General features: G+C 48.0%; 44 protein-coding genes and 1 tRNA gene (2 of these 45 cut by a window edge). 20 read left to right on the top strand and 25 right to left on the bottom strand.

Going from position 1 to position 57,671, the window contains the following annotated elements:
- Together GO003_RS18390 and GO003_RS18385 are read right to left on the bottom strand one after the other, a co-directional pair.
- Positions 1-187, bottom strand: partial view of a hypothetical protein gene (locus tag GO003_RS18390; RefSeq protein WP_231089073.1) — the 5' portion only. The gene continues 122 nt to the left of window position 1, outside the view; only the first 187 of its 309 coding nucleotides appear in the window; it begins with the start codon at positions 185-187; the stop codon falls past the left edge of the window.
- A 24-nt stretch (positions 188-211) separates the two neighbouring features.
- A protein-coding gene (locus tag GO003_RS18385) for an IS3 family transposase (RefSeq protein ID WP_231088839.1) occupies positions 212-1,770 on the bottom strand; the annotation gives its coding sequence in 2 pieces (ribosomal slippage) (positions 212-1,308 and positions 1,308-1,770; 1,560 coding nt in all).
- Between the two features lie 200 nt (positions 1,771-1,970).
- On the opposite strand from GO003_RS18385, the gene GO003_RS18380 reads away from it, so the two are divergent.
- Both GO003_RS18380 and GO003_RS26245 read left to right on the top strand, forming a co-directional pair.
- A complete protein-coding gene (locus GO003_RS18380) occupies positions 1,971-2,225 on the top strand; it encodes a hypothetical protein (RefSeq protein ID WP_231089072.1) in 255 nt (84 codons plus the stop codon).
- Positions 2,226-2,405: 180 nt separating this feature from the next.
- Entirely contained in the window at positions 2,406-2,537 is a 132-nt protein-coding gene (locus GO003_RS26245) for a hypothetical protein (RefSeq protein ID WP_269144424.1), read from the top strand.
- Between the two features lie 367 nt (positions 2,538-2,904).
- Here GO003_RS26245 and GO003_RS18375 read toward each other — a convergent pair.
- Positions 2,905-2,980: transfer RNA gene (locus GO003_RS18375), tRNA-Lys, on the bottom strand.
- 989 nt (positions 2,981-3,969) lie between these two features.
- On the opposite strand from GO003_RS18375, the gene GO003_RS18365 reads away from it, so the two are divergent.
- From GO003_RS18365 to GO003_RS18340, 6 genes are all read left to right on the top strand, one after another.
- A complete protein-coding gene (locus GO003_RS18365; protein WP_231089071.1) occupies positions 3,970-4,446 on the top strand; it encodes a carbohydrate-binding protein in 477 nt (158 codons plus the stop codon).
- A gap of 218 nt (positions 4,447-4,664) precedes the next feature.
- Entirely contained in the window at positions 4,665-5,027 is a 363-nt protein-coding gene (locus tag GO003_RS18360; RefSeq protein WP_159658322.1) for a DUF4870 family protein, read from the top strand.
- 63 nt (positions 5,028-5,090) lie between these two features.
- Positions 5,091-5,702, top strand: coding sequence for a fumarylacetoacetate hydrolase family protein (locus GO003_RS18355; RefSeq protein ID WP_159658321.1), 612 nt, complete (start codon positions 5,091-5,093; stop codon positions 5,700-5,702).
- A 133-nt stretch (positions 5,703-5,835) separates the two neighbouring features.
- Positions 5,836-6,558, top strand: coding sequence for a DUF445 family protein (locus tag GO003_RS18350; protein WP_159658320.1), 723 nt, complete (start codon positions 5,836-5,838; stop codon positions 6,556-6,558).
- On the top strand, positions 6,555-7,337 hold the full coding sequence (locus GO003_RS18345; protein WP_159658319.1) for an alpha/beta fold hydrolase: 783 nt from the start codon (positions 6,555-6,557) through the stop codon (positions 7,335-7,337). Before GO003_RS18350 ends, GO003_RS18345 begins: the two co-directional genes overlap by 4 nt.
- Before the next feature lie 131 nt (positions 7,338-7,468).
- Positions 7,469-8,023: a hypothetical protein gene (locus tag GO003_RS18340; RefSeq protein ID WP_159658318.1), complete on the top strand. Its 555-nt coding sequence runs from the start codon at positions 7,469-7,471 to the stop codon at positions 8,021-8,023.
- Between the two features lie 49 nt (positions 8,024-8,072).
- Here GO003_RS18340 and mltB read toward each other — a convergent pair whose 3' ends face one another.
- Both mltB and GO003_RS18330 read right to left on the bottom strand, forming a co-directional pair.
- Positions 8,073-9,206, bottom strand: a complete 1,134-nt coding sequence (mltB, locus tag GO003_RS18335; protein WP_206444745.1) for a lytic murein transglycosylase B — start codon at positions 9,204-9,206, stop codon at positions 8,073-8,075.
- A 140-nt stretch (positions 9,207-9,346) separates the two neighbouring features.
- Positions 9,347-10,117 (bottom strand): ceramidase domain-containing protein, encoded by a 771-nt coding sequence (locus GO003_RS18330; protein ID WP_159658317.1) that lies wholly within the window; start codon positions 10,115-10,117, stop codon positions 9,347-9,349.
- A 128-nt stretch (positions 10,118-10,245) separates the two neighbouring features.
- Between GO003_RS18330 and GO003_RS18325 the strand changes: the two genes are divergently transcribed.
- Together GO003_RS18325 and GO003_RS18320 are read left to right on the top strand one after the other, a co-directional pair.
- Positions 10,246-11,010 carry an inositol monophosphatase family protein gene (locus tag GO003_RS18325; RefSeq protein ID WP_159658316.1) on the top strand — a complete coding sequence of 255 codons (765 nt, stop codon included), beginning with the start codon at positions 10,246-10,248 and terminating at the stop codon, positions 11,008-11,010.
- Positions 11,011-11,164: 154 nt separating this feature from the next.
- Positions 11,165-11,428 carry a hypothetical protein gene (locus tag GO003_RS18320; protein WP_159658315.1) on the top strand — a complete coding sequence of 88 codons (264 nt, stop codon included), beginning with the start codon at positions 11,165-11,167 and terminating at the stop codon, positions 11,426-11,428.
- A gap of 9 nt (positions 11,429-11,437) precedes the next feature.
- Here GO003_RS18320 and GO003_RS18315 read toward each other — a convergent pair whose 3' ends face one another.
- Entirely contained in the window at positions 11,438-12,217 is a 780-nt protein-coding gene (locus GO003_RS18315) for a DUF2272 domain-containing protein (RefSeq protein WP_159658314.1), read from the bottom strand.
- Positions 12,218-12,626: 409 nt separating this feature from the next.
- Here GO003_RS18315 and GO003_RS18310 point away from each other — a divergent pair, with 409 nt between their 5' ends.
- From GO003_RS18310 to GO003_RS18295, 4 genes are all read left to right on the top strand, one after another.
- A complete protein-coding gene (locus tag GO003_RS18310) occupies positions 12,627-13,193 on the top strand; it encodes a cytochrome b/b6 domain-containing protein (protein ID WP_159658313.1) in 567 nt (188 codons plus the stop codon).
- A gap of 44 nt (positions 13,194-13,237) precedes the next feature.
- Positions 13,238-15,199: a heavy metal translocating P-type ATPase gene (locus GO003_RS18305; RefSeq protein ID WP_159658312.1), complete on the top strand. Its 1,962-nt coding sequence runs from the start codon at positions 13,238-13,240 to the stop codon at positions 15,197-15,199.
- Positions 15,200-15,448: 249 nt separating this feature from the next.
- A complete protein-coding gene (locus GO003_RS18300) occupies positions 15,449-16,117 on the top strand; it encodes a response regulator transcription factor (protein ID WP_159658311.1) in 669 nt (222 codons plus the stop codon).
- Entirely contained in the window at positions 16,114-17,451 is a 1,338-nt protein-coding gene (locus GO003_RS18295; protein WP_159658310.1) for an ATP-binding protein, read from the top strand. Before GO003_RS18300 ends, GO003_RS18295 begins: the two co-directional genes overlap by 4 nt.
- Before the next feature lie 387 nt (positions 17,452-17,838).
- Here GO003_RS18295 and GO003_RS18290 read toward each other — a convergent pair whose 3' ends face one another.
- The 10 genes from GO003_RS18290 to GO003_RS18255 all read right to left on the bottom strand — a co-directional run bounded on the left by GO003_RS18290 (position 17,839) and on the right by GO003_RS18255 (position 25,522).
- Positions 17,839-19,455, bottom strand: a complete 1,617-nt coding sequence (locus GO003_RS18290; protein WP_159658309.1) for an ArnT family glycosyltransferase — start codon at positions 19,453-19,455, stop codon at positions 17,839-17,841.
- Between the two features lie 511 nt (positions 19,456-19,966).
- On the bottom strand, positions 19,967-20,245 hold the full coding sequence (locus GO003_RS18285) for a lipid-A-disaccharide synthase N-terminal domain-containing protein (RefSeq protein ID WP_159658308.1): 279 nt from the start codon (positions 20,243-20,245) through the stop codon (positions 19,967-19,969).
- Positions 20,238-20,969 carry a glycosyltransferase family 2 protein gene (locus GO003_RS18280; protein ID WP_159658307.1) on the bottom strand — a complete coding sequence of 244 codons (732 nt, stop codon included), beginning with the start codon at positions 20,967-20,969 and terminating at the stop codon, positions 20,238-20,240. Before GO003_RS18280 ends, GO003_RS18285 begins: the two co-directional genes overlap by 8 nt.
- Before the next feature lie 570 nt (positions 20,970-21,539).
- On the bottom strand, positions 21,540-21,824 hold the full coding sequence (locus GO003_RS18275; protein ID WP_159658306.1) for a hypothetical protein: 285 nt from the start codon (positions 21,822-21,824) through the stop codon (positions 21,540-21,542).
- 549 nt (positions 21,825-22,373) lie between these two features.
- Entirely contained in the window at positions 22,374-22,634 is a 261-nt protein-coding gene (locus GO003_RS18270; protein WP_159658324.1) for a proton-conducting transporter transmembrane domain-containing protein, read from the bottom strand.
- A gap of 224 nt (positions 22,635-22,858) precedes the next feature.
- Positions 22,859-22,960: a hypothetical protein gene (locus GO003_RS26420; RefSeq protein ID WP_331001644.1), complete on the bottom strand. Its 102-nt coding sequence runs from the start codon at positions 22,958-22,960 to the stop codon at positions 22,859-22,861.
- On the bottom strand, positions 22,957-23,403 hold the full coding sequence (locus GO003_RS18265; RefSeq protein ID WP_269144423.1) for a putative inorganic carbon transporter subunit DabA: 447 nt from the start codon (positions 23,401-23,403) through the stop codon (positions 22,957-22,959). Before GO003_RS18265 ends, GO003_RS26420 begins: the two co-directional genes overlap by 4 nt.
- 32 nt (positions 23,404-23,435) lie before the next feature.
- Entirely contained in the window at positions 23,436-23,522 is an 87-nt protein-coding gene (locus GO003_RS26240; RefSeq protein ID WP_331001668.1) for a hypothetical protein, read from the bottom strand.
- A gap of 620 nt (positions 23,523-24,142) precedes the next feature.
- The gene (locus GO003_RS18260; protein ID WP_159658305.1) at positions 24,143-25,129 is read right to left on the bottom strand and encodes a 2Fe-2S iron-sulfur cluster-binding protein; all 987 of its coding nucleotides are present in this window, start codon (positions 25,127-25,129) and stop codon (positions 24,143-24,145) included.
- 15 nt (positions 25,130-25,144) lie between these two features.
- Positions 25,145-25,522 carry a group I truncated hemoglobin gene (locus GO003_RS18255; RefSeq protein WP_159658304.1) on the bottom strand — a complete coding sequence of 126 codons (378 nt, stop codon included), beginning with the start codon at positions 25,520-25,522 and terminating at the stop codon, positions 25,145-25,147.
- Between the two features lie 255 nt (positions 25,523-25,777).
- On the opposite strand from GO003_RS18255, the gene GO003_RS18250 reads away from it, so the two are divergent.
- Positions 25,778-26,422 carry a helix-turn-helix transcriptional regulator gene (locus GO003_RS18250; protein WP_159658303.1) on the top strand — a complete coding sequence of 215 codons (645 nt, stop codon included), beginning with the start codon at positions 25,778-25,780 and terminating at the stop codon, positions 26,420-26,422.
- Between the two features lie 80 nt (positions 26,423-26,502).
- Here GO003_RS18250 and GO003_RS18245 read toward each other — a convergent pair whose 3' ends face one another.
- The 6 genes from GO003_RS18245 to GO003_RS18220 form a co-directional block, all read right to left on the bottom strand.
- Complete coding sequence (locus GO003_RS18245; RefSeq protein ID WP_159658302.1) at positions 26,503-27,549, bottom strand: methyltransferase domain-containing protein; 1,047 nt, start codon at positions 27,547-27,549, stop codon at positions 26,503-26,505.
- A 146-nt stretch (positions 27,550-27,695) separates the two neighbouring features.
- Positions 27,696-28,742 (bottom strand): OmpA family protein, encoded by a 1,047-nt coding sequence (locus tag GO003_RS18240; RefSeq protein ID WP_159658301.1) that lies wholly within the window; start codon positions 28,740-28,742, stop codon positions 27,696-27,698.
- Between the two features lie 330 nt (positions 28,743-29,072).
- Positions 29,073-30,437: a phosphomannomutase CpsG gene (gene cpsG / locus GO003_RS18235; protein WP_159658300.1), complete on the bottom strand. Its 1,365-nt coding sequence runs from the start codon at positions 30,435-30,437 to the stop codon at positions 29,073-29,075.
- A 123-nt stretch (positions 30,438-30,560) separates the two neighbouring features.
- Positions 30,561-31,208 carry a DUF2459 domain-containing protein gene (locus tag GO003_RS18230; protein WP_159658299.1) on the bottom strand — a complete coding sequence of 216 codons (648 nt, stop codon included), beginning with the start codon at positions 31,206-31,208 and terminating at the stop codon, positions 30,561-30,563.
- A gap of 164 nt (positions 31,209-31,372) precedes the next feature.
- Positions 31,373-33,589 carry a putative bifunctional diguanylate cyclase/phosphodiesterase gene (locus tag GO003_RS18225; RefSeq protein WP_159658298.1) on the bottom strand — a complete coding sequence of 739 codons (2,217 nt, stop codon included), beginning with the start codon at positions 33,587-33,589 and terminating at the stop codon, positions 31,373-31,375.
- A gap of 2 nt (positions 33,590-33,591) precedes the next feature.
- Positions 33,592-34,629 (bottom strand): cobalamin B12-binding domain-containing protein, encoded by a 1,038-nt coding sequence (locus tag GO003_RS18220; RefSeq protein WP_159658297.1) that lies wholly within the window; start codon positions 34,627-34,629, stop codon positions 33,592-33,594.
- 549 nt (positions 34,630-35,178) lie between these two features.
- Between GO003_RS18220 and GO003_RS18215 the strand changes: the two genes are divergently transcribed.
- From GO003_RS18215 to GO003_RS18200, 4 genes are all read left to right on the top strand, one after another.
- Entirely contained in the window at positions 35,179-36,192 is a 1,014-nt protein-coding gene (locus GO003_RS18215) for an IS110 family RNA-guided transposase (protein ID WP_159658909.1), read from the top strand.
- A 367-nt stretch (positions 36,193-36,559) separates the two neighbouring features.
- A complete protein-coding gene (locus GO003_RS18210; protein ID WP_159656866.1) occupies positions 36,560-36,793 on the top strand; it encodes a hypothetical protein in 234 nt (77 codons plus the stop codon).
- Between the two features lie 346 nt (positions 36,794-37,139).
- Positions 37,140-39,071 (top strand): esterase/lipase family protein, encoded by a 1,932-nt coding sequence (locus GO003_RS18205; protein ID WP_159656868.1) that lies wholly within the window; start codon positions 37,140-37,142, stop codon positions 39,069-39,071.
- A gap of 334 nt (positions 39,072-39,405) precedes the next feature.
- On the top strand, positions 39,406-39,579 hold the full coding sequence (locus tag GO003_RS18200; protein ID WP_159656870.1) for a rubredoxin: 174 nt from the start codon (positions 39,406-39,408) through the stop codon (positions 39,577-39,579).
- 125 nt (positions 39,580-39,704) lie between these two features.
- On the opposite strand, the gene GO003_RS18195 is transcribed toward GO003_RS18200, so the two are convergent.
- The 3 genes from GO003_RS18195 to GO003_RS18185 form a co-directional block, all read right to left on the bottom strand.
- Entirely contained in the window at positions 39,705-41,483 is a 1,779-nt protein-coding gene (locus tag GO003_RS18195) for a hypothetical protein (RefSeq protein ID WP_159656872.1), read from the bottom strand.
- Positions 41,484-41,593: 110 nt separating this feature from the next.
- Positions 41,594-42,277 (bottom strand): response regulator transcription factor, encoded by a 684-nt coding sequence (locus GO003_RS18190; protein ID WP_159656874.1) that lies wholly within the window; start codon positions 42,275-42,277, stop codon positions 41,594-41,596.
- Positions 42,278-42,280: 3 nt separating this feature from the next.
- Positions 42,281-43,927 carry a sensor histidine kinase gene (locus tag GO003_RS18185; protein WP_159656876.1) on the bottom strand — a complete coding sequence of 549 codons (1,647 nt, stop codon included), beginning with the start codon at positions 43,925-43,927 and terminating at the stop codon, positions 42,281-42,283.
- A gap of 908 nt (positions 43,928-44,835) precedes the next feature.
- Here GO003_RS18185 and GO003_RS18180 point away from each other — a divergent pair.
- On the top strand, positions 44,836-57,671 hold the start of the coding sequence (locus GO003_RS18180) for an LEPR-XLL domain-containing protein (RefSeq protein ID WP_159656878.1). The gene runs 16,477 nt beyond the window's last position; the window shows 12,836 of its 29,313 coding nt (coding positions 1-12,836); the start codon lies at positions 44,836-44,838; the stop codon falls past the right edge of the window.

Raw genomic sequence — 57,671 nt, 5'->3', positions numbered from 1 at the left:
TAAGTTGGTGCACACGACGATCCTCGGCCTGCGCAGGGTCGGCCTTGCGCCCGCGTTTTTGCGGCGCCAACGCGGCGCGCTCATCGGCAGCGCGCTGCCTACGCCAAGTGGACAGATGGGAGGAATAAATCCCTTCTTTGCGCAATAAAGCGCTAATCTCACCCAGCTGGGTACCGGTAAATGTCAACGTAGTTGTCGCATGAGTTGAAAATTAATGAACGGTAGTGTCGGTATTTTTTACCGCACTATCGCTCGGTTTATCGGGATTTAAACAGACTTCTGCCTGCCATTCCCAGTTTCGGGTATTACGACTCCAGCGCTCCGGTTTTTTGGCTTTAGCGGCCTCGTAAACGGCCTTGCGTTGCTTCAGGATCGCCCGATCTTCACCCCTGTGGCGTTGCTCAGGCGTTACAAATTGAATGCCACTATGCCGATGCTCATGGTTGTACCAGGCGACAAAGTCGGTTACCCAGTCCCTGGCGGCGGTGACCGAGGCAAACGGTTGGGTCGGATACTGGGCGTCGTATTTCAGCGTTTTAAACAACGACTCGGAATACGGGTTGTCGTTACTCACCGCCGGGCGACTCCGTGAGGGTGTGACGCCAAGCTGCTGCAAGGTTGCCAGCAGCGTTGCCCCTTTCATCGGGCTGCCGTTGTCGGAATGTAACACCAACTGGTGCGGTGGAATCCCTTCTCGTTGGCAGAGATCCGTGATCAGATCGGCCGCCAGTTCGCTGTTTTCTTGTTCATAAACTTGCCAGCCGACAATCTTGCGACTGAAGATATCCATGAACAGATACAGATAGAAAAACTGGCCTTTGATGAGGCTGGTCAAATAGGTGATATCCCAACTCACCAGTTGTTTCGGTGCCGTCGCGATGAGGGCTTTCGGCTTACTACGCTCGACCGATGGACGGCAGGCATGACGGTGTTTGACTTGTTTCGCCTCGCGAAAAATGCGGTAAATCGTCGACTCCGAGGCATAATACTCGCCGCGTTCGGCCAACATCGGCACGATCTGATGCGGTGTTTTGTCTTTGAACTCATCGCTGTTGGCTAGGGCTAATACCTGAGCGCGTTCTTCGTCACTCAAACGATTACAAGGCACGTGTTGACGGCGCGTGCGACCGTCAACCGGCACGGCTTCGGGACGTTGCCAACGTTGTAATGTGCGTAGCGGTAGCCCCATCACCTCGGCAGCTTTGGCTTTACGGGCTCCGTGATCAAACGCTTCGTTAAATAAGGTGAGTAAATGGGTGCGTTCTGCAAGAGGGATCATGGCGCCTTTTCCTCCCAGAACGCGTGGCACTTTTTTTGAAGAATCAACAAAGCGGCGGCTTCTGCCAAGGCTTTCTCCTTGCGTTGCAGGTCTTTCTTCAGTTGTGCAATCTCGTTCTCCAAGGGTTTCAAGGCTTTCCTTGAGACTTGGCTGGGTTCGGTGACCTCAAGAGGTTTAATAAAGTCTTGTTGCCACGTTTGCAGGTGATGGGTAAACAAGCCTCGTTCACGGCAAAAGGCATTGAGTGCTTCGCCTTCCAAGCCCGCGCTGGCTAGCAAGGCTTCAAACCGTTGTTCCCGAGTCCAGTCTTTAGGACGTTGTTGATTCATAGTGTTTGTTGTTGATTTGGATCGTGTCTGTTTAAGCCAGCCTTTCAGAGTAAACACACTGATAGTCAATTCATCGGCAATCGATTGAATACTTTTATCACCGCGTTGCAATACTTTACTCAGGGCTTGCTGTTTAAATTCTTCACTATAACGGGTTTGCATTTTGTACCTCTATAAAATTTTAGAGGCGACAACTATCCTGACACTGAGGGTGAAGGATGTCTGCGCGCGATAGCGCCGCCTAGGAGTTTGTCGCCCATCAGGCCTCCTGAGCGAGCGCCCAGAATGGAAGGATCGCAGAGCTCCGCAATTCTTAGGGCTCTGTACATCGGTGGCGGCAACTATCCTGACACAGGGGGGTTGTGATCGTGCTCATTGAAGAGGTTGACGGAACGATCCTCAAACATCAGCGTGAATTTGGCGGGTTTAAACGGAACATGTTCGCGATGGCATTTTGGTTGCTGGAGCTTCAGGTATCACTGGTGGTCATGGAGAGCACCGGTATTTATTGGAAAAGCGCCCATACCCACCTCGAGCGGGCGGGCATTTTAGCCATGGTCGTTAATGCGCACTTCATCAAATATGTGCCGGGCCGAAAAACCGATAGGGGCGACTAGGAATGGCTGGCCGTACTCGCCCGTTTTGGCTTGATGCACGGCAGTTTCATCCCGCCCAAAGATTTGCGTGAATTGCGCTTGATTTCACGTTATCGCCGTTAGTTCTCACAAATGTTGTCGAGTGAAACCAACCGTATACACAAAATACTGGATGTTGGCGGCCTAACATTAGGCGCGGTAGTGTCTGATATTAAGGGCGTAACGGCCAGCGCCATGGTGGCCGGCTTGGTGGCGGGTGATCACTCACCACGCTGGATCAAGGCTCTCAAGAAAATCGGCAAATTGCCTACGGCAAAACCTGCCCTAGCCTGATCGGTAACTGATTGATTTTTTTAACCTGACTAATTCAGGAGGGGTTCCTTTGTCCAAAATGTTATGGCTTTCATGGTAACTTTAAAGGTTAAGTTCAAAATCAATCGCGGCATGATATTTAAATGAAGATTTGGCAAGTGATGTATAAGGCTCAGCAGTTATTAGGTAAAGTTTAATAACTCAATTATCAAGTATTGCTTTATATCTCAAATCGAAGGAGCGTTCTGTTTTAAATTACGACTGGCTAAAGGTGTTTTTTATGCCAAAAATTTGGCAAGTTTTGCGGGTATTTTTTTAGAAGTGCGCCAAAATTGCGCAATTTTTAAAAACACAATGTTTGAAAAGCTTGTAAGCCATTGATTTTTATTGGTGGGGCGTCAGGGATTCGAACCCTGGACCCATGGATTAAGAGTCCACTGCTCTACCAACTGAGCTAACACCCCAATTAAAATGATTTTGATGCTCGGTAAACAATAGAAGTAAGCCGATGCACTGGATTGGTCGGTAGATTAGCATAAGTTAGAGGGAGATTAAAGCCTTTAAATTCCTGCCTAAACAGGATTGCCTGGTTTCACTTCTATTTGCTCCGCATCATCGAGAATTGCCCCTTGCACCGTTTGCGTTTAACAGACGAAATCCCAGACCAAATGATAATCAGATCACGCTTATTTCAAATTTATTACGTGGTTTAGGCCTTTCTATTGCAGTCTCTAACAACTAGATCCAGAGCAGGTTGCGCCTTAGGATAGGGGCGGAGATTGCGAATTACTCTCCGTTAAAACACGGGCAGGTTGCAAAAGATGTTAAAGTAGGCATCGCGGGTTGGGACTTGTTAAGCTACAGGTGATAAAATCATTAGGGCTTTTAGGGGCTCATGTAGTTGTATGATCGGCTCTCCCCGGATAAAATCGAGGATACTAAACACCTCAACGCATGATGTTGCCAGTCCAGATTTTATTACTGTAGCGGCGCCCCGTAACTGAGATGAGTTTACCGCTTTATAAAAACGTGACGGGACACTTTATCTTTAGCGTATCCTGATCATCCTCATCCCCCGCGATCTTTGGGACAACTTATTTTCAAGCGTCGAAATTTTACGTGTTTTTTAACAAGCGGCATTAAAGAAATATAAGAAATGCTGGATTTTTGCGCAGAACATAAGATAGTCTTTGATATGGAAATAATTCCAATCCCAATTATTAATGAGGCTTATGAGCGCATGCTGAAAAGCGATGTTAAATATCGCTTGTGATCGATATGAGCAGTCTTGAAATCGTTTAAACCTTAAAAAAGCAGTTGTTGCGCAGTTGATCGATTGAGTTTTCTGCCAAGTACGAGCTACTTTTTTAGGTTAATTCGATGAATCTTTTTCTACTCTACGTTGTAAATTCGAATATGGATTTATTCAGCGTTAACTTAAGGAGTTCCCATTGTGAAAAAAGTTATAATTGAAGAGCAATCAGATATTGAGGGTTGTTTTCAGCCTGAGAACTGGCTCAACTTAGAAAGCGGCGTTACCGTTGAAGTGACCTCGGAAGATCCTGAACATCCTATCGAATCCGCTTTACTGGAGTCGAGCAATGGCGGATGGAGGTCGGCAAAACCGGGCAAGCAAACAATTAGGCTGGTGTTTGATCACCCTCAATCACTCAATGGGATTCAGCTACGTTTTGTTGAATCATCGGTGGTAAGAACACAGCAGTTTGTTCTGAAATGGGCTGACGAGACAGGTGAAGTGCGCGGTGAGATCGTCAGGCAGCAATGGAATTTCAATCCAACCAATGCCTCTTGCGAAATTGAGAACTACACCGTTCATCTGACCGGAGTCAAGTTGCTTGAATTAACCATCATACCTGATATTCATGGTAGTTCAGCCTATGCCTCCATGGTGCATTGGCGAATAAAATAACCATCACCAAAGTTCATCGTAAGCACTGTTGTGAACAAACAGATAATTCAGCAGTCCCATTCCTGTAACGATCAATAACCGTTTGCTTTTTAATGCAAACAAAAAATTAATTTCCGCAACTGATGGGTTAAACCGCATCAGTTGCAGAACTTAGAAGGTTAAAGTGTTCAAAAATAATCCTGCTTAATTGGGTTAACCCATTCAAAGGAGATATTAAGATGAACGACATCATGAACGCCCCACAAAATGATGAACAAATCAAATCCCTGAAAAAACTGACTGCTATTGTTTACCTGTGTCAGGTATTGACCTTTGGGTTTGCCGGCATACCGTTGATTGTGGGTGTCATAATCAATTTCATGAAGCGGGAACAAGTAAAAGACACCTGGCTGGAGTCACATTTCGATTGGCAAATAACAACAGCCTGGATGACGTTGGCGGGTTTGACGCTGTCCGCGCTGACTTTTCAGATGGGTATCGGCTTTTTTATCCTTATACCTACCGTTTTGCTTTATTTATACCGGATTGCAATTGGCTGGTACGCTTTACATGCCGATAAACCGGTCAAAGAGCCTAAGTAAAAGCGAAGAGTATCCTGCAAAAGTGGGATTGACGTTTTGACCCCTGTTAGCGAATAGCCTGCTATGAATTTTGTTACGTTTGAATCTCGTCGTATTTACCCCTCAAAAATTGTCTGCGTTGGGCGAAATTATGCCGAACATATTGCCGAACTAAACAATGCAATACCAGATGAACCGGTCTTGTTTGTCAAACCTAATTCCGCAATTGCTGAAGCGTTATATGCCAATGATGTTTCACCAGTTCATTACGAAGGTGAAATCGTCTGTCTGGTCGAACAGGCTGCAATTGTTGCGTTAGCCTTTGGTTTTGATCTGACCAAACGGGACTTGCAAACCGGGCTAAAATCTCGAGGCTTACCCTGGGAAAGAGCAAAAGCGTTTGATCGATCAGCGGTATTTTCCAGGTTTGTTGAATTAACAGTGCCACTGTCCAGCGTTCGCATGGAATTATGGCTTAATGATGGTTTGGTTCAGTCAGGCGGCTATGAGGCTATGCTTTTCAAGCCGGGCTATTTGCTGGAAGACATCAACCGTTTTATGACATTGGCTGATGGGGATTTGTTGATGACCGGCACGCCTAAAGGTGTCGGTCCGCTTATACGCGACGACCGTTTTCTGGGAAAGCTTTTTAGTAACGATAGGCTTTTGCTGGAACAACAGTGGATAGTTCAATAACAGAATCGCTCGACCGGTTCTCTTCCTGTTACACCAACTTTTCTCGATTCTCAACTTTTAAATTGTGGCGCTGATTTTTTGATCTTGTTTATAATCCGCACCATCCGATTTAACTGATAAATTTTCAAACCTTATGAAGAAATGGATCAACAAAAGTTTTGTCACTAATTTTGTGGCAGTAGGAATTATTATCACCGGTTATCTTTGCCCGGTTCAGTCTGCGCTGATGAAATCTATCGGTTTTTTTGCTTTGTCAGGGGCTGTTACCAACTGGCTGGCAGTGTATATGCTATTTGAAAAAGTCCCCTTACTGTATGGATCTGGCGTGATTCCCAGTCGCTTTGAAGAATTCAAGTTTTCCATTAAGCAATTGATGATGGAACAATTCTTTACGGTTGAGAATATCGAGCAATTTATTCAGAAAGAGGAAAGGGAGGGCAGCAAGATTCTTAATCTTGATCCGATTTTAAACGCTGTTGACTATGACAAAGTCTACGAAGGCCTGGTGTCGTCAATCATGAATTCATCGTTCGGCGGTATGCTGATGATGATGGGTGGGCAAGAAGCGTTGTTGCCGCTAAAAGAACCGTTCACCGAAAAAATGAAAAATGTACTCAGCGAAATGGTAGAATCCGACCGTTTTAAAGATGCGCTTCAGCAAGGTTTGGATGCCCATAAAATCGGTACCGATATCATCGATCGGATCGAAACTGTGATTGACAATCGGCTAAAGGAATTGACGCCCCAATTGGTCAAAGAGATGGTGCAGAAAATCATTCGTCAGCATCTAGGTTGGTTAGTCGTATGGGGTGGGGTGTTTGGCGGTATTCTGGGCGCTTTTTTTAATTACGCATGAGCCCAAATACCGTCCCATTAGTTTTTGAAGGCTTTGGTGATCCGGCGAATCCGCCTTTGATCATCTTGCATGGTTTTTTTGCGTCCGCCAGAAATTGGCGGCAAATAGCCCAGCAACTGGCACAGCGATATCATATCTATGTTGTCGATCAGCGCAACCATGGCCGGTCGCCCCATGATCCGGAGATGGACTATCCTTCAATGGCGCGGGATTTGGCCGGTTTTATGGCTGAACAGGGTTTGGAGAGATCCACATTATTGGGACACAGTATGGGCGGGAAGGTGGCTATGTGGTTTGCCTTGAACCAGCCTGAGCGGGTTAACAAAATGATCATTGTCGATATTGCTCCGGTATCGTATCAGCACAGTTTTAATGATTTAATCAATGCGCTGAAAAAACTTCCTTTACCTGAACTCAACAATCGGAAAGATGCCGATTGCTGGTTGGAATCGGCCATTCCGGAGGCAAGCTTCCGGCAGTTTCTGCTTCAAAATCTCGTTTTGGATCAAGGCACGTTCAGCTGGCGTATCAATCTGGATTTCTTTTACCAATCAGCGCCTCACATCATCGATTTTCCCGACACCAATGGCATGAATTATCAACACGAAAATGTGCTGTTTGTCGTGGGGGGTAATTCAAATTATACCGATTCCAATGTGGTTTATGGCGTGTTTCCAAATGCCGAAATTAAAGCGATTGAGAATGCCGGGCATTGGTTGCATGTGGAAAAACCGGGCGAATTTATCGAAGTCGTCAATTCTTTTTTGTTGAAGGACTAAATTACGCGCGCTTGTTGCCGATAAAGAGAGTGAAACTGACTTGTTGTTGAGTTAAGGCGGTCAGTTTTAATTTCGGATTAATGGTTTATTAATCTTTTTTACAATCGGTTTGGCATAAACGATGGCGCACCATGAAGCGTAATATCTGTTTGATCAGTATTTGTCTCATTCTAACCAGCTTGAATAGCAACGCGGACTATTATGACGTTCCTATGCTGGAAGCAAACTGGGTTCTTAGTAAAACCAAGTCTGTTTGCCTGTTGACACAAGATATTCCGCATTATGGAAAAGCTGAGTTTGTTCATCAATCGGGTTCAGCTCTCAGGTTTTCAATTCAGGAGTATCGAGTCAGGCCGACGATTATCAAGGCCAATCTGGCCATTGCTCCGGCGCAATGGATGCATCATGATGCGTCTTTTGATAAACATCTTGTTTATCTGGATCCCCCCGAAAAAATCAAGGATTTTAGCCGGCTTAGCGCCTATGGCGATGCGGCAGAAACTATGGTGGATGCTTTATTACAAGGCCACTCGCCGACTTTCATTTATCTGAGTGCAATTTCTGATCTGGACATGCGGGAAATACGCGTTGCAGTTTCGCCGGTAAAGTTCCAGATTGCTTACGATGAGTTTTTAAAATGCCGAAAAAATATGGTCCATTCCCGAGCCACTCCCGAAAATTTTTAGAATCTATTTCGGAAGCGGATTAGAAAATTCTCTATAACACCAGCGGTTCTTAAATAGCCCGTTTGATGGTTTGGGCCAGTTCATGGATAGCCATTGCATAATGAGTGCTTTGGTTATAACGGGTGATGACATAAAAATTGGGGTGACCTAACCGGTATTCATCATGAGTTTCATGTCTGAGCAGCAATAAATTGAGCGGATCATTACACGCACATGGCTCTGCCGGATAAATACCGGCCCTGTTCAATTCAGGCAACAGGTAACGGGCTTTCAGGCCAAACTCGATATTCAGGGGTTGGTTGGTTTTGATCTTGGCCCGCGTAACGACGGGTTTACCCGGTTGCCATCCGTGTTGCGCAAAATAATTGGCAACACTGCCGATGGCGTCCTCGGGATTCCACAAATCTCTTTTACCGTCACCATTAAAGTCAACGGCCCAGTTCAAGAAACTGCTGGGCATAAATTGGCCCAGTCCCATGGCGCCGGCAAATGAACCCACCGGTTTTGCGGGATCCATCCGTTCGCGGGCCGTCATGACCAGAAAGTTCTCAAGTTCTCCGCGAAAATAGTCTGCTCTGCGTGGATAATCGAAGGCCAGCGTTGTAAGTGCATCAATAATACGGTGGTTGCCGACAAAGCCGCCGTATGAGGTTTCCACGCCCAGGATGCCGATAATGTATTCGGAAGGGACGCCGTAGGTCTGAGTCGCTTTTTGCAGGGTGTTGTGATATTTTCTGGCAAAAGCAACGCCGCCGTTGATATGCCGTTCGCCCAGAAATTTGGACCGATAACGGGTCCAGCTGCCTTTGGACGGCTTGACCGGCAGAGGGCTCGTGCCTCCAGGCGTCAAACCCGCCTCTGCATCGGATTTTCTCAGATAATCCAGTGTCCAGTTCTTTCGTTTTGCTTGTGAAAACAGACCTTTGAGGTATTCAGGACTTATCCCGTACTTTTGATGAATGGAATCGATGAATTTTGCCAATTCCGGATAACGGGCATAGTCTCCGGTCACTTGCTGTGCATAGTAACGGCCAGTCGGCATAGGTAAAGCCTGAATCACCGGCTTCTTAATCAAAACGGGTTGCTTTACTGGTGCTTTCGCTGTTTTAGGTGGCTCAACCTGTTGGTTCTGTGAGGCGCATCCTGTCAGGAGTAGCATTAATAGGACGACATTTATTCTCACACTGATTTCCTCTTGACACTCTAAGTTAACTGAAATTGTAATCTTATATGGCTAAAGACTGATTTTCTTTGCCTGCGGTTAATTTGCAGTAGAGCTTAAATCAATCTTAACGCGTTGACCAGTCAAAAAACAGTTCAGTTTTAACGGGCTTTTCTGATCATTAGTTGTCTTAAAAAAACGGCACAGCCTGCCGCTGCCGCCAAGTGTTTTAAACTGTGTCCGCTGATAAATCCCAACAGTTGATAAATCGTCAGGTCCCCTATTTCAAAAACCTTGGCTAAACCATACAAGCCATAAAAAATCCAATACCGGTTAGCGTGAGAGAACTTGGCAGGGTAAATCAGCAAAATGACCGGCATCAGCACAAGCGGTAGATACTGGACCAGACCATAGATGCGCAGATCACCTTGCCCCTGTTTTTCGCCCAACCACCAATAAAGAACAGAGCCGACTCCGGCAAACAGCAAAGGATAACTGAGCGATTTAGCCACTTTTACAGACACATATTCGCCGAGAATAATGCAAAAAAAGGACATAAAAGCAACGGACATGGGCAGCCTGTCCCAGACTAATGTGTTGTTGGAAGGCTCGTTGTGATAGTAAACTGAACCCAGGCCAACACCTGCGATACCGGCGAAAAACCAGTAATAGCAGGGCTTCAGTTCGATAATTACGTTCAGTGCAGACTCTTTTGCAAGCAAGCGGATGCCGGCAATACCAACGAGTAGGAAAGGTAGGTTGGTCATGATGTTCAACATATTCGGTATACCCCAGAAGCTGCGATCATCCGCTAATCCGTGATACCCAGGAAGTTGAGGCATTGCCGGTAAAAACAACACGCCCATGATGCAAGCCAGACTGATGCAGGCCAGGGTCCATGCGCGGTATTGAAGTAAGAATGGTTGTTTCATTTTCTCTCCCTACTAAGTAAGTGTTAATAAAGCCTGGTACGCTTGATCTTTTTTGATAAACGACGTCGGCGATTCGTCATGATAGAATCGACACCCTTATTTTCTGACTCAACATAAGGTTAAAATTGATGTCAATTTCATCTGCTCAGCTTGAAAAAATAGTGCGTGAAGCCGGAGCGATCGCATTAAGCCATTTTAAAGATCTTAAAAACCTGAGTATCAATAAAAAGAAACCTCGCGACTTTGTTACCGCTGCCGATGTGGCCGTTGAAGCGTATCTTCAAGAGGTCCTGACAAAAGAATACCCTCAATACGGTTTTTGGGGAGAAGAGAGCGGACAAACTGCGGATCAGAGCAGTCGCTGGATTGTCGATCCCATTGACGGTACACATTCTTTTGCCAAAGGGCAATATTTCTGGTCTATCAGTGTGGCGTTGGAAATCGATAATCAGATCGTATTTGGTGCGGTCTATGTGCCCACCGTCAATGACTATTACTGCGCGGAGCTGGGTAAAGGTGCATTTAAAAACGGCGAACCCACCAGCGTATCATCCGAAACAGTACTCGGTGATGCGATGGTGGCGACCGGCTTTGCCTGCCTGAGAAGCTATTTGAAAGAAAACAACTTGCAACGTTTTTGCCGTATCGCCGAGCGAACGACCGGTCAGAGACGGTTTGGTTCTGCAGCCATGGATATTTGTATGGTGGCGGACGGGCAGGTCGATGCTTTCTGGGAACAGGAGCTTAATTTATATGATGTTGCTGCCGGCGCCTTGATCGCCAAAGAAGCCGGGGCAACCGTTACCGATTTTAAGGGCAATGAAGGTATTTTTCCGAAACAGATACTGGTCACCAACGGTAAAATTCTGGATCAAATTCTGCCTTTAATGTAATGCGTTACTCTATCTACCAACGCATTGAATCGACAGGCAGTGTTGTAGGAGCGGGCCAAGCCCGCGATCTGAGGTGGTTCGATCGCGGGCATGGCCCGCTCCTACAAAATACGCTTAACTTAACGGCATTGACTATTTCTACTGGGGGTGTGTGGTGATTGGAACAATTTCGGCTTTGCTTATTTCGTATTGGTATTATAAAAACGCGCTCAAAAAAGGCAAAAATGCCGTTTTACATGCCGCTTTGGGTTTTTGTTTTTATCTGGTTCCTGCGCTGCTATGGACTATTTTTGTGACACCGCATCTGCGTGATGCTGTTTCACATTCCCCGGGACAGATAATGTCTTTTTTTGCAAACTATGCCTTTGTGATTGTCGGTATCAGCTGTGCCGTCTGGGTTAAATACAAACATTTTTAACCTTTGAGTTTATGGGGTTCTCTGTTCAATAATGATGCGCCAGGGTCTATAGGCATTGGGCACTATATAACCATCGGCATCCAGTTCTACTTCCGTCATACTCACTGCATCCAGAACATTGCCGCCTATCACTAACAGACTGCGCTCGTGCCGGTTCACGGCTAAATCACAGTGATAGGCGCCTCTAACCAGGTTGATGAAAGAATCCACTTTATCAATAAAACTTTTGCCGCGCGGCGCGCAAACCAGATCACCCGGTTTCGGGGCATGAAAACGCGCATCGCGGGCGATAAATCGTCCTGGCGGACTTTGTTTCAGGATGTATTCAATATAATCCCAATGAAGAACCGATGAAGGTAAGTCACTTTCGGAAACACCCGCACTCCTTGCCAACCAGCCTATAAAGGCGGCCGACCAGGGCCGAAGTTCGCCTTCGTAACCGAACAGGTGCAAAGATGAAACCCTTTGCCAGTACATATTTACCCGTGCAAACAGGGCAGGGTGAGCCTCATTTGCAGGGGTATTTTGATCTGGAAAAATCAATTTTGGCGGATCGCTTTGATAATCGGCGACCGGATTGCCGAATAAGGTCCATTCTTGAATAGCCAGAAAAATCATGCGTTCGCGAATGCTTGGAACCGCAATACTCGGTGCGATTTTGGCATCGGGCGGTAATAGGGAATAGGGCTGCTCAGATACCCGTGGAGTACAACTTATCAGCGTTAATATACTGGTTAATATGACGCTGCAATAAAGCAGACAAGTCAAAAATTCGTTTTTCCGTTTCATGCTTCAGCCGTCTTAAGTTTCAGGGTTATTGTTACTTTACTCAGGGTTAATCGTCTTGCGAGTTGCCATCGATACCCTGGGCTGAAACAATGATAGAAAAGTGATGATTATCGCAGTGTTGGGATTCATATTGAAGAGCTCCGTCTTACTCTTTGTGCCGTTTAATAAAGTAGGATTCGTTAGCCCTCAGTTAAATACCATTCCATTTTCAGTTTGATTTCAGGCTGTCTTCCTATGATTCATTCTGGATACCTACTCACCCTTCCCATTTTATTGGCTGTAGGTGCTTGATTTCATAGGACGCATCAAAACATCCCTGGTGCAGAAGCAATTTCAATCAAGCACCTACAGCTTCTATTCCAAGCAGGCGAGTAGTTATCTTTCTGGTTTTATTCACGAGGGTTTCAATATGCAAGATAAAATAAAGGTTTGGGATTTACCGGTTCGGTTATTTCACTGGCTGCTGGTATTGAGTTTTTTTATTGCCTATTTGACTGAAGAGGAATTTTTAACGCCGCATGTTTATGCGGGTTATGTGGTTATCGGTCTGATGGTATTCCGTTTTATTTGGGGTTTTACGGGCAGCCGGTTTGCCCGGTTTTCAAGTTTTATTTGTTCACCCGCAGCTTCTCTCGCTTATTTGAAAGACTTGGCTACTTTAAAGGCTAAGCGTTATATCGGGCATAATCCAGCCGGTTCAGCCATGATCTTGCTGTTATTTATCAGTCTCCTGATGCTTTGCATTTCCGGTTTGGCTGTCTATGCAGCGGAGGAACACGCTGGGCCTCTGGCTCGATTTGCAATCAGTCAGGGTGACTTTTGGGAGGAAATTCATGAGTTTTTTGCCAATTTCACGCTTTTTTTAGTGGTTCTTCATGTTGCCGGTGTTATAGTCGAAAGCCGATTGCACGGCGAAAGTTTGGTGAAATCCATGTTGACAGGCTATAAGTTCATCAAAACCAAGTCTGAGCAATAATACAATCTGCGCTTAATTTATCCGGTTAACTCAAACATCTTGCTATGGCCGCTACTAAAACTATTCACGCAAAACCTCTTTCATTTGAAGCATTGATTGCGGTGTTCAGTCTTGGCTGCATAACAGGCTATCTGATATTCAACTACGGGTTTAACCCGAGTGGAGCCCACGATCACTATACATTGGGGGTGCAAATTTGGCTGGATCACTCCGCATTCAGGTTGTTTGCCAACCGTCTTCAGTTCAACGCGACCTTGATGGAGTTACCGCTGATTGCAGTCCTACTGGCAGGCGGTTTGCCGTTGATAGTCAAATTGACAGCCAAGCTTTTTCAGGGCGATTGGGGCGCTGATTTGTTAGCTGGAATTGCCATCATCACGTCAGTCTTGCTGGATGAATATCTGGCCGGTGCCTTAATTGTATTAATGCTTTCAGGGGGCTCGGTACTTGAGGCGTATGCAGTAAAAAAAGCCTCGTCAGTGCTGGATGCCTTGGCCAACCGGATGCCTTCAGTGGCTCACCGTACATCGGCGGCGGGTATTGTCGATATTGCGATTGAGGACGTTAAAATTGGCGATACCTTGGTTATTCTGCCTCATGAAATCTGTCCTGTTGATGGCACGGTCATTAACGGTTCGGGAATCATGGACGAATCTTACTTAACGGGCGAGCCTTATATGATGTCAAAAGTCGCCGGTTCCTCAGTGCTTTCAGGCGCTATCAACGGCGATGCGGGATTGACCATTCAGGCAGACAAGTTGGCGGTCGATTCCCGCTATGCCAAAATCATGAATGTCATGCGCGAATCCGAACAACAACGGCCCACACTCCGGCGGTTAGGGGACCAACTAGGGGCGATCTATACGCCTATTGCTGTGGCAATCGCATTGATCGCCTGGGGTTTCAGCGGCGACGCCGTCAGATTTTTGGCTGTGTTGGTTATCGCAACACCGTGTCCTCTGTTGATCGGCATCCCGGTTACTATTATCAGCTCCATTTCGCTGGCGGCAAAACGCGATATTGTGATTAAAAATCCGGCGATTCTCGAAACAATAGGCAGTTGCCGGACGGCCATTTTTGATAAAACCGGGACGTTGACTTATGGGCGTCCGGTTCTCACGGAATTGTTGCCTGTTCCTGAATTTTCCAAGAATGAAATACTTCGTTATGCGGCAAGCCTCGAACGTTACTCTAAACACCCTTTGTCCAGTGCCATAGTAGCGGCAGCCGAGAAAGCAGCAGTGCCTTTATCTGAAGTTGCCAATATTCAGGAGTTGCCCGGAAAAGGTCTCAAAGGCTATGTGCTTGATAAGCAGATTCAAATCACTAGCCGAAAACACTTCACGACCGGCACACCGATGCAAGTCGCCGATTTGCCGCCTATCGCTGACGGTATGGAATGTATCGTACTGATTGACGATCGCTATGCCGCTACTTTGCGGTTTCGAGACGAGGTTCGAAGCGATAGTTCGTCTTTTATCAACCATTTAAAACCCAGTCATTTATTTGACAAAGTCATGTTGGTTTCCGGAGACCGTGAATCGGAAGTGAGATACCTGGCGGAACTGGTAGGGATTGAACATGTGTATTCCGGACAAACACCCGAGCAAAAATTGCAATTGGTCCGCAAAGAGACTGAATTGGCCAAAACCGTATTTATGGGGGATGGAATCAATGATGCCCCGGCATTAACGGCGGCCACCATTGGGATCGCATTTGGAAAAAACAGCGATATCACCGCCGAGTCCGCCGATGCCGTCATCATGGACAGTTCGCTGTTGAAAGTGGATGAGCTTTTTCACATTGGTAAACGGATGCGCACCATTGCACTGCAAAGTGCAGTTGGTGGCATGGCGTTAAGCATCATCGGCATGGGCTTCGCTGGAATGGGCTATTTATCGCCTGTGGCCGGGGCAATAACGCAGGAAATTATTGATGTGTTTGCCGTGTTGAATGCGTTAAGAGCCGCTGTGCCGCCCGGAACTTTATCGGACTACCGCAGGTAAAATAAGGCTTTGTTTGCATCAATAGTTGCCGTCGTTCCGGCCTGGATGACGACTCTGCAAACCTTCAACGCCTCATGCGAACAGTACTTTAATTAATGAGTTTGACACCGTTTATGCAAACCCTCTCGATAATTCCAGCAGCCAAGCATAGTGGCAGTCCGTTTTTGAAATTATTGGGAAACTTCAGATTTTCTATTTCTCAGGCTAAAAATGGTATGAGGAAATTGATAACAATCAGGATTAGCTTTCATGCGATTACTTTTGGTAGAAGACGATAAGGATTTGGTTAAGTCATTAAAAAAGGCTTTGGAAAAAGCAGGCTTTGCCGTCGATGTTGCCTATGATGGCGTTGAGGGCGAGTTTTTGGGTAATGAGGGCATTTACAGCGCAGCCATTCTCGATTTGGGCCTGCCTTTACGCAGCGGCCTGGAGGTTTTGACCCACTGGCGGTCCTGTTCCAACGCCTTACCCGTGCTGGTTCTGACTGCACGGGATGCCTGGTATGAAAAAGTGGACGGGTTTAAAGCCGGTGCCGATGATTATCTGGGAAAACCATTTCATATTGAAGAATTAATAGCCCGCATCAATGCCCTGATTCACAGAGTTAATCGTCAACCTTCAGGGCTGCTAAAAGTGGGGGGATTGACGTTGGATGAAGCGCGTCAGCAAGTGACTACGGAAACTGGCTTGACGCATGAATTAACCGGCACAGAGTTTCGCTTGCTGCGTTGTTTTTTGCTTAACCCTGGTCGGGTGCTAAGCAAATCCGCATTGACCGATCTGGTCTACGATCTGGATTCGGATAAAAACAGTAATGTGATTGAAGTCTATGTCAATCATTTGCGGCGCTTACTGGGCAAGGAGCGTTTTGAGACCCGCAGAGGGCAAGGGTATGTTTTTAAGGATGTTGACCCATGAAGTCTTTGCAGTTACAGCTCAGTATAGGCTTGTTATTGAGCCTGATTGTTTCCTTTACGATTCTGTGGTCGATGACCGGTTCGACATTGCAACGGTTGGCCGAAGAATATTTGGCCGGGCATCTGAGCCATGACGGCGAGAGCATCATGGAGGCTTTATCAATCGCGGCCGATCAGCAGATTATCGTCGATGCCGCTTCTATAGAGCCGGTCTATAAACGGCCGTTGTCGGGTAATTATTATCTGGTGATTACCTCCTCAGGTGTCATCAAATCAGACTCTTTGGCGGATCAAAGTTTTGCCGTTCCCCCCCTGTCTCCCGGGCAGACTTTACGAATTTCTAACCCAGGGCCTAATGGACAGCCCTTATTGATTATGGCGCAGGCTTTTTTACTTAATGGGATTCCCGTTACCGTAGCGGTTGCCGAGGATTTTTCAAAGGCGCTTGGCATGATTGACTATGTTCAACAGGGTTATACCGAGATGGCCCTCGCTTTATTAACGGCCTTGATCGCAATCCAAATCATCATTCTTCGGGCCGGCTTCAAGCCGTTGAAAAAAATTCAGCATCAATTGCAGGCATTGGAACATGGTGCGCTTCATCAACTCGATACGAATGTGCCTAAAGAGGTTGCCGGCCTGGTCAACGAAGTTAATGATTTGCTCAGAATCATGGAGCAACGCTTGCAAAGGAAGCGTAATTCATTAGGTGATTTGGCGCATGCGTTGAAAACTCCTTTAACGGTGTTGCAGCAACTGGCTCATGAAGATGAGTTAAAGCACCATACAGACCTACAAGCTCAGTTGATCCTACAGACCACGAATCTGCAGCGCATCATCGATCGTGTATTAAAACGAGTGCGTTTGGCAGGACCTGGCTCGGTCTACACCAGCTTTAATGTGGAGCAGGAAATAAAGGACTTGATCCACGCGATGAGCCGGATTTACCACGATAAACAGCTGTCAATTCACGCAGAATTCAATGGTGTCAAAAGCTTAATGATTGACCGGGAAGACATGCTGGAATTGACCGGTAATCTGATGGATAACGCGTGTAAATGGTGTAAACATCGAGTAGTCATTCGCTTTCATGCCGATGATCAGCTTCGTATCGTTGTCGAGGATGATGGTAACGGTGCCCCGGATTCCGCCTTGCCGGCATTATCGCAACGAGGAATCCGCCTGGATGAGCGCATCGATGGACAGGGACTGGGATTGTCAATTGCCCAGGCAATCACAGATCAATATGACGGCGCATTAACTTTCAGCCATTCTGAAGAGTTGGGCGGCTTTAGCGTTCAAGCCGTTTTGCAGTTACGGTCCAGTTCGATTTGAACCCGGCAAGAAAGGTTTTTAACCATTAACTGATTTTATAGGAAGATTGCCGTCTAACCGTTCATGAAAGTCCTGCATTCGCCCCGTCAAATGAAAGTACTAGGTGTTAAGGAGATAGAGCGGTCACTCGCCCGACAGGACGCCGTGAATACGTCCATGTAGGCTTGACGGCGGCTCCCTGCCGCCGACACCTGTCGATCGAGCAACCGCTCCCTCTTCGGTTCGTGTACTTTCACGGTAACTTTTTCGTAACTATTCATTAACGTGTAGGTTGCGGCTGGCGATAGCCAACCCAACATTTCAAGACCATGGTGTTAATTGTTGAGTTGCGAAAAGCATACAATCCAACTTATGCTGAATAATTACACTTTTTCAAGTTTATAAAAGTTATTGGTTTAATAACGCTTGTAATTCAGGATCCTTGAGTAAAAAATCGGCTGAAATAATCGCTTTTGTTTTATTTTTAAAAGCATGCTTAAAAACGATGCCTTCTCTGTGAACGTGCTTTTTTGGTTTGTAAGCGATAATGATATAGCCCTCCGGATGCTGCCTTGACCATTTCAACGCATCAGGTACTACCGGCAAGCCATGTGGTAACCGCCCATAAAAGTTGTATTCTCCATGGTATTTTTTATAGTGAACGATGGGCTTACCTTCTGCTAGCAAGTTGGCAACAGTTTTGGACGGTTGTTCAAGATCATAGCGCTGATGTTCTAGCGAAAAGTAAGCGGATGACGTCACGGATAACAAAAGTATCGATGTCAGGCAGATCAAAAGCGCCGAATGCTTGAGCGACTGAACAGCAATGAACCTTAAGACAACCCCACTTATCAGTAATAAGCTACCCCAATTGAACAACAGCGATTCAGCTGTTTCCGGCCATGATAGCGTTTCACTGACTCTGGACAAACCTACGGCAATCAAACCCACCAAGAGGGCCATGCCTGTTAATAAATGATGGAATTGCTGGCCTTTTGTCAATGACGCGCCATCCGCTGAACGGGCAATCAGCAACGCCAATGCCGGTATTTCGGGTAATAAATAATGTAACTGTTTACCGCTGACAAAAGAAAATGCGATGAATACTGGTAAAAACCAGGCGATACACAATCGCATGCCTTTTTCGTTCAGTTTCAGTGTAGTCAATCCTGCCCAAAATGGACGCCACAACAGCCAAGGCAATAAAAAAAGCGGCGAAAATACAAGATACCACCACCACGGTTTGGCATGCGCAAATGAATTGACCAGTCGTCCGGTTGTTTGGCCCAGAAAAATAGCTTTTTGATAAGCCTCGCCCCCTGAGAACCCGGCCGGTATTGCCCACGATAAGGCTATTAACACGCCGGTCAATAAGCCCAGCAAAACCCCAAGATACCAACTCCGCCAGTTGATGGCGTTGGCTTCGGTGTCTCGTGTCCACCAGGGCGCCAATAAGGCGACCGGCAAACAATGGATCAGAATCACAGGGCCTTTCGTCAGGATTCCTCCGCCAACAGCCAATCCCAACAGCAGCCAATACTTGAATCCTGAGTGGGTAAGGCTAGCCTTAACCAGACTGTAAAGGCCCAGCAGAACAAAGAAGCTCAGCAGCATATCGAACAGGGTTAAGGTGCTGAATATAATCCATAGCCAAAAACCCAGTAATATAAACGGGACAGAATCGCCAATTGCCGGACGTTTCGGCCAAAGTAGCCGTGCGAAAGGCGCGCTCAGGAAAACCGTAGCCAGCGCAAACGCAGGAGCAATCAAGCGAGGCGTCCATTCATTGACGCCAAATACACCCCAGCTCAACTGCATTAACCAAAACAGAAATGGCGGCTTATGACTATAGGGTTGCCCATTGATATAGGGCACCAAAAAATCATTTCGACTCCACATTTCCCAAGCCACAGCCAGATAACGGGTTTCATCGATAGGAAATAAAGGCCGGTTTATCAATGACACCGATATCAAGCCGGTCCACAGAAGCACCAGCCAAATCGGGTTAGAGAGTTTTAAGCGCACGAGACAACCTCAAAAGAAGAAGGCTAGGGGAATTGTGAAAAAGCAGAAGTTGGAAACTTAACAAGAGCAACTCACTGATTCAAGCGCTAATATAAAACGAATAGCTTATCCTGATCCTCATTCATGCTTATTTGTCGGGTAATAAAGGTGATCCGTTAGCCCTGAGCTTGTCGAAGGGTCCGTGTAAAGTGGTTCGATAAAATCCAATAACGGTTTGATTACCAGGGTAAGTTTTGATTGGCAGGGTTGTGGATTAAAGAAGGCTATGTTCGCGTTAGTAGTTGAAATGACATTAAAGCCGTCATTCCGGCATGGATTGCCGGATTCGTTAGACCGCGTAAGCAAATCCAGATCACAAGGATGTGAAATTCAACGCCATCCATCGCTTCTGGACCCCGGCAACAGTGCCGGGGTGACGCCAACTATTTACCAAAACATGGCCTTAAAGAAAGGCTCATGGCAGTAAAAACACAATTGTAACTACTTGACAGATTTGCCGGTCCGTGAAAAATCAAGTTTGCAATGCGGCATTCTTTTCGTAAACGACAAAATATAAATTACGTAAATAAATAAACAAGCCGCTGGCCTGACCAATTATAAACACAGGATCTTGTTTATGAATGGCATAAACAAGCAGCGTGAGTCCTCCGCCAATACTGAAGTACCAGAAGGCGACAGGAAATACGCTTTTTTTCTCCCGTTCACTTTTGATCCACTGCACCACAAACCGGGCGGAAAACAAGCCCTGTCCCAGAAAACCGACCACTAACCAATAAGACTCATTATTCACTTTGAACCTCCAGTACCAATACCGGGCGACTGCGTTTTTTTAGCCATAACACCCCCATCAGATCAATGATTCCTGCGGCTAATCTGTCCAAAGTGCCGTACTTGGAATGACCATTGATTCTTGGCCTGTGATTGACCGGTTCGGAGTAAACCCGTCCACCGGCTCTTAAAATCAGTGCGGGCAAAAAACGATGCATATGATCAAAATAAGGCAGCATTAAAAATTGATCGCGTAGGAACAGTTTCAAACCGCATCCGGTATCCGGGGTATTATCACCCAGCAAATTTCCCCGGATGAAATTGGCCAATTTTGATGAAATCTTCCGCCATGCCGAGTCATGGCGTTGCTTGCGCCAACCGGCAATCATCCATAAATGCGGGTCTATTTGAGCTTGCTGAGTAAAAACCTCACACAAATGCATGATATCCGCAGGATCATTCTGACCGTCACCGTCCAGGGTTGCAATCCAGGGGTATTTTGCCGCACTAACGCCGGTATGCAATGCCCGGCTTTGACCACAGCTATGCGCATGTCTGATCACTCTTAAAGCGGGGACTTTTGGCATCGCATCTTGAAGAATGGTCGGCGTGGCATCATCGCTGCCATCGTCAACATAGATAATCTCATACGCTGTTACAGACGCTAAAGCGCTTTGAATTTCCAACAGCAACGGCACTATATTTTCGGCCTCATTAAAGACTGGTATCACAACTGATAACTTCATAGTCTGCTTAACCAAAAAAACCAATTTTTATCACTCTTTGAATTCATCATTTTTTATTCAGATTTACAATTTTATTAGCTGTATCAAAACAAATTGACTGGTATTTTGATGGAGGCGAGGATGAGCCATCGTAGAAAGCCCACCTTAAATCAAACTGAATTTTTCCTGATAGTACTTGGCACTCATTAAAGCTGACTGATTTCTGGCGCGCAAAAGCCATTTCCTTCGATGACAATCTGCTTTCTGACCGAACGATCGGACAAAACATACAAAAAAGTTCGGGTTGTATTTGGCGAGGCTATCGGCAGGAGGATGATGTATGTTTTCCGACAACCACTCCAAAGGGACTGTCCGAAAGTACGAGTTTCAAAAATTCGAGCTCAAATTATAGTGCGCAGAATTAAGCAAAAAAACCTGCATATTGTGCCTGATTTTTTAGGTTTTTAATTTTTGGACAAGCTCCCAGTAGAAGAATCAACTGTTTCTCAATTTTGTTCGGGTTTAATCATTCTCAATCTTCTGCGGTCATGAACCGGGCAAGCCGTGCGAACTAATAAAGTGCACTGATCATTAACGACCTGCTTTGATCCTCTGGTTTTGCAAGGCTTTTTCAGTAATCGAATGGTAAAGGAAAGTTATTTGTCCTGTTAACTCCTGGAATTCCGGGTGCCGTTGAAAAACAGGCATATTATTTTGGGCATCAGCTATCAGACCCTTCATAAATTTAATATCCATTTCTTCCAGACATTGATGATTGTCCACTTTTACTTTGATTCCGAGGATCCTGGGCAGTCGTTGTTTTTCAAAACGCTCCAGAAGGACTGTAATAACGCCTAAATCATTTGATATATTCATAATTTTTTTTGAGTAGCGATGGCAGATCACCAATGCATAATCTTTAAAAGGAAGATTAAAACTTTAGCATTAGCATGGTTTTCATTGACAACTCAGGAATGTCATCTTGAGTTATGAAGTTTCTTGGATAATGCCTGTAAATTCTACATATTTCAATCTTCTAGTCATAACGGCTCATGCGATGAGTCCAGCGATAATTGGGGACTGGTAAAGGCTAGATTAACTCGGGTTTTAACCATAAATAAATAGCTTACAAATGACAAAACATAAAAGAGACCGAAAACAAAAGCTTTGGATAAACTAAAAAATGAGCCATTAAGATCCGGATAGTGCTGGACAATTAAAATAACCCTAAAAATAAAAAAAAGGGGTAGAGAAATGATTATAACCAAGCGCAATAGCCGGAATCTTCATTCCCGGGGCCTCGCTGTGAAATGATCCAACGTCATATTCAGCCTCCTGACACAGGGGGCTGTTGTTTCGGAGGCAGTTTAATCCGCGAAGGTTAATAAATGGTTAATTTTCTAAAAATAAAAAGAAGCCACTTTTTCAACAACTTAAGTCCTCTACAAGCACTTCAACCGGCCTTCCCATACATAACCTTTGATAGACCCGAGCGGCGGTAATACCGTTAATTACAAACGCGATGGCGATAGGCAAAGCAAACCAAAGATCATGACTGCTTGCATGCGCCAACAATAAGTCTTCGCCCAAAAATGCCGGTGATATAGGAAATCCTACCAATCCCAAAAAGCTCACAAATAACCACAGTGACAAGGTAGGCCGGGTTTCTGCGTAAGCCCGGTACAGAAATAATGACGGTCATTAAGCCGATGTCAAATACTATAAAGCGGGTTAGCAGATGATACGTCCAGATCGGTGTCGTTCTCAGTTACAGGAGCACACCCAAACGGACGCACAAAGCGCCATTTTTGCGCTTCGAGGTCCATGGCCTCTCAGCCTTCAGAGGAATAACGGAACAGTGCCCGATTGGCCGGATGACACGCAACCAGGCGCAACCATTCGTTATCCAGTCATTCCTTGAGTTCACCCAAATTTGCCAGTGTGCGATCGATCACCTCACGGGATTGCTCAACAACGATCAGTAAACGCACAGGCTCATGCACTTCTATCATTTGCGATGGTTAACTAGTGCGCGCAAATCGTCCACGACATCATTTGTCACGCCCAACAAGCCGATGACATTATGGGAAAGCTTGGTACCGGCGCCATAGACTGAGTTATCGAGACGAGAAATCAAATATTCCAGATTGATGCTGCCGCACACCGGAATGCTTGCCGACATTATCTTGACCAGGATATCGCCTTGAACATCGGTATTCGGATCGGAGGAATGCAGTAATGCGCGTCTATCCAGGAACAAATCGCGAGTGAGCGATCTACGGCCCACGATACAGTAAAGATTGTTGAAATGATTGAGTTCCGGGCGAGGTTCGAAAATTGATGAAGCTCTGGCTATGACATGCTCATGTGCCATTTGATTGTCCGGCGTTTTGGGACCTAATTCAAACCAGCGGCAACGCTCAGGGGCATTGCGCTTTAAAGCCTTGGCCATCATTTTTGAAACGCATGCAAACCCGGCACGGACGGCTATCCTTTTCCGGGCAGATCGAAGTAAGTCATTTCATCGCGACTGGTATTGTGCATCGCAGCAAAAAAACGGGTACTGTCGGGTATTGATATGCCGCGCTAAGAGAGAATGCTTCTGACTGGGGGTGATAAGCCATCCTGACACAGAAGGGATGAGCCGTGTTCGGACTCGTATGCACGGATCTGTGGGCAGACGGAGGGCTTCGGCCTCCTCTGACCCGATGCACTTGATGATCGTCTGAAATACCGCCCAAGCCATCTTCACCCCTGCGATAGGCGCGTGATCTTGCCTGATCGTGCATAAATCATTGGATACCACCAGGGACTTTTTTTCGTCCGAATAGGTTGGTGAAACAAGCAAAGGGGATGATGACGTTCATGTCAGTGAGTGTTAAAAGTATAGCAAGACTCAGTAGCAGGTCAGGCAAAACAAGGCTCAAAGTTTAATAGGGTCGAAATTGAAAAGCCAACTCTATCCGTAAGATATGAGCCAAAATATGAGTGTCTAGCCAGCCTGGGGTATAGCGAAAATGAGATTGTGACAATCTATTTCTTAGCTATCAATAGAAAATTTGAGGAGCTTTAATAAATTTATGAAAACGCGTACCGACTTTTACGTAGTTAGCTTGCAAGGCGGCCCAGCTTTTGTCGGCATTGATAAAAATACCAACAAAGCTGCGGATAAAGAAGAAATTCTGTAATAAACCTTATTCAAGGGAAGATGAGGCCACATGAAATGCGTCGGAGTAAATATCTTTCAGTGAGGCTCCGTTAAGATAAGCCTGGGTTTTAGTTTGATTAACCATATCCGGGTGGCCGCACAGAAAGACTCGCCAGCCTTTCAAATCGGGTAATGTGGCCATAGCAACATCGTTGGCGCGGCCTGTTGCAACGCCGTCCGGCGCGTCACCGCGCGATACGCAAGGCGTGTAATGGAAATTTTCATAGTGTTGCTGCAATGCCTGCATTTCATCAATCCAATACAAACCATCCATTTCCCGGCTACCGTGATATAAATGTATTTGTCCCGTATGTCCTTGTTCTAGAGCTTCTTCTATGATGCCTGCCAAAGGAGCCAAGCCACTTCCCGTGCCTATCAGCAACATATTTTGCCCCTGGTTATCGGGCAAATAAAAACAAAGACCCTGTGGATCCGATACAGAGAGGATGTCACCCACGTTAAGTTCTTGATGCACCCACTCACTGAAACGGCCGCCGGCCAAACGACGAATATGAAACGTCAGTTTATGCGTGTGAACTTTACTGTTGGCAATTGAATAGCTGCGCATCAGGCCGTCTGAACGCTTCAGATTAACAAATTGTCCCGCATAATAATCCAGTGCGTCCTTGCACTGAATGGTCAGTAAAAGCGTTTCCTGATTAAGTGACACTTTACTGACCACGGTTGCTTCGGTAAAAAAATCAGCTTGATGACTTAAAGCGACAACCATGTCCTGGCTGGGAAAACACAGACACGCTAAAAAATAATCCTGTTTGCACAAAACATTTTTTAATCCTTTTTGTGAGTCTTCCGGGGGCATTCCTTCCAGGCTACGCATCATGCAAGACTGACAAGCCCCCTGACGGCAACTGTAAGGCACATCCCTACCTTCACGTAACATAGCGTCCAGCACTGTTTCACCTTCATGGCAAACGGTTACCTGTTCATCCAGCGTGATGTGTCTAAAAATCATGTCTGATTATCCGAATTATTTGCCTAAAACGTCAGCGCGGGTGCTTTCAGCTATTGCCGCTACCTGGCCTACCAGTTCCTCTGGTACTTTCAGTTCTCTTAACGTGCCTGATAAATGCTCCATAACTGCATCAAAGTGGGAATCGTTTAAGCCCATTTTGACAAACCGTGCATGCGCAGTTCGCATATCGGTTCCGGTATAGTTATTGGGACCGCCAAAAGCCATGGTAAGAAACGCTTTTTGTTTTGCAGCTTGTTTTTCTATATCCGAATTATCAAAAAAACGATTGATTCGAAAATCGCTTAAAACTTTGCGATAGAAAATATCGACTGCTGCATTGACTGCTGCTTCGCCACCGAGTTGTTCATAAAGGGTTGGTTTTGCTTCGCTCATGGGTCACTACCTTCTCGTTATAATTAATTTTGTTAGTTTAAGCTTTGTTGCTCGAAAAATAGTTTAGCTTCGATACTATACTTATGCAATATTTATATTATAAAAGTACTTATTTTTGTTTATAGTATGCTTGCGTACTCGTAAAGCTAATCTGAAAAAGTCCAGCTTCGAGCCAAAGCCGCCTCATATTAACTTTAGAAGTTGACTGAAACAATCCATTTACAATGATCACCGTATCGAAAACAGGAGCATTCAATGTCACAGGAAATGCTATCAAGACAGGATCAACTATTAGAATTGCTGCTGAATTCAAGAAAAGGTCTGAGTATTGAGGAAATTGCAACCCGCCTGGAAATATCCAGAAACGCCGTTAAACAACACCTGACCGGCCTTGAAAATAGTCAACTGGTAAAAAAAGATACGCTGAACAGCACCGGTGGAAGACCTTCCCGGAATTACGTATTAACCGAAAAAGGCATTAATCATTTCCCTAAACAATATGCCTGGTTTTGTAGCTTGTTATTGGCGGAACTGAAAGATGAAATGAAGGATGAATTGTTCAGAGCCTTCATGCGAAGAATAGCGGAAAAACTCGCAAAAACGCTAAAGCCGCAATTTTTAGGAAAAAATCTAGCAGAAAGAACCGAACTTCTGGTAGAAATCATGCAATCCTTAGGATACCACGCCGATTTGAGCACAGGCCCCGTTAATACTGAAACGGCAATCGAAGCGTTTAACTGCGTTTATCATGATCTAGCTCTACAACATCCCGAGCTGTGCGAGTTCGATCGAACTCTGATGACGGCCCTTCTGGAACAACCCGTTGAACAAACAGGTTGTATGGCTAACAATGACTGTTCATGCCTGTTCAAAATAAAATTGAATGCTGATTGTGTTTAAACCGTATTGTAGGGTTTTTGCCCCGGCTCTCTCCTTTCTAATCGAAGAGAACCACGGATAACACATGCAATTTTAAAGCATCAGCAACAGGATGCGCCCGATTCTAAAGAGAGGCTTTTATTAGGCGGTGCGCAATCAAACAGCCCAAAGTGAATCGTTTTATCGCCCCACACATCAAAATGACTGGCATAGCGGCTGGCGCTCAGCATATCGGCCGTATTGCCGCACACCCTTAAAGGACGGCCGGTTTCAAAATGATGATGATCGTCCAGATCGAAAGCATGAGGATGATCAGGTAGGCTGCCTTTGTAGCAGGCAACCTGGCCATAATCTTCGCAGCGATCTTCAAGTGCGACTTTAAATGCTCTGACCGTAACCGATCTAAAAGTAACCATTCCAATCTTACCGGCTACTTCAGCATCATCTAATGTGATCGGGCTTTCTTTGACAACCCGAACATCAGGACAGCCCAGATCAAATAGAGTTCGTCTGAAATCTTCCCAATATAAGGCACCTCCAAGGCACTCACCCAGTAAAACCGGATCCGTTTTTAGTGCAGCAGGAATGCGTCTGTCAGAATATACGTCAGAAAAATAAAGCTCGCCCCCAGGTTTTAATACCCGAAAGATTTCGGCCAGTACGCGCATTTTGTTCGGAGATAAATTAATCACACAATTGGACACAACCACATCGATGGAATTATCTGCGATGCCCAATGCCTGTAAGTTCTCGATATGCCCCTCAATAAACGTAACATTCGATTGAGCGTAACCGTATTGCTGAGCGTGCCAATCACAATGTTGTCTGGCGACGGCCAATTGGGCCTCCGTCATATCCACGCCGATGACTTTGCCGGTTTCTCCAACCAAGCGAGACAACAAATAACAGTCGCGGCCTGTACCGCAACCCAAATCCAATACTGTACAGCCATCAAGACTGGGAGGAAGCGGTGACCCACACCCATAGAAACGGGCAAGCACTTCTGGATGAATATCTTTAAGATACGGCCGCAGGTACTGCGGAACGGCATCCAGAGTACAGCAGGCACTGGTTTTTAAGTCTTTTGAAGAGGTAAGAACCTGTCCGTAATAATTTTGAACGGACTCGGTTATGGCGGCTTCTGTCATATCAACCTCGATCGGTTAGATAAAATAATGAGGATATCACATAAAAATGGAATTATTAGCGACTTCAAAATTACTGCTTAAGCCCTGTCCCGGCAAAAAAAAACCCGCATAAAGCGGGTTTTTTTTATCCTTTGGCTAAAGAGGATTTATTCAACCCAGACCAATTCAACACGACGATTCAAAGAACGTCCTGCTTCTGTTTGGTTTTCAGCAACTGGACGATCAGGGCCGTAACCTTTGGCATGCATGCTGTCGGTAACGCCTTTAGATCTCAAATAATCCACTACCGATTGTGAACGGCGCTGAGATAATCTTACGTTATACTTATAACCGCCTTCACTACTGGTATGACCTTGAACTTCTATTTCTTTACCTTGTGGGTAGGCTTTCAATTGTGAAGCCACGCCGTCAAGAATGGCTTCGGCATTGGGTGTCAACTCAGCAGAATCATATTTGAAATTAACACCTTTCAATTCAATTTGAACCGGGCAACCTTGGTAATCAACTTTACTGCCTGACATTGTGCCTGGGCATTTGTCTAAACAATCATTAACGCCGTCTGCATCAGAGTCGCGAGTAGAGCAATCATCAACAACAGGAATCGGAGCAGGGGCTTCATAATTGCTGGCTACTGCTTGTGGTTTTTCACCGAAAGGAACAACGAATCCCACGTTGACAGTCATATCATGAAACTCTTCAGTTCCTGCCTGTAAATGAGAATTCAAGTTGTTGTTGTAACGGTAACGAACGTCACTGCGTAACAAAAAGTTATCATGGAGTTCGTAAGTGAAACCTGTACCGGCTTCACCGATGATAGTGGCTCCGCTTTCACCACGAAATGAAGTATTCATACCACCTGCGCCAATTACAGCGTAAGGTGAAAATTTGTCGCGGAAAAAGAAATACTGAAGGTCAGCTGTACCACCGGTCAGGTCCCAACGTCCACCTGATTGGCTGTTAAAACCTTGGTAAAAACCTTTCAGCTCAACATTGAAGTGTTCATTGAGCATCTTACCGAAGCCCATGCCGCCACCCCAATCGTCTTTCGCATTGCGATCGCCGCCTGATTTGATAAAGGTTCCAAAGGGAGCCACATACCAGCGATCATCGGTAGTATGATCATCCGCCTGCGCAACCGACGTTAAGCCGATAGCAGACAACAAGGCCAAGGCCAATATCTGTTTCTTTTTCATAAAAAACTCCTTAGATTGGAAATTAAACACGTGAAAACCATGTTGCTTACTATCAGGTGTTAATCCACTAAACCCAGACGGCAATAATTTAACGTCTGTCATTCGTAGTTTATAAAACTGAAATAAATAAGCGGAATGGCTCAAAAGCAAATGTGGCTAGAAGCATACTTTTGTTGCATGCAGTATACACAACACACGGTTGTTGCGCAAAATATAACTTAATAAAAATGGTAATTTTCTAGGAGCTCGCACTTAAAAAAAGCTCTTGTACAAAATTAACCATTAAAAATCAATATATTCCACTTAATAACACTAACGGACCAACTTATACTAACTGCGCAACAGAGCTAATAATTCCCCGGTTTTTTCCTCCATCAAAACAGTATTGTGGCGTGATTCCACGTTTAGCCTGACCACAGGCTCGGTATTTGACGATCTGAGATTGAAACGCCAATCTTTAAATTCCATACTGACACCATCGGTTTCATCGACAATTAACGCATCCTTCTGGTAAAAATCTCTCACTTTTTGAATAGCGGCCTCCGGATCGGCCAGTTTGGAATTGATTTCACCCGATGAAGGATAGGCCTCAATTCTCTCAGCGACAGCCTCTGACAAACGCAGTCCTTTTACACACAGCAACTCAGCCACCAGCAACCAGGGAATCATTCCGCTATCGCAATAAGCAAAATCCCTGAAATAGTGATGCGCACTCATTTCCCCGCCATAAACCGCATCTTCAAGCCGCATGCGTTCTTTGATAAACGCATGACCGGTTTTCGATTGCACAGGAATGCCCCCCGCTTTGGACACCACATCAATGGTGTTCCAGGTTAAACGCGGATCATGGATAATCTTTGCGCCCGGTGTTTTTTGTAAAAATGCTTCGGCCAGTAATCCGACAATGTAGTAACCTTCAATGAACTGCCCTTTCTCATCAAATAAAAAGCAACGATCGAAATCGCCGTCCCAGGCAATCCCCATATCCGCATGATGCTCCAGAACGGCTCGTGTCGTATCGGAGCGGCATTCCGCAAGCAATGGATTGGGGATGCCGTTGGGAAAGGTGCCATCGGCCTCATGGTGGACTTTGATAAATTCAACCGGTGCATGCTGTGCAGCAAATTTTTTCTCCAGGGCATCAATCACATGCCCGGCAGCCCCGTTTCCGGCATTAACAACCAGTTTTAAAGGTTTCAAATTGCCAATATTGATATAAGTCATCAAATGCGCAATATAGTCTTCCAGGTGAGCAACGCGGGTCATGGTTCCTTTTTTAATCACCGGCCCAAACTGGTTTTCCTCTGCAAGCCGCTGTATTTCCCGAAGACCGGTATCGCCGCTGATCGGCTTGGCCTGGTCTCTGACCAGTTTCATGCCGTTGTAATCCATAGGATTGTGACTGGCTGTCACTTCAATACCGCCGTCAACAGCCATTGATTGCGCGGCAAAATAAATTTCTTCAGTGCCTGTCATGCCGATATCAATAACATTCACACCGGCATCCATCAGTCCTTCGGCAAGTGCAATTTTCAAAGATTCGGAGGTTAATCTTACGTCACCTCCTACAACCATCGTTTTAGCTTTTAAATATTCGCCGCTTGCACGGCCTATCCGGTAGGCAATGTCTTTATTCAACTCATCGCCCAGGCGCCCTCTGATATCGTAAGCTTTAAAACACGTTAAATTTTTCATCCTAATGTCCTTAATTTGAGTTGGGTCTATTTTAGGGTTACCGATCAAAATTTGTAAGGAAAAATAATCAACTCAAGATTCGACCCACCACACCCATGCGCAGTAATGAGAACGTCGATGGCCTTACTTGACCGGTTCAGCAGACTGATTTTGATAGGCTCTGACCTGCCGCATAACACTGTTAGCACCCAGCGTTACCATCATCGGCTCCGGCATGCCGGCTTGAATTAATACCGACATAACCCAGGTATTACAGTTATTAAACAGATGGTAATTGCCGTTTGCGGCATAAAACCGGCTTTCGCCATAAAGCCCCCGCCCCAAGTCAATCAATTGGCCCTGTCCATCTCGGGTGAAAGAACGGTCTATATAATTTAACATCGCATTAAGGCGCATGGGCGAAATCCGGATGCGCTGCACCTCACTGCTTCGAAAATAAATTCCGGGGTCATAGGGAAGGCCGACAACATGCATGACTGAGTCAGTCGGTAATAACAAGGCTTTGATAGCCAAAAATAAAGAAAACGATTCTGCCTGATAAAAAGCCTGGTCGCCCCAGCCGAATTCTATAAAACGGACAGCTTCGCCATTAAAAGGCAATCCGGCAATAACACCAGCGACCACCTTGGCATCGATAACAATACCGGCATGCAGGCCATGATCAACCACATAAACCACTTTCCCGTCCGGCTCAACGGTATGTGAAGCCACGTTTTTGACGGCGCACCCCAATAAAACAAGCAAAATTAAGGGGAAAACGAACAATTTCATAGTTTGATTATTTCTCCATGATCATTTTGATGAAAAAAGATGATTCAGGAAAAACCAGATAAACCGGGGATTATTTTTCAAAATTAAGCCAAACAGCTTACAGGTTAGCTGGCTATAGCCTGTTCATGAAGCCTGAAGATGGATTTTTTTAAAGAAACACTGCTTCAATGAGACTTTAAAAACGCCAGCAAATCATCAAAACGCAGGGGTTTGGCATACAAATAACCTTGGCCAATTTCGCAACCTATCATTTTTAACATCGCTTCCTGTGCCTTAGTCTCCACCCCTTCAGCTATTGTTTTTAGACCTAAACTTTTGGCCATGGCGGAAATGGCACGAATGATCGTTTTACTTTCCGATACAATTTCGGCATCAGCAACAAAGGATTTATCAATTTTGATGAATTCAACAGGCAGACGCCTAAGATAATTCAAGGAGGAATATCCGGTTCCAAAGTCGTCAATCGCTGTATCAATACCATAACCTTTGAGCTCATTAAGCACACGGATAGCGTTTTCCAAATTACCGATGACCATGCTTTCGGTGATTTCTATGATCAGCGCGTGGCCTTCGACCTGATTTTGCTGAAGCTGATTGACGATAAATTTCGTAAAATGGGGCGAAACCAATTGCCGGCGCGAAACGTTCACTGCGACACGGATATCGGACCATCCTTCTTTTTGAAGCACACCAATAAGCCGAACCGCTTCTCGGATGACGAATTCCCCAAGTTCAATGATAAGCCCCGTATCCTCAGCAATACCAATGAATTCATCGGGCAAAACAATGCCTCGCTCGGGCTGATGCCATCTGACCAAGGCTTCCAGCGATTTAATTTTTCCTGATTCGAGATCTATTTCAGGCTGAAAATATAAGCAGAACTCGTTCTTTTGCAAGCCCCGAGAAATTTGGGACTTTATATCGAGATGCAAGGATATTTTGTCACCCAACGCTTTGTTGAAGAGAAAGCTGTTATTTCGGCCATTCGCTTTAACGGCATACATCGCTGCATCGGCATTTTTGGTCAAGGTATCAATATCCTCCCCGTCGGCCGGATAACGGGCGACGCCAATACTTACCCCTATATGAATACAGTTACCGTTAATAAAAAAAGGGGTATTTAATCCAGCAATGATTTTATTACATAACTGATTGATGGCATCTTCATCCTCACACCCATGGACAATCGCGCTGAATTCGTCTCCACCCAGTCGGCTAATCGTGTCGGATTCGCGGACCGATTCGACAATACGTTTGGCCGCTTCACAGAGCAGCTTATCGCCCGCATCGTGCCCCAGACTGTCATTGATCAGCTTGAAATCATCCAGATCCAGGTATAACAAGGTAAGAGAAGTGTGTTCGCGCTTGGCTTTAATGAGGGACTGCGCCAGCCGGTCACGGTAAAGCACCCGGTTGGGCAAACCGGTCAAAGCGTCATAAAAAGCAAGCTGCTGCCATTTTTCTTCAGCCTGTTTAAGACGGCTGATATCTGAAAAAATAATGACGAAATGACTTACAACCTGATTTTCCTCAAACACAGTACTGACTGCTTGCCATTTGGGGAACAAATCACCGCATTTTCTCCGACCGAAACATTCACCTTGCCAAACACCCCGGCTGAGCACCGTGTCCCAAATTTCATCAACAAAACCAGGGGCGTGATAACCCGGCTCAACCAGCAACAAAGGCTGTCCGATAACCTCTTGCTTTGAAAAGCCCGAGATAGCGATGAAAGAAGAATTTACTTCCAAAACCTTGCGGTTTCTGTCGGCGATTATGATGGCCTCACCTGAACATTGCAGCACCCGGTGAGCCAGATGCAGATCTTTGCTTAGCACCGCAGTCATTCGACGAAGCTCGGCAGTTTTTCTGGCCAGCTGCCTTTCAGCATTAACCAAACGGTTGTTGAGCTCCAGCATGTCAGTAATAATTTCCCTTGACAACTTATCCTGCTCTGCAGGTTTCTCTTCCTGTTGACCAGGTACAGCGTGAATGGATTCTTTGTATAGCGAACGGAAGTTATTGAACTGTTCATTGAGCATGTGGCTCATGCCTTCGCAAATCTGGTAAACGCCTAATAAGGCAGCCGAACCAACAATAATCAGTTTGTCGCCTACCGTCGCAGCAGTAAAACAAAAAAGCTGCAATTCATCATGGATACGGATATTGATTTCCCAACCCATGGCAACACCGTGCTCTTTGACATATAAAAACAGGGCCAAGCCTTTTTGCTCGGAGCATGGATCAAATAAAGCGACAAAATGAGTCAGCCCCGCTACTGCATTGTCCAGACCGTAATCATCCCAGATGATTTCGTTGATCACCCCGTCGAAATCACAAACAAGGGCAAACCCAAGACTTCCATTTTCAAGCTCTTCCATTTTCAGACTCTCCACTTATCTGCCAGAATTAGCGCACTAGGTCCGTCCTGCGCCCAGCCATCGGCTCCGGCTTTTTGCCAAAGCGAGCTGTCAATGTTGAACGCGGCACCACCAACCATAATTTTAGTCTCTGCACAATCAACCGAATTTCTGACCGCTTCAATCACTTCAAACGCGGCGCCAAGATTGGAGGCCAGCGACACCGAAATCGCCAGGACTTGTGCATTGCTTTCGATCAACATATCGATTAAAGATACTTTTGGTACATCGGCACCCAAAAACAGGGTATCCCATCCGTTCATCTCACAAATGTCCGCCAACATTCTCGCCCCAATTTCATGTAGCTCACCGGCTACACAAAGAGCTATCAGGTGTCCTTTTTTTGGCGTGTCGTTAAAAATCAAAGGAGACAATTGAGCAATGACCATTTGGGTAACGGCGGTGCAATAATGTTCATGGCCTATAGTAATTCGATTCAAGTACCATAATCTGCCCAATTCATGAAGCACCGGGGTAATGATTTTCAAATAGACATCAATAACCGGAACGCCACTTGCAACGGCAGATTGAATCTTTTCCATAGCCGCTCTCCTTTTCAGAGCAATGCAGTCATCCAGAAATCCTTTGGCAAGATTGAAATGAGGATTGTCATGGGTTAAGAAAGACCCTGAATAGGAATAAAGGGGGGGCTGTTGATTAATCGCCGCATTCAGATACCCCTGAGCCAGCGTTCTCCATTCACCCTGGCCGGATTGCTCAATCTGCTCATTAATGGCTTGCAGGCAGCCATAAAACTGGTCGGATAGGCCGCCGCTATTCATCAGCAAATGACAGGTCCAATCAGCGTACTCAGTGAACAGTCTGGGCGTATTGCATCGAACAGCTTCCCCCAAAAAAGCCAGATGCATTTCCAAATCAAAGACCATTTTCCAGCGCTCGTTGTGATCTGTGGTAAATAACTTCGGGTCTAACCGGTTTCGGATCAGACCGGCCAGATCGCCCCTGTATGCCAGCAATTCCGTTACGCTGTTGATTTGCATAATGTCGTCACCAGGTCTGCGCTTTGCGTGGGGAGAGAAATTGAAAAAATATGAGCATTTTAATAGGGTTCCGGGAGCTAGTCCGAGAATGGAAATAGAGCTATCAGTTCGTATCATACCACCTAAACTAAGAGAGTGGGTTTGACGCACATCCGTTTTAATTAACATATGCTATCAACAAGATAGAGCATAACCTCCGTATAAACTCCAGTTGTCAAATCGGCCCTGTTTCCGGCAACTTGATATCAATGTAGATAAACGAAATTATCTATCACCTCCTGTAATAATTATCACCGACATCGCGATGATGCCCACCCTAAAATCATCCTGCTTTTATTGCATACCTTTCGAACTTCAAATTTCGGCAGTGCCCAAGGAGACAACGGGTTGTTCGGCAAAGGCTTTGACTACATGGATGGTTTTACGGCGTCCTTTGACGGGCACCCCGGTGCCGAATTTCGATCTACGATGATGATATGGACTCCTCCTCTCCCCTAAACGGTGTCAAAATACACCGACTAATTTAACCGGAAGAAAGAGGAGCCTGTCATGAATCGTAACGTAATGGGTTTGGATATTGCAAAGCAAGTATTTCATTTGTTCTCGATGAAAGATGGCAAAGCCGTGAAAAAGAAGTTGAAGCGTTCTGAGTTGTTGGCGTTTATCGCACAACTGCCAGTGAGCTTGATCGCGATGGAAGCGTGTGGTGGAGCGCATCATTGGGCTCGGGAGTTTGCAGCCTTGGGCCACGAAGTGGTGTTATTGAACGCCCGCTTCGTTAAGGCCTTCGGAGTCGGCAACAAAAACGATTTCAATGACGCCGAAGCGATTTTCACCGCAGCCTGTCAGCCGAACAAACGCACCGTGGCAGTAAAAACGATCGAGCAACAAGATTTAACGATGTTACACGGTATTCGCCGAGGCAGGGTCGACGAACGAACGGCCTTGGCCAACCAAATACGTGGGCATTTGGCCGAACGGGGCATGGTGTTGCCGCGTGGCGTAAATCAGCTCAGAAAACAACTACCGGAGATACTGGAGGATGGCGATAATCAGCTCAGTGCGCTAAGCCGCCGGCTTGTGGCCACGCAGTATCAGGCCCTGAAAGACTTGGACGAAGCAATCAAAGCACTGGAACGGGAAATTAGCGCGGTCTGTCAGCAACATGCCTTAAGCCGTCGCTTGGTCGATATACCGGGTATCGGCCCTTTGACCGCCGTGTTGGCGGCAGCCGATGTCGGGGACGGCAAGGACTATCATTCGAGCCGTGATTACGCGGCCAGCTTGGGCGTGGTGCCCCGGCAACACAGTAGTGGGGACAAACAGGTCTTGCTGGGCATCAGTAAGCGCGGCAATCGGTCGTTGCGGACCTCGTTGATTCACGGCGCACGGTCGGTGCTGAAATACTGCGGCGATAAAAGCGATCCCTTGAGCCTGTGGCTCAAACGCCTGATCGAACGGCGCGGTTTCAATAAAGCAGCCGTGGCGCTAGCCAACAAGAATGCCCGGATCATCTGGGCCTTGGCAACGCGCGACGGGGACTATGTACCGCAAACGGCCTAGTAACTGAAAGACCGGGTTATCCACCCTTGCCCCACCGCCTCCACGCGATGGAAGGGTTCCGGCGCTGGGCCAAGCGTGGATAACCCTCAAACCGGTGATGTAAAAGAGTTCAACAGATTGCGGAGGCAAGAGAACTTAATGTGATGACGATCAACAGGTCAGACCGGTGCTTTTGAAGTCCGTTTTACCCAGAGATTCTTGGAAATCGTTACGGTGGTTGAGACAAAAGCACGCGGATAGATTCATCAGGGCCCGAAGGTCATAAGTGCCTTCACAAAGAGGCCGAATATATGGCGGCAATCTCGATCTCTGTTGGAAACATCATTTTTTAAGCAATCTTGGCTTGCAATTGGGGAGGAGTCCATATATGGGTATACTTCGTGCGGCCACATTTGCGGTTTTTTGGCGCGCTCTTTTGTCCGATAGCGGCGTTACCTACATGAATGTAGGTAAAGGGCGTGAGCAGGGAGCGGAAGCTTTGCGGAAACAGTTGCAGAGCTTGCTCTGCGCCTGTTTCCGCGCCTTGCTCTCGACTGCCAGTTCCCGGCGCAGTCTTCCGCTTACATCCCTGAAAGCGTCAAACATAATAGCCTTGTCATAAAAGCCGCAAACATGACCGCGCGAAGTAAAAAAAAGATAATTTAATGAAAACACGCTTCTATTAAGAGCTATTGCGGCAATTCTTTCAAATACAGCTTTAGGCTGTTTATAAGTCGTTGTTCATTTATTTTTACGGATCAAACAAGTCATTTTCAAGTAATATAATGAATGTAAATTATCATCCATGGTGAGCCCTTCGAGATGTTCAGTGCGAACGTATTACATTTTGTTAATCGCTTACTCTATATTTGACAATGATGTGGCTAATTTACATTTAAACTACTAAATACTCCGCCTGAATGGGTCAAACTTATCTTCCCTTAACTGTCCACTTTTCCCCTTTGTTTATGACCAAAACTATCGCTTCGCTCCCCAATAAACAACGTGTTACCAGCTGTTTAAACGTTTTCGTGTTTTGTTTATTCGGGTTACTAGTCGAGGGTTGCGCTACACCGGTAGGTATTGATCCGGTAAACATTCAGACCGGCTATCAATTAAACACACAAAACGCATTGTCGGCAGGGCAGCCGTCGGAAGCAACAAAAACGGTACTGAGGCGCAATGGACTCATGGATCGCTTCGAAAACGAACCGGAAACAGTGCTCGCGGAACTCCACGCCGAACTCAAACCGATGGACGATGAGGACAAACTGTTTACTCTGGCGGAGTTATCGATGTTGCATGCCCAAAAAAAGAACGACCAAGCCTACTTTCTGGCGGCAGCAGTTTATGCCTGGTCGCTGCTGTTTCCAGGCGATGGTCACGGTGTGCAACTCAAGGCTTCCGACCCTAGATACCGACTGGCTTATGATCTATACAATCAAGGGCTTGCGCAAGGTTTAGCTAAACCGGAAGACAGCGAAGATAATGAAGTTGAAGTTCAACTAAAACCGGGCACCTATCAACTTCCCTTCGGGACACTGGTTTTAAACTTTGACGAAAATGCTCTGTTCTGGGGCGGCTATCGACTAGAGCGCTTTATTTCTACCGCGTTCCTGGACGTTCGGGGGCTTAGAAACCGCTATCGCACTTCGGGTCTTGGCGCCACGCTGGCAGCCAGTATTTCCAGTGAACAGGCATCGAATAAAGTAATCGGTTCGGAACGCCTGGGGCCACGCACCAAAGTGCCGGTCACAGTGATCGCGCGCTTACAACATGCACGTTCCAGTCTGGCGGGTGGGCAAATCAACGGTCAACTCGAGTTGAATGCTAATGATCAAGCCACAACACTGATCGTCGATGGTCAAGTGCTGCCAATTGAATCCGACCCTACCGCGGCTCTTGCCTTACAGCTCAACGCAAACCCTCTTTATTCCTTGGAGATTCTCAATTTTCTGAAGGGCGGACTGTTTAGTGGCGCCATCCCGAAGGATCGCGCTAACGATGGTCTGTTCACGCTGCATCCTTATCGCAAAGGCAAGATTCCCTTGGTTTTGGTGCATGGCACGGCCTCTAGCCCATTGCGCTGGGCTGAAATGATCAATGAGCTGGAAGGTGATCAAAGAATCCGTGAAAACTATCAGGTCTGGTTTTTCATCTATGACTCGGCGAATCCCGTGCCGTATTCGGCGGGAGTGCTGAGTCAAGCATTAGAAAATGCACTCAATGAATTTGATCCCAATCACAAAGACCCGGCATTGCAACAGATGGTCGTTATAGGCCATAGCCAGGGTGGCTTACTGACCAAGATGATGGCAATCGATACCGGCAACCGTTTATGGGATCTGACCAGCGACAAACCGTTTGACCAAATAATGGTATCGCCCGATGTGGAAGCGCTGTTAAAACGCACGTTGTTCTTTAAACCTTTGCCCTTTGTAAAACGGGTCATCTTCATTTCGACACCGCATCACGGTGCTATGGCGGCGGCATCTGCGTGGGTGACAGGATTGGTCGCCAAGCTTGTCACCCTGCCTCAGAGCATGATACGCGGGTTTGCTCAAGCAGCTGCCGCATCCGGCGACGAGAAATTGCTGACAAAACTACGCAGGCCGCCGACAGCCGCCGACAACATGAACCCAAATAATCCGGGATTAAAAACACTGGCATCCATCCCGGTAGCCTCGCATATTCCGGCTCACTCGATCATTGCCGTGGACGGCGACGGGCCTAAGGAAGAGGGGGATGACGGCGTTGTGGCTTACCAAAGTGCACATATTGACGAAGCGATTTCGGAGAAAGTAGTTAACTGGAACCATTCTTGCCAGGGGCAGCCTGAAGTTATTGAAGAAGTTCGGCGTATTTTGCTTGAACACTCGGCCGTACTTGGTGCTCAATAAATTTTAATCCATCAAAGTAAATGCCACCGCAATGAATCAACAGGCATTAGTGTAGGAGCGGGCCATGCCCGCGACTTAATCTGGTTCAATCGCGGGCATGGCACGTTTCAATAGCTTCTTCATAGGTAATAACCTTTGAATAACCAGCCTGGCCTTGAATATTGGGTTGGCTATCGCCAACCGCGATCTACGTTTATTCTTTCCCGATGAAGTCGAGTATCTTGATGCGTGATGCACATTGTAGTGGTCCGACCACACAACGATATTGAGCTGCTTTTGTTTTTCCAGGTATCGTTTTAATATGTGGGTGTCAATTCAACCGAGGAGAAAAATGATGGCTGAGTATAAAAAATACCACTGCATGGAATGTGAACACATCTATGACGAAGCGAAAGGCGATCCTGATAGCGGCATAGCACCCGGAACGCGCTGGGAGGATATTCCTGAAAATTGGGAGTGCCCGATTTGCGGCGCACCGAAGAGTTTTTTTAAAGAGCTGCTGTTTTAATCAGCGTCATTCTCGAGTTGGTCAACAATAACGCCGCTTTTTTATCGGTAGGGGCGAATGAACTCGCCCCTGGAATAAAATTCACTGCTCAGGATCTTCTTCCCGGTCATATCTTTAATTCTTCATTATGCAGGCCTTCTTACCTCGCGAAACCAGATCCGGTATTGCTCCATTTTATCCCGCTGCTCTGCGGGTGAGTGGCGGCGGCAGGTCGAATATTCTTCCGTGCCCGGTTTCGCCCCCCACCTTATTTCGGGGCAGTCGTTAGGATTATAAGCCATTTCAAAATCCGGTTTTCTTGCCAGCACTTCATCCACGGTGAGCTCCCACATGCTGCCGTCCGTCCGCGTATAGCGGATGCTGCGCTCCTTGATGAGCTTTCTATGGTGTTGTTCGATTTCTTCCATCGCTGCTTCAGGCCGCTGATCCTTGAGTACAAACAATTCGGGATAACGCACGATCTTTCGGGGTAAGCCGTTTAGCACATTCATTGCGATCAGCAGTCGCATGTCGCGGGCGGGCGTGGCGTAATCTTCCCAGGGGCCGATCGTCTGAAAAATCGCTGCACCGTCAGGCATGGGAATGATGCTGCCTGGATTATTGCGCAAATAAGCCTCGCCGTTGTCCACCGAGGTCACACGGGCCTCGATTTGCTCGATCAAGGCATTCAGTGTAGCTTCGTAAGTCTGTTTGGGATAAATAAGACCCTTCGGATTCATGAGCTTGGTCATTCTTGCGTAGAAATCGTCCGGTGACAGTTGAGCTTGCTCCAGGGAAAAAGGAGCGAAGCCGGGATTGTTGATCAACTCGCCATTAGCGAGAACCCGCCATTCCCCCGAGGGATTGCGGACCAAGGGCCGGAAAGCCTTGAAGCCAGGTCCCGCACCCTGGATAGCCGCGAATTGAAAGGAGCCCTCCCAAAACGGTTTTCGGGTAACCGTGCTATCCGGCTGGGCATCGACGCCCAGCAAGATGCCTGGGCGGTCCGTCCTTTGCGGCAACCATTCCACTAACACCAGGACATGACCATAGGGGTCAGCAAAGACCGTTCCCGGCCAGAGTGTTTCCCTGCTAAGCGGGATGGGATACAGATCTGTAGTTTCGTCTTTAAGCCCGGTTCTTACCGCGCCCGAATGGACCACGTTCACCAATTCCCTGCAGACATTCCGGAACGTATCCTGAGATCTGATAGGCTGAGTAAATTCGGTTTTGATGGTGGCAACTTCACACTGCGGCGGTGCCTCGGCTGAACCTCGCCCGCAATCGCGGAAGGCGATTGGCAGGCCGACCTTCCATGCAAAATATGCCCGCAAGGTGTAAGGCAGGTCGGCGCAATCCGGGGTCAGTGATAGACCGTCATCTTCGTTGAGGCCGAGATAGCTGTGTAGGAAGTTCCGCTCTTTGTTTTGTATCACCGGATCCAGCGAATGAAAACGCAGGACCTCTTTTAACGGCGCACCAAATAATTCCTCTATCCAGGCGGAATAAAACGCTTCGATGGCAAGTTCCCAAACTTTGGGGATTTCCTGTCTACCTGATCTGCCGATGCTAAGCGGATGACAAGCGGTTTGCTCTCCATCCCGCCTGGCCACGATGCGGTAATCCCCTTCCTTTAACGCTTCCAACGCGGTTATCAAACTCCAGGGGGGACCTCCTCTGCGGCGATATTGTAAGGGCCTGCGCCGACCTTGGCTGTCAATTAGCGCAAGCTCTGTCAGAGGACTATCCGTTGATACGGCCATGATTTTGATCGGCTCATCGGCTTTGGGGGCGAGGGGCGAGATCCATACAGTGGTCGCCCCGGTTTCCTCGCATGAATAATCCTCGGCTAGCGCCGCTGAAATACCGGCCCATGCGATCATGCATGCGAGTAAATAGTGAAAATATTTGGCCTGGTTTGTCATGTTTTAGCGTTTTTTTGTGACTACGATTATCTTAAGGGGCTTAAATGAAGGCGCCATTATTTTTGGGCAATGTGCATATAGATAAGAAAAGCATGATTGATCGCCATAGCCTAGTCGTTCTTTTTAATCCATAGCGTAGCAAAACGAAGTAATTCGATGCCAGTGCTAAGGCCCAGTTTTTGTTTGATATTGGCTCTATGTGCTTCAATAGTTTTTACACTCCTGCTCAGTTTTTCAGAAATTGCTCTTGTGCCGAAACCGAAACCGATCAGCCGCAAAACTTCAAACTCACGGATTGTAAGACTTTTAGTCGGATCATCGTTGCCCTGATCGTATGAATTTGAACTCATCCGGTCAAGAATCATTCTATGAATTTCATCGCTCACATAAAGTTCGCCTGCCAAAATCTGCCGGATAGCTGTTTTTATATCGATAGTCGCCCGGTGTTTCATGACATAGCCTCTTGCTCCCAGTTTAAGTGAGCGTTCAGCATAAAGAGATTCTTCATGCATGCTCATGACCAGGATGGGCAGATTGGGAAAATGCGTCAAAATCGATGTTATAAGGCTAAATCCGGAGGTACCTTGCAGGGAAATGTCGACAATCGCTAAATCATGGTGGCAGTTTTCCATTGCCAGCATGGCCTCTTCGGCATTACTGGCTTCGCAACAAAGGTGCATGTCTGCCTGCACATTCAAGACCTGGGCCAAACCCTGACGCACGATAGGGTGGTCGTCTACGATTATAATTTTCGCTTTGGATTGATTTGCATTGGCCGGAATATTTTCTGACATTCCTTACTCCACAGGCTTGAGGGGCCCATTAACGACTATTGCTGTGCCGCCGGACGAACTCAATTTTACGTCTAGCACTGCACCGATCAAGTCAGCTCGGCTGCGCATACTTCTAAGACCTAACGATTCAGCAGACTTGATATTATTGGTTTCCAGACCTATGCCATTATCTTCGATCAAAAACAAATAATGGTTACCGGATCGTGACAGATTAATGTCTATCCTTTGAGCTTTGCTGTGACGCAAGGCGTTGCAAACTGCCTCTTGGGCTATTCTGTATAGGTTTAATTGAGTATCTTTATCAAGTTGAAAGTCGTCAATGGTGGCTTTAACGAAACATTGGATATCGGACGAACTCTGCGAGTAAAGGGCAAGATGTTTAAGGGCTGAAGATAAACTGCCGGATTCCAGCGCGACCGGATAAAGTCCCCTGGCAAGCGAACGAACCATTGAAGTCGCCTCATCGAGCTGTTGTTTAACCTGCAGGGCCAGAGGCTCTTCGGATGCTGATTTCGCTGCCAGTATTTCGTGCAGAGATGTCGCCAATAAAGAGGCTCCGGTAAGTTGTTGGCCTAACCCGTCATGTAATTCCTGCCCAATGAGTTTCTGACGCTCTTCGCAAATCTGATTCATTTCAACATACAAAAGCTTGCGTTCGTCCAGTGTTGCTTGGAGTTTACAGTTGGCCAGCAGAAGATCATCCGTTCGACTCTTTACTTCCATTTCCAGATTTTCATTGGCAGATTGTAATGCATTGATAGCCTTGTGCCGCTGACCATTAACAGCAGCCAGTATAAGTCCGGTAACAGCGATAAGGTCGGCAAATAAGCACCACAGTATCAAGCTTTCTAGTTCATTGTCTGCGATAAAAGGGCCTGTGCCGTTCACCGTTCCATTGATAGCGAGGAGGGATGCAGCCAGAGCAACAATGGCCGCCCCCAACGAACCGAAGCGTAGCGCACTCCAAATGGCAAAAGGGAAAATTGCCAGTGATGTTGTAAAATTACCCAGCCCTGTTATCTTGACATTGCCGAAAATGATTTGCCCGACAATGGTTAAGGTCAGTGCCAAGATCGCAATCTCCAGGACTTTTGGCCATGAAAACACAACAGGAAAAGGTTTTTCTTTTGTTAGAACAAATCCGGTAAGAAGAGCCGGACTGATAACCAGAACCCCCATTCCATCACCCAGCCACCACGTCAGCCAAGTCGAGCCGAAATGGTCCAACGTGATTTCCTCTCCCGCCAACAGTCCCAAAGCACCAAAGGAAGCAGCCACCATTGTACTGCCAAAAGTTCCTATGGCTATCAATGCCATTACATCGGATACCTGGTCCAGCGCAATAGAAAATTGATGTTTGAATCTGAGCAAAAAAGCCCCCACTAAAGGCTCCAGCGTATTTCCCAAGGTAATCATTGCAAGGGTAATGAGCGGAACGTCCGTCCCGACATTAGCCATGAATGCGCCTAAAGCGATAGCAGGCCACATTCGATAACCACCGATTAGAGTGGCCGCCAAGGCAATGCCGCTGGGAGGCCATAACAAGGTGACTGTTTGGCCGATAACAGCGTATTTGAGACCCAGTTTAGCGGAGGCCAGATAGAGCAGACAGACGCCTAGTGACCCTAGAACATGTTGCCTGATTTTCATACGATAAGATTTCAACAGTATTGATGCCACATTGCTATTCGAGAGTGATCTATCGATTTTGCGGTCTAATTTAATTGGAATCTTAATCTTTGATAAGTGCTTTGTATATAAGTTAAAAACCTTAGAGGTTACTCATCAAACGATACTCCGGCATTTCAGTCATTCAACGTTCAGTGCGAAACACTCGGCTTGTTGTAGTTTGGGCAAGGCTTTGAATTTGTTTTGCTGTAAAAGGACTTAACGGCCTCCGGGATAGGGGATTCCCCTAGTTACGAATCAGGGAATTCCTCATTTTCTTCTGTACCGTTACATTGATAACCTATATGTGCTAGGAATTGGTCACAAACAATTAAGAAAGTAAGGATCCCCCGGATAATCCGCCAGGTTTATCTGAAGATAATCAGAAATTCGGCGTACTTTCTTGGAGTTTGTTTAATTGAACTTTTGTAACTATTCTGCCGAACAATAATACGAAGTTGAAGTGTCGTGTAGGTTAACGATAGCTAACCCAACATTTCAATGCCTTCTCGTAAATTGTTGGGTTGCAAAAAACAGGCAACCCAACCTACGCAGAATAATTACGAACTTTTTTCGTAACTACTCGCCCGCTTTGAATTAAGGGTGTAGGTGCTTGATTTCAAAGGACGCATCTATACGTCCCTGTAGTTCTCTGCAACATCACTGTTGCAGAAGCCTTTTCAATCAACCACCTACACCCACTAAATTTGGAGGGGGTGAGCAGATACCTTTTTTCAATTAAATGAATTCAATGGTTTGCACGATGCTTGGCACCATGCAGGATCGTTGATGTGTCTTATTTTTCATGTCAGATCGAATTTCCTGCAAAAACTACAACGCCCCTCCTTATGAAGGGCTGCCAAGAACGTTTTATACAGGAGATTATTGTCATGGCCCATCCATTCCAAAAAAAGAAAACTAATTTCAACGCGCTGATTGACAATAATCAGGAAGGAATTTGGTGGAAGAAAGCCTGGCAGCAAGGAAAAAAAGCGCTCGCAAAATCACCTAAAGACACACAGTCCGGAAGACTGTTGTTCGAGGTCCTGGAGCCTCGCATTCTGATGTCGGCTGATTTGTCTTATGGTACAGCAACCGATTTAACTTTGGCTTACCATGCCGGTAATGGCTCCGATCAAGACCCCGCTCAGTTCCGATTACTGGATGATACCCAAACGATTGTAAGCTCGGCAAATGCAATCGATGCGCTGAATGGTGGTATCAGTATTACTGGCACCAGCGGGGACGACATACTTAAGCTAGACATGGCTAGTCTGAGCGCATTGACCTCCGTGAGCCTGACATTTCTTGGTGAAGGGGCAGATACTCTCAGCGTGGAAAACGACGCCAATTTTGAACTGTCCGATTCCGAACTCCAGGTCGGCGGTGTCACTCTTTCATTGATCAATTCCGCCGATGATACCAGTTTCGAAAGCGCTGAGCTGATGGGTGGCAGCTTGGACAACCTGTTTACACTAAAAGGGTGGTCGGGCGATCTGACCGTCGACGGCGGCGCAGGCAACGATACCTTGCAGGGACCCGATGCCGACTTCGACTGGCAGGTGACCGCTGCCAACGAAGGCTATGTGACCGGTGGAGGTTTTTTCACGTCTATCGAAAACCTCAAAGGAGGTAGCGGTTCTGACGCATTCAAAATAGATTTGAGCGGTTCTTTGGACGGTTTGATTGATGGTGGTACGGGCGATAATGCGCTGGTGGCCGACAACGACGACAACGAATGGATTTTCACCGCCGCCGATGAAGGTACATTGAATGGTTTATCTTTCAAGAACATCAAAAATCTGATTGGTGGTACCGGGGACGATGCGTTTGCTGTTGAGGATGGTGCCACGATTTCGGGACTCGTTGATGGTGGTGCTGAAGACGGGGATGATACAGAAACGGAAGTCAATAGCATCAGCTTTGCCGCTTATACTGATCAAATAACCGTTGGCCTGCCAGATTCAGCGATCCAGGATCAGCAGGGCAGGGTTACTTCCGGCTCAGTCACTGTAGTCGGCGCATTTGCCAACATCGACAGTTTCGAAGGTGGCGCGTCTGATGATGACGAGGTAATCGGGCCGACGGAAAAGTCGGTAGTCTGGACGGTAAGCGGCGAGGATCAATTTTCGGTTGCCGAAATTTCCTTCAGCGACTTCCAGAATTTGACCGGTGCCAACAACAATACCGACGTATTCGTCATCGAAGGACTAGGAAACATAACCGGTACGATAGACGGCGGTACCGGCGGAAGCGATGGTTTGATTTTTATCGATCCGACCGACGACGAAACATACAAAGCTTATAACCCCAGTTCTTTGATCAACAACCAATCAGGGACCACATCGGGCGGCGATGCGTTTAGTAAAGCTATTGACTATGCCGGCATGGATTATGTCAATTTCTTCAATAAAACCGATCCATTAAATCCGATTATCTCCGGAAGTATTTTCAACGACACCATCACGGTGACAGAAGATCCGGATGTCGCTGGCGGTATTAAAATCAGTTATGCGGGCAACATCTATAAGTTGTCTCAACAAGAAGTAACCTCGCTGGTTTCCTTGCGCATCGACGGCATGGAAGGCAAGGACACCATCATCGTCGAACCGTTGCCGACCAATTTCACCGGCAGTCTTTACCTATACGGCCATCGGCTGCAACGCGCCGATCTGCTCTATCCGGACATGCCGGAAGACGACGTCTATCAGGACACCGTGATCTTTCGCGACAAGCGGACGACTGTGCAACGCGATTCCGGTGTTCCGAATGATCTGCCGTTGGCATCTTTAACGCCCTACTATCTGGAAGTGTTTGCCGACCACGTTCAAGTCGAGGACGGGGTTAGAATTCAAGCTGGCGACGACGGCATATTTTTCCGTAACCGCGATATCGGGGTTGCTACGTTCGAAAACCTATCGCCGATTCTCCCCACCACTCGCAGCGTCTCGGTCGACATTGGCAAAAATGCCATTCTGGAAGGCGGCGCCATCTACTTCGTCTTGCAGGCCGAAGATAAAAGCTTCAGCGACATAATCGGCGCCGGCAACGAGGTGTCCAAGTTTGTCATCGAGCCGCTGACCGGACTGCTGGAAGGCGCGGTATCGATGCCGGTCAAAATTCTGGTGAAAAAATCCGAGGCCAAGATCACGGTCAAAGAAGGGGCGCAATTGCTCAGCGCCGGTACCCTGGGGATGTATGCCACCGCGGTTTCCGATTCTTCCGGTGCCGCATCCAGTAGCTTGATCAGTATCGGCTACGCTCAAGCCAAGGCCTACGCAGACATCAACATCGCAGAAGACGTAGTGATCACGGCTGCAGATGCCGTCGTGATTACGTCCACCGCCAACGCCACCGCCAACATCAGCGCCTCAACCATCCGCGAGGTGTCCAGCACCCCCAATCCGGGGTCTAAACAAATCGCCCTGGTGATAGGGGTGGCTAATGCCGATGTCGAATCGTACGTGACCGTCGCGGAAGGCGCTGCCATCACCGCCGGCAAAACCGCCAATGTCACGGCCGGCGGCGACATCAATGCCGAGGCCAGCGCTGAAGCCGGCATGTATGCCGAAGGCGCAGCGGGGCTGGCTTTTGGAATTGAAATTTCCAATGCCGATATTCATACCATCGTCAATGGCAGCATTACCGCATTGATGGAGCCCGGTGCGGTGGTCAAGTTGGAAATCGACCCGACAGTTAAAGGTTTCGATTACAAATCAACTCAAACCATCAACCAATTGGAAAATGGCAAAGTTGTCAAATTGATGAATGATTTCAATGACGATTTACCGAAAGGTACGTTGTTGAAATATATCGGCAGCACCAGAAATGGTTCTATCGATTTAACACCGGAAGGAACAGGCGCTGGTTTTTCCACGACGGGTGAGAATTATGCCGACGACTCAATATGGGAAGTCAAAACACCCGATTTCGGCTATGTAGACTACGACTTCGACCGGGTCTATCTCGGCGATACTTCTCTCGTCACCGAAGATACCATTACGTACACCAACCGCCGTGGCACCAGCATTGGCAATATGGTCGATGGCCGCGAGTACTATGTGATTCAGGATGATGTTGATGGTTACTACAAGTTTGCCGAAACCGAAACTCAGGCGATTCGGGCCAGTTTAGGCTATGAATCCGGTAACATTGTCAATTTGATCGACCAATCCGGCTCAGTCATAGAAACCAATAACAACGAACGTAGCTTTGATGGTACCGATGTTGATGCCGATACCGATAGTATTTCCCTGCCTTGGGGCGGAGGTGTCTTCAATACCTTCGAGTTGGGCCAAGCGGTGGTTTACCACGAAGGCACTTCAGCGATAGAGGGGCTGGTCGATGGTAATACATATTATATAGCGGCTTCCACCAATCAAACCAATCTGCAAGGCAACACGCGCTTTACAGATAAACAAGTCATTGGATTGTCCGAGTCGGAAAACGAAGCGCGTGGCGGTATTTTGATTGATATAGGTACAGCAACCGGGACAGGTTATAAACTAGTAGCCAAACATGTGCTGGATTCCGATTTTGCCACAGGCATTGGCGTCGTCGCCAAACTCGGTGCTGAAAACAACGCCTCGGCCAGTGCTGGTTTGACGGCAGAAGACCCCAATCCCGGTTATTGGTCAAAGTTTACAAGCGCAGTCGAAACCAATCTGCCGAATCTGCTTTTGGAAAAGTTGACCAAAAAATATTCTGAAGCGCAAAAAGCCAATGCTGGTGCCAGCAACGAATTATCCGTGGCCGGTGCCTTGGCGTTTACTTTTGTCGAACACAGCGTACTGACCGATGTTGGCAGTAGCGCGGTCTTGAAATCCAACGAAGACCTGGAAGTCAAAGCTTTAATAAGTCAAAAATATACCCTGGGTGCGGAAAGCAATGCCGAGCCGACGCTCAACAGCGCGGATACCGTAGTCAGCGTTGCAGTCAACATCGGTATTATCAGTAATACGGCGATCGTCACCATACACTCCGATGCCAAAACCGGTGGCGGCTGGCAAGCAGCGACATTGGATGGGCTTCGTGCGACTAGGGTTATTTCCGATGTCACTTATCCGTTCCTGACTCGTTTTGACGAATATATTCCATTGTCTTGGGGTGAGTTTGTCGACGGCATCCGCAATGATGGCCTGGATGCCATTACCAAATATTTCAATTCGACCCTGGGCCTGAAAGACTCATTCTTTAATACGTGGGTCGCCAGTACCGCCGATGCGGAAAAATTAGGCATAGCCGGTTCTGTCAACATCATGGACCTGACCAATGTCTCCAAAGCCATTGTCGAGTCCGGTGTAGCAATCAATCAGGACGCGAGCTGGCATTTACCAGGATTGGTCAACGATCATCCCAATCAAGCTGAAAACCAGGGCGATCTGAAAGGAGAGGAGGTGGTTTCGATTGAAGCTACCAATTATCAGCAAACCATCAATATGACCGGTATTTTTGCCTTGCCCGGTTTGACGCTGGATGTGATTCCTAACCCCTCTGCCGATCCTAAAGCCTCCAAATTCAAACTTAAGAAAGAACTGAGTAAAAATGTACTTGGCACTGGCGGCTCAAAAGGCGGTGCAGGCGGATCGATATTCGTCAACGTCCAAAACAACACGACCCATGCCATCGTCGAAGACGATGCACAAATCTACAGTGGCGCCGATGGCGGCTTTAACATGAAAGCCGAAGAGGCGCTGTTCAATATCCATCTGGCCCAGTCAGCCGGCAAGGGCGGCGGTTTTGCGGTGGCCGGTTCGGTGGTTTATGCGGGCCAGGATAGCGATACGCTGGTGCAGGTGGGCGAAACCGCTCAAATTACCGGGCGTGATATGCGTCTTTATGCCGGCGATTTGACCACGACGGCGAGTTGGGCGGGCGGCGTTGCGGTGGGCGACGGTGTAGGCGTCGGATTCTCTTTGGCGATCAATGACTTTGACCGCAAAACCCGTGCCGTGATAGGTGATCCGGACGTGCTGACTGCCGTGGCGGGCGCGCCTGGCTCTACCTCTTACATTAATGTCACCGATAAAGTCGACGTCTTAGCCAAAGTGGATGGCGATTTATGGTCATTCACAGTGGCTGGTGCGGTGGCCAGCGGCGACTCCGGCGGCACACCGCCGCCGCAAGATTCACCGCTCAAAGCCTTGTCCCTATTGGGCGACAGTGTAGAGGCGCCCCAATCAGGTTTCGGTGCAGCTGCCGCACTCTCAGTCAATATCGTTAAAGACAATACCCAAGCATCGATTGTCAACGCTGGAAAACTTCAAGCCGGCAGTGTCACCGTGACCGCCACCGATGATTTCTTCCAGGTTGCCGTCACTGGCGGTGCCAGCTTTGCCAAAGGGCAAGCAGGAGCTTCCAGCGGTTCGACTTCCTTGGCCGGGGCATTCAGCTTCAATGATCTGGATGTGAAAACCCGTGCCTTTATTCTTGACACCGATATTGTCACGCCTGGTGCCTTAACGATCGATGCCAAACGCACCGGTGACTTGATCACACTGAGCGCGGGCGGTTCCATTGCCACCGGGCAAGGCGGTAAGGCCATTGCAGGTTCAGTTTCGATCAATTTGATTTTCAATGTCACCGAAGCCTATCTAAGCGGCGTCGATGCCGAGGTCGGCGGCGACGTCAGCGTTACGGCCAGCGACAACTCGCGGATCATTGCCGTCGGTGGCGGTTTGGCGTTTGCGTTGGGCGGCAAGATTGGTGTGGGTATCGGTGTGGGCGCCAATATTCTGGGGTCGGATGCCAAACCGACCATTACCCGTGCCTACATTTCTGATTCGACCCTGGTTATTGGCGGCGAATCGCTGAAGGTAACCGCAACCAACGAAAATGTGGACAGCGATGGTCGGATTTTTGCCATTACCGCAGGCGTCGGCGTGGCCGGTGGCCCGGATGCGACAGTGGGATTAGGCGCGATGTTGTCGGTGAATCTGATCACCAACACCACTGAAGCCTATGTGCGCAACACTAAAATCGACGAGGAACTCGACGACAACGGCGATCCGATAGACCCCAAACTCAATACCCGAGTTGAAGCGCGTGACGATTCCGGCATCATCGCCATTGGTGGCGCCGTTGGGGTATCGACTGGTAATGCCATTGGCGCGGCCATTGGCTATAACGAGATAGACAATGACGTTCGGGCTTACCTGGACGACGTGGAATTGACTGCCGACGGCACGCTCACTGTCAAGGCTACCTCCGATGCAGAAATCGGCGGCGTCGCGCTCGGTGTAGCGGTTGCTGCGGGCCCTAGCGGCAAAATTGCAGGCGCCGGTTCGTTGTTGATCAACCAAATTACTAACACCATTGACGCCCATATCATTGATTCGGATGTCACCGTGGGCGGCGATGTGCTGATCCAAGCCAGTGATAATTCGCTGATTGTCTCCATATCCGGCGGTATCGCGGTCGGTATTGGCAGCAAAGCGGCGATAGGCGCCGCGATTAGTTACAACCTCATTCAGAACAAAAATCTGGCTTACATCGAGTCTTCCACCGTTCATTCGACAACGGGTGCAGTAACCTTGTCCGCTGCCGACGAGGCCTTGTTGGTAGCATTGGCGGTTGGCGGGGCCGGCGCCCAAGATTTTGCCCTGGGCGGCTCGGTGATGGTCAACTCGATTGCCAATACCGTTGATGCGCATATTTCCAAAAACTCCGATGTTTTTGCGCGTACCGATTTAAGTGTCACCGCCAAGGAGTCTTCCTCACTGGTGGCGATAGGCGGCGGTATCGGCGTGGCGGTGAAAGGTTCGGCGATTGGTGCGGCGATAGCCTACAACTATGTGGGCGGTAGCTTCGATGATGCCAATCCCAATTTGATCAGCCGCGATTCCACTGCGGATAACAAAATCAGTGCTTATATCGACGATTCCAAAGCGGTCGCCGATGGCAACATTACCGTAGCCGGTGGTTTCGCACCACCTGTGGATGCGACTGCAGGACATTCCAGCATCACCGCCATGGTGGCAGCGTTCAATCCTAACGCGGCAAATGCCGTCGATTTGACGAGCAATACATTGACCTTTGCCACAGCCCACGGTTACGAGGATGGCCAGGCCGTGACCTATCGCAATGGCGGTGGCAACAGCATCGAGGGACTGACCGACGGCGAGGTGTATTATGTCAAGAAAATCGACGATTTCAGCCTGAAACTGCAAACCAAAAACCTGGAAGTGCAATCGTTCGATCCTTCCGATGACGACGTGATTGATCTAAACGCAAACACCATTACCTTTGCGGAAGATCACGGTTACCAGGACGGTGACGTCGTGGTGTACAACAATGGCTCTGAAGTTGAAACCGATAGTATCGGCGGTCTAAGCACTGTTACACAGTACATTGTTAAACGAGTCGATGCCAAAACCATTAAATTGCAGACCCAACAGTTTGGCGATCACGATAGTGATAATTCCACCCCGGATCAGGATTACCTGGAAGTCGTTAATTTAACCTCAACAGGTGTTGGCACCTACCACAGTCTGCACCATGAAAAGCTCGATGTGGTCGATTTGAACAGCAAGGGTAGCGGCGCTTCGCACAGCTTGAGGGTAACCCAGATTGCCATCGGCGACACACAAATCGCCCTGCCGGTGGAATTGTCATCCGGCATTACCTCAATTACCTTGGGCGGCGCGGGTGCGGCCAATTTTGCCTTGGGTGGATCGGTTTCTATTTCTTTCATCAAAAACAGCATCGATGCGCGGATTTCCAATGTCAGCGCGACCGAAAATCAAGTGATCAAAGCCGGCGGCAAACTGACCGTATCTGCCGATGACAGTTCGAAAATATTCGCCTTGGCCGGGGGCGTAGCCATTTCCGTGTCAGGGCCACAACAAAGCGGCCCCGGCGTAGGCGTCGGTGTCGCAGTAGCTGCAAATATCATTGATAACTCTATCACCGCCACAGTGCTAGATGCGCCCTTAAAAGCACACGGCGATATAGAAATCAGCGCGGATTCCGAAGCATCTATTAATGCCGTCACCTTGGCTGGCGCATTGGCGGCCGCGTTGAAAGCCGACACTGCAGTAGCGGTAGCCGGTGGTGGCAGTATTGCCATCAATGAGGTCGGCAATACCGTCGAAGCCTCTATTACTGGCTCGGATAGTGTCGAAAGTACTGCCGGCGATATCCGCGTGACCGCTGATGATATTGCGTCTATCGATGCTGTTGCGATTGCCGCAACCGTTTCCGCAGCCGTTAGTTTTAATTCCAGCGCGTCCATAGCCATCGGGTTTTCCCTGGGTTTCAATACTATCGATAATTCGGTGGATGCGTTCATCAGCGACGTGGATTCGGTCAAAACCCTGTTGGCGGACAAGGGCGTTACGGTTGAAGCCAACGCCAACGGACGTCACCGGTTTAATATTACCGATACCAGTTCGATCACTAGCCTGGTCAACGGCTTGGATGATGCATCATTTAAAGATGCTGACGACACAGAAACTGAAAATACCGACGAAGCGGCTGTCGATGCGACGGCCGATGCACTATTTTTGGCTACCCTTAAATCCACCTTTAAATCCAACGGGGTCAGCCTGAACGGCAAATCCGAAGACCTCAAAGTCAGTGCCTTAAAAGCCGGCAGCGAATGGATGGTCTTCGATGGCCGTTCCAGCTACCGAGTGGCTAAAGTGGTAGACAGCAACGGCAATACCCTGCGGCTGGAAGTGCGCGGTGGCAATATCCAGGCGGTATCGGTAGCCGCCTCGGTCGCATTGTCAGGCAGTCTGACTGGTTTAGGCGTGGCCCTCAGTGGCGCCGGCGCCGGCGCGGCCAATAATATTTTGACCGATACCCGGGCTTATATTGATGAGAGTTCCGTCAACAGCGCCGGCGACGTGCGGGTTGCGGCTGCCAATAATGCCGTGATCAATGCCACCGTGGTAGCGATCTCAGTGTCGGCGGCGGTAGGCAGTCAGGGCGGCGTTGCGGCTTCGTTGGGTATAGCGGTTGCGCGGAATCAGATCGGCTATGAGGCGGATACCAGCGAGACCTACGATTACGATCTGGATGCCAGTAACGTGGCCTATCTGGAAAAAGGCGACAAGGTCAGAATCAACAAGGGCGTACTGTCCGGCGATGTTTACGAATATGTACCGGATACCAGTTATACCTACACCTCTGCCAGCAGACCTACGGACGTAAATCCGGGCGACATGGTCAAGGTCGGTAACAAAGTCTATCGATTTAAATTTGATGAAAACGGCCTCTCCAACAGCACCGGCGTCGACCTAAGCACTCAAGATTACACCAGCGCCAATAGCGATTGGGAAGAGGTCACTATTGATTTCCGCGGTCAAGACTACAACAACACCGGTTTGTGGAAGCGGGTGGGCACCGACAAAGCACCTAACGATGTCGCTGCCTTTATTCGTAATTCCAGCATCACCCAAGCCGATGACGTGTCCGTGATTGCCTTGTCCGGCCAATCAATCAATGCCGGCGTTGGTGCAGGCTCGGCAGCCATATCCGGCGGCAGTAACGCCGCTGTTGGTATCAGCGGTGCCGGAGTCGGTAACGAAAATAAAATCGCCGCCAACGTGGTGGCCTATATCGATGGCAATGGCACCAATGCGGGTCCTATCACCGCCGACAGCCTGACCCTCAGTGCGCGGGATAACTCGGCGATCTTGGCCGATGCCGGCGCCGCTTCGATTGCCGGCGCTTTCGGCGGAACCGGCAGTGTGGCGGTTTCCATCGGTATATCGATCGCCCTTAATGACATCGATAATACCGTTGAAGCCTATATCATCGACAGCCCGACCGCTCCGCATTTGATCAGCACTACGGTGGGCGATATCAGTCTGACAACCGAAGAAGCCGCTTCAATTCGTGCGGTATCGGTTGCGGCCTCCTTTGCCGTTGCTTTTGGCTCCACCGTGGGTGTGGCAGTCAGCGGCGCCGGTGCGGTGGCTTTGAACGTCATCAATGGCGCAACCAATGCGTACCTACAAAATGCCTCAATCGACAGCAAACAGGATGTCATTTTACTGGCCAACAACTCAGCATCAATCATATCCACGGTGGTCGGCATCTCAGTTGCGGCCGGAGTCGGCGGCGCCGGCGCAGGCGTCGGGGTTTCGATCGGTGTCGCGGTGGCCATCAACCGGATCGGCGAATCCGGTAATCTACTGGAAGTCCAGGCTTACAGTGAAAATAGCAGTATCAAAGCGGGGGGCGACCTGAGCCTGACAGCGAATTCGGCGCAAACCATCGAAGCCGGGGTTGGTGCCGGTTCCGCAGCCGTTGCGGTTGGCGGTACCGTCGGTGTTGGCGTTGCCGGCGCCGGTGTGTATACCGAGAACAAAATCAAGGCGGCGGTCAAAGCCTATATTGACGGCGACGGTACCCTGGGTATCAGCGCCGATAACATATCCTTGAGCGCTACCGATGTATCCAACATTACCGCCCGGGCGGGCGCCGCGGCTTTATCGCTGTCGTTTGCCGGCACCGGCGCAGTTTCTATCTCTCTCGGTATTGCGCTGGCCAGAAACGATATCAGTAATATTATCGAAGCTAGCATCAGCAACGCCAACAACGGAGTTCTGGCGCGTAGCGGCAATGTCGCGTTGACTGCGAGCGAAACCGCCACGATTACGGTGGATTCAATTGCCGCTTCTTTGGCGGCCGGTTTCTCGCTTGTGGGAGTGGCTGTCGCAGGTGCGGGTGCCGACGGTATCAACCTGATCAACAATACCGTTCAGGCCTATATCGACGACAGTACGGTCGTGGCCGAGTCTGCGGAAGTGTTCGACTATGAGGCTTCTGCCACGCCGAATGAACTCCGCACCGGCAAAGTGGTGCGAGTTCCGTTTGGCGATGGCCATCTCTTGTTCCAATATATTGGCAGTAACCGCCTGGATCCCAATAACGAATTACCACCCATAGATCTTTCGGCCGAAAACTATAACGATGCTAGCAAATGGCTTTTAAAAAGTACCGCAAGCGATATTACAGTTGAAGCAAGCAGTTCAGCGACGATCACCAGTCTGGTTGGCGCGGTGGCCGCTGCCGTGGGTGGTGGCTTGATCGGTGCCGCCGGTTCGATCGGGGTGTCCGTATCCCGCAATCTGATCGGTTACGATTCGGCCGACGACGACACCGGCGGTGGCAATAAAGTCCTGGCCTATGTCACCGATTCCACCCTGACAGCATCTGGTAAAGTGCGGGTACAAGCCACCGCCACTGACCGCATCAGTGCAGAAGCCTTTGCCGGCTCGGTTGCGCTGAGCGTGGGCGTCGGTGCTCTGTCACTTGCCGGTAGCGGGGTGGAAATCACCAACAAAATGGGCACGGAAGTTCACGCCTATGTCAGCGACAGCAATGTGCTGGCTTTGGGCGACGTCACTGTCAAGGCCGTGTCCGACAGCATGGTCACCAAGGCCAAGGCCACAGGCGCTGCGGTTTCGGTCGCGATCGGCATCGGCGGCGGTGTGTCGATCGCCGCCTCCATCGTCAACAACGTGATTGCCAACGACGTCATGGCTTATCTGAGCGATAGCGATGGTAGCCATGCCATTATCAGTGGTAACGATGTCGAAGTACTGGCGGACGTCAGTCAAGCCAAAGTCGATGACATCAGTGCCGTGACCGCTTCGGTGTCCGCCGGTTTATTTGGCGCCAGCGGCGGCGGTGTTGAGTTGAATAACGTGGTCGATAACACTGTCTCGGCCACGATTGAGGGTGAGCTGGATGTTGTGGCGATGGGCGACGTGACTGTCAATGCCAGCGAACAAGCCGAGGTAGAAGCCGATGCCTCCAACGTGACCATCAGCGTCAGCTTGGGTGCGGCCTTGGGTGTATCCGTTATCGAAAACGAGCTGAAGAGCACGGTTCGCGCTGCTATCGAAGGGGCGAGCGTTAGCCGTCGCGCCCGAATTAACGCCACAAACATTGTTGTCAAAGCCGAGAGCGAAAACGATGCGACCAAAACCAAGTCGGTCGGCGTTTCCGGATCGCTGGTTGGGGTAACCGGCAACAGCGCTGAGGCGACCATCACGACTAGCGTGATAGCAGAGACCTCGAATGCAGAGTTGGTTGCAGAAGAGTTTGTGTCGATCTTGGCCAATGCTGATAACTATGCCCGCGCGGAATCCAACGGTGGTGCCTTCGGTTTGGGCGCGGTGGGTGCCATGGTTGCCGATATAGACCTCGGTCTAGGTGAGTCAGTCTACGAAGTGCAATCGACGGTGGGCGAAGGTTCTACCGTTACGGCGGGTACGCTGAACATCACGGCCTCCGGCACGGATGATCTGGTGGCGGAAAGCATTGCCGGGAGTGCCGCGGCTGTCTCTGCGACCGGCGCGCAAAGTGATGTGGACAGCGATTATGCAGCTCTGGCCCGCTTAGGGGATAACGTCGTGGTGGATGTCACCAGTTTCCTGATGACGTCCGCTTATAGTCAGGCATTCGATGCCCAAGCCGAGAACTATTCGGTCGCTTTGGCATCCGGGACCGGCGCGGGAATCAACAACGACATTACTACTAAAGCCAATGTCGAGGTGGGCACCGGTGCCAGGGTTACCGCCCGAGACATCGTGATCGATGCCAAAAATGAATTGGTCAAAGATGCCTTTGGCGATGCTGCCAATTTGCAATCGGGTTCTGCCAGCGTCGTCGGCTTGACCCTCCTGCTCAGCGACACTGACATCGGTACCAGCACCAATCCTTTCGAAGCCAAGGTTGATATTGGCAGTGGTGCAGTCTTGACCGCCAC

The organism is Methylicorpusculum oleiharenae, from assembly GCF_009828925.2.
GTDB lineage: Bacteria > Pseudomonadota > Gammaproteobacteria > Methylococcales > Methylomonadaceae > Methylicorpusculum > Methylicorpusculum oleiharenae.
This window is presented reverse-complemented; position numbering and strand designations above follow the sequence as displayed.

Excerpts from the sequence above, each read along its gene's own strand:
- GO003_RS18360 (WP_159658322.1), top strand. The coding sequence starts at position 4,665 with ATGAACGACATCATGAACGCCCCACAAAATGATGAACAAATCAAATCC.
- GO003_RS18355 (WP_159658321.1), top strand. The coding sequence starts at position 5,091 with ATGAATTTTGTTACGTTTGAATCTCGTCGTATTTACCCCTCAAAAATT.
- GO003_RS18350 (WP_159658320.1), top strand. The coding sequence starts at position 5,836 with ATGAAGAAATGGATCAACAAAAGTTTTGTCACTAATTTTGTGGCAGTA.
- GO003_RS18345 (WP_159658319.1), top strand. The coding sequence starts at position 6,555 with ATGAGCCCAAATACCGTCCCATTAGTTTTTGAAGGCTTTGGTGATCCG.
- GO003_RS18340 (WP_159658318.1), top strand. The coding sequence starts at position 7,469 with ATGAAGCGTAATATCTGTTTGATCAGTATTTGTCTCATTCTAACCAGC.
- GO003_RS18330 (WP_159658317.1), bottom strand. The coding sequence starts at position 10,117 with ATGAAACAACCATTCTTACTTCAATACCGCGCATGGACCCTGGCCTGC.
- GO003_RS18325 (WP_159658316.1), top strand. The coding sequence starts at position 10,246 with ATGTCAATTTCATCTGCTCAGCTTGAAAAAATAGTGCGTGAAGCCGGA.
- GO003_RS18315 (WP_159658314.1), bottom strand. The coding sequence starts at position 12,217 with ATGAAACGGAAAAACGAATTTTTGACTTGTCTGCTTTATTGCAGCGTC.
- GO003_RS18310 (WP_159658313.1), top strand. The coding sequence starts at position 12,627 with ATGCAAGATAAAATAAAGGTTTGGGATTTACCGGTTCGGTTATTTCAC.
- GO003_RS18305 (WP_159658312.1), top strand. The coding sequence starts at position 13,238 with ATGGCCGCTACTAAAACTATTCACGCAAAACCTCTTTCATTTGAAGCA.
- GO003_RS18300 (WP_159658311.1), top strand. The coding sequence starts at position 15,449 with ATGCGATTACTTTTGGTAGAAGACGATAAGGATTTGGTTAAGTCATTA.
- GO003_RS18295 (WP_159658310.1), top strand. The coding sequence starts at position 16,114 with ATGAAGTCTTTGCAGTTACAGCTCAGTATAGGCTTGTTATTGAGCCTG.
- GO003_RS18280 (WP_159658307.1), bottom strand. The coding sequence starts at position 20,969 with ATGAAGTTATCAGTTGTGATACCAGTCTTTAATGAGGCCGAAAATATA.
- GO003_RS18275 (WP_159658306.1), bottom strand. The coding sequence starts at position 21,824 with ATGAATATATCAAATGATTTAGGCGTTATTACAGTCCTTCTGGAGCGT.
- GO003_RS26420 (WP_331001644.1), bottom strand. The coding sequence starts at position 22,960 with ATGATAGAAGTGCATGAGCCTGTGCGTTTACTGATCGTTGTTGAGCAA.
- GO003_RS18265 (WP_269144423.1), bottom strand. The coding sequence starts at position 23,403 with ATGATGGCCAAGGCTTTAAAGCGCAATGCCCCTGAGCGTTGCCGCTGG.
- GO003_RS18260 (WP_159658305.1), bottom strand. The coding sequence starts at position 25,129 with ATGATTTTTAGACACATCACGCTGGATGAACAGGTAACCGTTTGCCAT.
- GO003_RS18255 (WP_159658304.1), bottom strand. The coding sequence starts at position 25,522 with ATGAGCGAAGCAAAACCAACCCTTTATGAACAACTCGGTGGCGAAGCA.
- GO003_RS18250 (WP_159658303.1), top strand. The coding sequence starts at position 25,778 with ATGTCACAGGAAATGCTATCAAGACAGGATCAACTATTAGAATTGCTG.
- GO003_RS18245 (WP_159658302.1), bottom strand. The coding sequence starts at position 27,549 with ATGACAGAAGCCGCCATAACCGAGTCCGTTCAAAATTATTACGGACAG.
- GO003_RS18240 (WP_159658301.1), bottom strand. The coding sequence starts at position 28,742 with ATGAAAAAGAAACAGATATTGGCCTTGGCCTTGTTGTCTGCTATCGGC.
- cpsG (WP_159658300.1), bottom strand. The coding sequence starts at position 30,437 with ATGAAAAATTTAACGTGTTTTAAAGCTTACGATATCAGAGGGCGCCTG.
- GO003_RS18230 (WP_159658299.1), bottom strand. The coding sequence starts at position 31,208 with ATGAAATTGTTCGTTTTCCCCTTAATTTTGCTTGTTTTATTGGGGTGC.
- GO003_RS18225 (WP_159658298.1), bottom strand. The coding sequence starts at position 33,589 with ATGGAAGAGCTTGAAAATGGAAGTCTTGGGTTTGCCCTTGTTTGTGAT.
- GO003_RS18220 (WP_159658297.1), bottom strand. The coding sequence starts at position 34,629 with ATGCAAATCAACAGCGTAACGGAATTGCTGGCATACAGGGGCGATCTG.
- GO003_RS18215 (WP_159658909.1), top strand. The coding sequence starts at position 35,179 with ATGAATCGTAACGTAATGGGTTTGGATATTGCAAAGCAAGTATTTCAT.
- GO003_RS18210 (WP_159656866.1), top strand. The coding sequence starts at position 36,560 with ATGGGTATACTTCGTGCGGCCACATTTGCGGTTTTTTGGCGCGCTCTT.
- GO003_RS18205 (WP_159656868.1), top strand. The coding sequence starts at position 37,140 with ATGACCAAAACTATCGCTTCGCTCCCCAATAAACAACGTGTTACCAGC.
- GO003_RS18200 (WP_159656870.1), top strand. The coding sequence starts at position 39,406 with ATGGCTGAGTATAAAAAATACCACTGCATGGAATGTGAACACATCTAT.
- GO003_RS18195 (WP_159656872.1), bottom strand. The coding sequence starts at position 41,483 with ATGACAAACCAGGCCAAATATTTTCACTATTTACTCGCATGCATGATC.
- GO003_RS18190 (WP_159656874.1), bottom strand. The coding sequence starts at position 42,277 with ATGTCAGAAAATATTCCGGCCAATGCAAATCAATCCAAAGCGAAAATT.
- GO003_RS18185 (WP_159656876.1), bottom strand. The coding sequence starts at position 43,927 with ATGAAAATCAGGCAACATGTTCTAGGGTCACTAGGCGTCTGTCTGCTC.